The following is a 40,596-nucleotide window of genomic DNA, read 5'->3' on the forward strand; positions in this document are numbered from 1 at the left end:
CCGTCGGCGACGTTGAGCACGACGCCGTAGAGCAGGTCGGCGGCCCCCACCAGCGTCCGCCAGGCGCCGGGGTCGATGGCCGGGTGGACATAGAGCGGGACGAGGAGGTCTCCGCCGGTCATGGCGCGGCCGGGACACCGACCGGTGCCCGGGGCGGGGCGGCCGGAGGTGCGGGGGCCGGGTCCGGTGCGGTGGCGGGCGCCGGTGCTCCCTCGTTCCACAGGTCCGCGAGCGACCGCGCGAGGGTGAGGCGCGGACGCCAGCCCAGGGCCGCGACCGCCGCCGAGATGTCCGCGCGCTGCCAGGACACCGACGCCGACCGGTGCGATCCGGGCCCGCTCTCCTCGATCCGGCCGCGGAAGCCGGACACGACGACCAGTCCCTCCGCGATCGCGCGCACCGGCGTGGCGTCGCCGCCCGCGATGTTCAGGAGCCGCGGCAGCGGCCCCGGGGCCATCGCGGCCAGGACGACGGCCCGCGCCACGTCGCGCACGTCGATGTAGTCGCGGTACGCGGACAGGTCGCCGACGCGGACCACACCGTCCGCCCCCTCCGGGAGCGCGCGGCGCAGCTCGGCGGCGAGCCGCCCGGGGAGGCTCGCCTCCGGCGACCCCGGGCCGATCGGGTTGAAGACCCGCAACACCGTGGCGTCCAGCGCCGACTGGGAGACGATGAGCGTGCCGGCCAGCTTCGTTGCCCCGTATGCCCCCTGGGGCAGGGTCGGCGCGGACTCGTCGACCGGGCGGCCGAGGGTCGTGGCCCCGTACTCGCCGGCCGAGCCGAGGTGGACGAGACGGGCGCCGGGCGCGGCCCGCCGCAGCGCCTCGCAGAGGACGGCGGGTCCTCGGGTGTTCAGCTCGGCGAGCCGCAGCGGGCTGCTGCCCACCGCGCCCACGCAGTTGACGACGGCGTGCGGGGCCAGCGCCCGCAGCACCTCCGTGAGCGCTTCGACGGGGATGGTGGCCAGGTCGATCGGCAGGCTGTCGACGGGCGGGCCGCCCGACGACAGGTCGCGGGAAGCGGGTACGGGGGTGGTCCGGCCGCCGCCAAGCACCCGCACGCCCGGGAGGGCGCGCAGTTGCCCGGCGACGTGGGCGCCGAGGAATCCGGTGGAACCCAGGCAGAGGACGCGTCGCATGGTGTCGGCTCACGCTCCCTTGAGCAGCAGGCCGCGGTGGGTGGTGAACTCGGCGTTGGCGCGGTCGTAGTCGTCGGGGCGCCCGATGTCGAGCCAGTAGCCGTCGAAGTCGTACGCGCTCGGCGGAGTTTCGGCCTTCAGCAGGTCGATCACCAGCTCGTCGAAGCCGAGCGGCAGCCCCGGTGTGTAGTCGAGGAGCGTGGAGCGGGACAGGCCGTACACGCCCATCGAGACCCGGTAGTCGATGCTCGGCTTCTCGGTGAAGGCCACGACGTTGCCCGAGTCCGTGGTCAGCACCCCGAAGTCGATCTTCACCTGGCGGTCGTAGGTGGCGATGGTCAGCGGCCCCTCGGTGGTCTCGTGGTACCGCAGCACGTCCCCGAAGTCGAGGTCGGTGAGGATGTCGCCGTTCATCACGAGGAAGTGCTCGGGCAGCCGGTCGAGCATGGTGAGCAGCGGCCCCATCGTGCCGAGCGGACTGTCCTCTGTGGAGTAGCCGACGCGCATGCCCCACTGCGATCCGTTGCCGACGTAGGCGCGGATGATGTGGCCCAGGTGACCGATGGCGATGGTGCACGTGGTGAAGCCGGCGTTCGCCAGCTGCCGCATCACGATCTCCAGGATCGCGTGCTGGTCGCCGATCGGCACGAGCGGTTTGGGCAGGGCGGTCGTGTACGGCAGCAGCCGGACGCCCTTGCCTCCGGCCAGAATGACTGCGTGCATGTGGTGGGCCTCCTTCTGGCCTGACGGCCAGAGGTCGTGTGCTGGTGGGCGACGGGTCAGATGTTGTAGAGCGCGGTCTTGTAGCGGGCGAGGTTCGCCGGGTCGCGGAAGAACGCGATGGTGTGTTCCAGGCCCTGTTCCAGGCTGTGGTCGGGGGCCCAGCCGGTCGCGTCACGCAACCGGGTGGCGTCGCAGACCAGCCGCATCACCTCCGAACCGGCGGGCCGGATGCGCTGTTCGTCCTCGACGACGTCCAGGTCGGTCTCCATGAGCTTGCCGATGAGCTGCACCAGGTCGCCGACGGAGATCTCCCCGCCCGTCCCCGCGTTGAAGGTCCGCCCGACGACGCTCCCGGCGGGCGCGGTCCCCACCGCGAGGAACGCGCGCGCGGTGTCCCGCGCGAAGGTGAAGTCGCGCGTCGGCCGCAGATCGCCGAGCGTGATGGTCCGCTCCCCGGCGGCCACCTGCCCGATCACCGTCGGGATCACCGCCCGCATGGACTGCCGCGGCCCGAAGGTGTTGAACGGCCGCAGCGTCACCACCGGCGTGCCGAAACTCGCGAAGTAGCTGTCCGCCAGCCGGTCGCCGCCGGCCTTCGAAGCCGCGTACGGGGACTGGGTGTTGATCGGGTGGTCCTCGGAGATCGGTACGGTCTGCGCGGTGCCGTACGTCTCGCTGGTGGAGGTGTGCACCAGCCGCGGGATCTCCAGGTGGCGGACGGCCTCCAGCACGTTCAGCGTGCCGGTGACGTTGGTGTCCACGTAGGAGTGCGGCGCCCGGTACGAGTACGGGATCGCGATCAGCGCGGCCAGGTGGTACACGGCCTCGGCACCGTCCACCAGCTCCCGGACGGAGCCCGGATCGCGGACGTCGCCCAGGACCACGTCCACCTGGCTCATCGTCTCGGCGTCCACGGTCTCCAGCCAGCCGAAGGACGAGAACGAGTTGTACTGGGCCATCGCGCGTACCCGGTGGCCAGAGGCGACCAGCGCCTCCACCAGGTGTGAGCCGATGAAGCCCTCGGCGCCCGTGACGGCTACCAATGTCATGTCGAATGCTCCGGTTTCTTGAAAGGGAACGGTTCTTGCAGCTCAGCGGTGGGAAGTGGCGCGGCCCAGCAGGGAGCAGGCGATGGCGATCAGTACGGCCGCCGCGCTCGCGCAGGAGACCACCTGAACCACCGGATGGTCACCGAACTCCCAGCAGAGGAAGGCGACTTCGATGACGGCGGCGGTCACGCAGACCAGCGCGGCGGGCCAGGCGGCGCCGAACGCCTGGAGCAGCAGCGAGAGCCACAGCACCGCGCCGAGCGTGAGCAGCGCGCCCAGCCGCAGCGCGGTGAGGGCCGCCGCGAGCGTCGCGAGGACGATCACGTATCCGGCCAGGCACCGCAGCAGCGCCGAGGCCGACCGGGTCCTGAAGCCCCCGGCGTCGACGCTGCGCCGCAGCGCGGTGACCCCACGGCCGCGGAAGCGGTACAGCAGCCATTCGGCGGCGCCCATGCTCAGCGTCAGCGCGACCGCCGAGACGCCCGCGCCCAGGGCCAGCACGAGGACCAGCACCGCGCTGGCCAGCCCGTACAGCCCGTAGGGAACGGAGGCGGTGAGCGGCGGGGGGGCGGGCGCGCCCGTCTCGGGCGGCGTGCGCAGCCCGCGCAGGACCTGCCGGCCGGCGAGCAGCAACGCCGCCACCGGCGTGGCGATGACCAGACCGGCCCGCAGCGCGGGAGGCAGGTCCCACACCAGCAGCAGCGCGGCGCCCACCGTCGTCGGGGCGAGCGCGAGCAGCAGATCCCGCTCCCGGCCCAGCACCAGCAGTGCGGTCGCCGCCGCCAGATAGCCGGACTGCCCCACCGCGAACGCGGCGTCGCTGCCCCGCGACGCGAACCCGATCGCGATCGCCGACGCGAGCAGCGCCCCCGCCGGCGCGCCCCGCAGCAGGCAGCGGGCGGTGGCCCGCCGCCCGTCGGAGCCCAGGCGCAGATAGGCGCGGTGCGCCAGTGCCTGGTTCCAGGCCCAGCCGGCGAGCGCGGCGGCGGACAGCGCCACCGTTCCCGCGGGCATCCCGAAGGCGTCCGGCGGACCCGCGAGGAGCGTCCCGCCCAGGACGTACGCCAGTCCGGGCAGCCCGAAGACGATTCCCCGCAGCAGGCACTGCCAGGGGTTGATGCGCCACGGGTCGGGGCCCGGTTCCGGCGCGGGGTGCCGGCGCCTGCCCGCGCCCCGCGCGTGCAACTCCTCGGCCAGCTCGAAGAGATCGGACCGTCCGTACCGTTGCACGATGAGCTCGTGCGTCAGTCCGTCGGACTCCAGCACGGCGGCGATCTCGTCCGCGTGCACGGCGGCCGCGCACACCTCGTCGAGGCGCTCGGCGAGCTCCTCCAGCGGGTCCTCGGCCCAGGAGGGCCGGCGGCGCTGCCGCTGCCGCGGCACCGTGGGCAGTGCGCCCCCGTCCTGCGGTACGAGGCGCAGCGGTCCGCTCACTGGGCGGCCTCCGTGACGGTGTCGTCGTCGACCGCGGAGTCCAGGGCCGGTTGAACGTGGAGGCCGGGACCCTGGATACCGGGACCGTGGTGGCTGCGGGCCTGCCACTCCACCCCGACGGGGGTGAGGACGAGCCACGGCTGCCGGGCCGACAGTTCGGTGTAGATGCCGCGGAACGTCTCGATGGTCTGGCGCAGCGTGAACTGGTCGATCACCCGGAGCCGCGCGTCCCATCCCATGGACGCCCGGGTCGCCGGGTCGCGCAGCAGCGCGAGCGCGGCCTTCGCCATCGCGGCGGGATCGCGCGGCGGCACCACGAGCCCCGCCTCGCCGACCGCCTCCCGTACGCCTCCGACATCCGTCGAGACGGTGGCGCGCGCGCAGGACATGGCTTCGATGAGGGTGAACGGGAAGCCCTCGCTGATGCTGGAGAGCATCACGACGTTCCCGGCCGCGTACGCGTCGCGGATGTCCTCGACGCGCCCCTCGAACGTCACCGCGTCTCCGACGCCCAGCTCGCCCGCCAGCGCGACGCACCGGTCGCGGTACCCCTCGCCACCCCTCGGTGTTCCGCCGAAGAGCCGCAGCAGCGCCTGCGGCAGCTCGGCCCGCACGAGGGCGAAGGCGCGGATCAGCGTCTCCAGGTCCTTGATCGGGTCGATCCGCCCGGCCCAGCTGAGGGTGGGCACGGCCGGTTCCGGGCCGGCCATCGGGAAGGCGTGGGGGTCGACGCCGTTGTACACGGTGCGGATCCGGTCGGGCGCGGTGCCGCCGCGTTCCTCCCAGCGCCGGTTGTAGCGGCTGCCCGGGGTGACGAGCGCGGCGCGGCGGTACGACTCCTCCGCGAGCAGCCGGTAGAAGCCGAGCATGAGCGCCTTGACGGGCCAGCCGTACGGGCCCGTCCGGTAGCCGAGGTACCGCTCGCGCAGGTACACGCCGTGCTCGGTGAGGAGGAACGGCGTGCCGTGCTCGTGGTGCGCCACCAGCCCCGGGAGGGTCGCGAGACCCCCGCTGACGGCGTGCGTGATACTTCCCGGCTCGGGCACGGCGCAGAGTGGACGCAGCGCGTGTTCCAGCAGGTCGGTCGCGGTGAGGGCGTCGTGCAGGGTGGGGCGGGCCGCCGCGGCGGCGACATGCGGCCGGTTCCAGACGTGGGTCAGGACGCGCAGGGCGTCCTCGGAGCGCAGCGCCGCGGAGAGCGACCCTTCGCGGGCCAGTGCGGCCAGCGCGTACAGCTGGGGGGCGAACTCCGCTTCGGCGGCCGGGTCGAGCAGCGACAGCAGGAAGCGTTCGTAGCCGGCCCGGAACACCTGCGACTGGCGGCCGCGGGGCGCGCGGCCCGCCGGCTGGTGGCCCCACAGGGGTATCTCGGTGAAGTCCCTTACGTTGCCCGGAAGATCCCAGGCGAGTGTGTCCCGCCCGGTGCCGGTCACGGCTATCAGGCGGAAGTCGAAGTCCGGCATTCCCCGGACGAGTTGGTCGCACCAAACGCTCACGCCGCCGTGGCTGTGCGGGTATGTGCCTTCGGTCAGCAAGGTCACCTGGGTCTGCATGGCGAATCGGTCCCCCCACGGGTCCGTCGGTGAATGCGCCGCGTACGGTCCTTCGCGGCGCTGGTGGGCGCTGGAGCGCCGGCTGTGGGCCGGCGGCTCCAGCGCCTCTGTATCGGTGGGTGCTCGGTCGTGCCCCTGGTGCGGGTGCCGCTCGGCCGCGGTGCGAAGCCGCCGCCGGGCCGACTACCGGCGTGCTGACCGGGTGTTGCGGTGCTGCTTCTTCTTGGCGGTGTCACCGGGGCCGTACGGAACCGGCTCGGTCGCGCCCGTCGGTACGGGCAGTACCTGGGCCGAGTCCGTCGCCTTGGCGGTCTGAGCGCTCTGGGCGGCGGCGGCCGGCGTCGCGGTGACGGCGGCGGGTGTGGCGGCGGCGGTGAGCTTGAGCGTCACCGAGCTCTGCAGCGCTCCCGGGGCGACCCAGCCGGAGAGCTGTCCCGCGTAGCCCGCACCGAAGGCGGTGGTGCCGACGAGCTGCGCCTGCCGGGTGCCGACGGGCATGCTCGCGGTGGTCTGCAGGCCGCCCGGCGCGGTGACGGTGACGGTGTCACCGATCCGGTAGGCGGTGACCTTGCTGGCCTTGACCGCCGTGTCCCAGGCGGCGCGCTTGGCCAGCTCGGCGGAGATCTCGGCCATCTTGAGGTTCACGATGGGCGTGCTGGTGGCGTACAGGTCCTTGTAGTCGCCGAGGATCTTCTCCATGACCGGATAGGCGATCCGGTCCTCGGCGAAGTTCGACTGGTGGACGTAGTGCGGGCGCGGGTTGTTGGACAGCACGTGCGCCAGGTCCGTCCGCGCCTCCAGCGGCACGATGTACGAGGCGTAGCCGGTCGCCGTGTCCAGCGGTGCGGGCAGGCAGGTGGACGTCGCGGAGCCCTCGCAGATGCCGCTGCCGCCGTCGGCCGCGCTGGTGTAGATCCAGTTGTACTCGTCGACCTCCTCGTTCGCCCGGCCCGCGTTGTAGAAGACGTTCATCGGGAAGCGCGGCACCGTCAGCGCCGGCCCGACCTTGCGCTGCTGCGGGTCGCGCGAGTTGTCGCTGCCCAGCACCGTGACACCGGTAGCGGTCAGCGACGTGGCGAGGTTCGGGTTGTCGACGGGCTGCTGCGGCAGGATCTTCAGGCCGGAGTGCTCCCCGGTGAGCAGCTCCTGCTTGTTGACGGTGAGGCCGTGCTGCGTGGCCCAGGTCGTGTTGTCCTTGATCTGCGCGGTGATGTCCGCCTTGCTGGTCCACACGGTGGCGCCGGTGGTGGTGGTCGAGCACTTCCACGGCACCACGGAGACGTCCTGGACGCAGCCGAGGTACGGGTGGGTGTAGGTGTGGTTGACCCAGCGGTACGCGCTCCGGTCGGCGAGGAGCTGCGCCGCGAGCGGGTCGGCCCCGCCGTGCTCGGCCTTGTAGTCCTCGCTGCCGCCGCCGTTGTACATCAGGTCCGGTGTGAAGCCGTTCGCCGCCGACCACTGCTTGAGGTAGACGGCGTCCGCGGGCGTCATCCGGATGGGGTCCGGGTCGGACTGGTCGGTGCCGACGGCGCAGTCCACGTCACCGGGTGTGCAGTTGAGCGTGGTGTTCCAGCGGTCGTCGCCGAGGAACACGTCGTCCATGTGCAGGGCGAAGTAGTTCCGGTCGGCGCCGAGGTGGATGCCCTGGGTCATCCACTCGACCATGCCGCGGGCGAGCAGCCGGAATTGCTGCTGGTACTGGTTGTAGACGAACGTCACGACCAGTTCGCGGCGGCCGTCGTGGCTGTACTGCCCGACGAGCGAACCGCGGGCGGTGCTGCCCTGGATCGGGGCGTCCACGTAACTGGTGAACGTCGACCCGGCGGCCTGGGTCGCGAGCGGTGTGGCGAGGAACGCGTAACTCTCTCCGACGGTCGGCGAGTTGTCCTCGAAGGGCACATTGCCCTTGAGGTAGCCGAAGGGCCCGGCGGTGGCCGTCACCGCGGCCGTGACCCCGTCCAGCGAGCCGATAAAGCCGGGGTCCTGCGCGTAGTTCAGCCCGACCTCGGGCCGGGCGTAGGTGTACGCGTCGACCTGGGGGATGCCGAAGGCCGTCTCGTACGCGGCGAGTGCCGCCATCTCGGCGGATCCGGCGCCGAACGGGTTGTCGTTCGGCAGGACGACGGCCTGGAACTTGGCGCGCGGCCTGCCGGCGACCGTGTCGCTCAGATAGGCCGCGGTGATCTGCGGCCGGGCGGCACTGTTCAGGTCGACCGTGGTGTACGGCGTGCCCGCGCTGTCGAGTTCGGCGGCGATGGCCTGCGTGGCCGGCCCGCCGTCGTCGACGACGAGCACCCGCAGATCGATCCTGGGGGTGACGGCCGCGGCGGTGGCCGCGGAACTCACTCCGGCCGCGGGCCAGGTGAGGCTGAGCATCGCCGCGGCGGTGCACGCCGTGGCAAGGCGGGTTGTTCGACCCATGGATTCCTCCCCGGGGAGGGCGCGCCGGGGCAGCCCTCTGAGGCGCCCCCGGCCCTCCCTAATTCCAATGAACTGGGTTGCGGTGGGATAGGCGCGACCATCAGATCTCCCCGTCTTGAGGCCGCCCGTGTCACATCGTGTAGCAAAGGGCAGGGTTTGTGGAGAGGAATCCGGAAGGCGGTGAAAAAGACACAGCATTGCTCATTTCCGAAAGCGCTTTGCGGCCCGTCGGAGTAGCGGGTGGGGCGGGAGCGGTCCGGGTGGGGGGTGGGTTTTCGCAGGTTGACGCACGCGTGAGCGATGAGCAATCAGCGGAAACGTTTAGGCGTATTCCCTGGTAGGGGCCACGGATATGAGTGGGCGGCCGTCTCCGGGAGGCAGCCGGAATTCCTGAATAAGTTACTGTCCAGGAGCTGTCTCCGCTGTGTTCCGATTTCGTAACAGCGGGCGGTGCGGAGCCGGCGGATTTCATCGGGTGCCACGTCGATTGGCGATTCCCGCGTCAGACGCCGTTGACGAGCCGGATGTACCGCACCCAGTCCCAGTGGGGCCCGGGGTCGGTGTGGTCCGTGCCGGGGACCTGGACGTGGCCGATGATGTGGTCGCGGTCCTTGGGAATGCCGTACTTGTCGCAGATCGCGGCGGTGAGGGCGGCGGAGGAGTGGTACATCGCCGTCGTGAAGTACGCCGGCTGGTCCACCCACCCCTCGTGCTCGATGCCGATGCCGCGCGTGTTGTAGCCCCAGTTGCCCGCCTGCCAGGCGATGTCGTGCTCGCGGACGCACTGCGCGATCGCCCCGTTCGACGACTTGACGACGTAGTGCGCGCTCGCCGCGTGCGTGGGGTCCTGGAAGAGCCGGATGGTGTCGGCGTAGTTCTCCTGCGTGACGTGGATGACCACGAGGTCGATCGGATAGCTCGTGGTGCGGTTCGACGCCGTGTAGTTGCTCGTGCTCGCGGGCGACCAGACGGCCGACGGGTAGTCCACCGGCCCGGCCGCGGCCTTGGCCTCGGCGTCGGCGTGCACCGAGTTGGCGAGGCCGGCCGCCGCCACGGCGCCGAGGGCGAGGCCGCCGCGCAGCAGTGCGCGTCGGGAGGTGGCGGGGGCGCCGGAGGGTGCCGGGTTGCCGGGCTTGCGGTCCATGGGGGCTCCCTGGGACGTCATGGTGGCGTGGGTGCATGACCATCGGGTGCGGCCCGACCATGGTGCGGCCCGCGCGCCAACTCTGCCAAGGGCCAAGCCAATTGGCAGTGGTCCAGACCGCTGAAGGGGGCGCGGGCGGCCGCGCGGCCACGTCCGGGGACGTTGGTTTCCGCTGTTACACGGAGGTGACGCTTCCCGCATACTCCGGCGACCGGCCGCGTGTGAAGATCTCCCCATCGCAAGCCGCAGGAACCGAACAGGAACGCTGAACGGGAAGCCGCGGGGGGCGCAGAATCCAGCTCCACACATCACGTTCCTGTTCCCTGGGGGGATCACCATGTCTGCTCGCACACTGTCGCGCCGTCCACGTCTCGTCGCCGCCGTCACCGTGGCCGCCGCCGTCTGCGGCACGGCGCTCCTGCCGGCCGCCGCGCACGCCGACGCACCGGCAGACAAGCCGCTCGGCATCGCGTTCAGCGCCCCGTCGCCCAGCGGCCCGCTCGTCCGGGGCGGGGCGACCGAGTCCGACACCGTCAGCGCGACGAACAACAATGACAAGGCCCTCGACTTCAGCCCGAACATCCTGGGCATCCCCGTCGGCGGCAGCCCGCTCGACGGCTCCGAGGTGAAGCTCGCGGTCGTGCCGGTCACGGCGCCCGCCACCGACGTCGCGGTGGGGAGCCAGGGGCCGTCGGTCGTCCTGACCCTGCGCCCGCACGGCGAGAAGTTCAGCCGCTTCTCGATCCCGGCCAAGGCCACCTACACCTGGAAGGTCACCGTCGGGCTGAACGCGAACTTCCCCTCCAACGACGGCAACCTCACCCTGACCTTCGACACCGGCAGTTCCGAGAACAGCCCCTCGCACCCCGTCCCCGCCATCACCTTCCAGGCCAGTCCCGCGATCCGGATCGGCACGATCACGGACCGGTTCGGCGGAGACACCCAGGTGTCGGCCGCGAAGCCGGCGGTCTTCTCGCTCGACGTCGACAACCAGAACGGCGGCGGCCACTACGACAAGGCCCTGCGCACCGAGCTCACGGCGTTCGGCGGCCGCCGCCAGGAGCTGAACCTGTTCGTGTGGCTCTCCGGCCGCTGGGTCGAGGTCGCCGCCCCCGACCGCGTCAACACGTGGCTGCTCCCGGACATCCCCGCCGGTTTCGCCGGGGACCAGACGTACCACTACAAGCTCAAGTTCACGGTGCCCGAGGGTAAGGAGCCCACGACGGCCACGGTCCTCAACCTGGGCGCCAAGACGGCTCTGAGCAGCGGCAACACCAGCATCATCACCTCGGTCACGAGGAACCTCACCGTCCTCCCCGGGGGCCCGGCCACCACTCCGGCCGGTACGCCGTCCAGCACCCCGTCCGCCAAGCCGACCCCGTCGGCGTCGTCGACCACGAGCAGCCCCGTGCCGACGGCGTCCGCCACCACGGACGCGCCGGTCAACACCAAGGGGTCCCTCGCCCACACCGGTGCGAACGGGAGCAACGGCACCCTCGCCGCCGGTGCGGGCGTCCTGGTCGCCCTCGGCGCGGCGCTGGCCTTCGTCGGCCTGCGCCGCCGCCGGAACCTCCAGGGCTGAGCCCCCGAGGGCCGGCCTCGGGGCCGGCCCTCCTCGCGTGACGTGAAGCCCCGGCCGGACTCCTCCGGCCGGGGCTTCCTCACGTTCTGTAGTGGAGCCATCCCATTCGCATAACAACTGACGCACGCTCACATCACTGTCGGATCACTCCGATCATCCTCCTTCGCCCGATTGCGTCCGGTCCGCCCCATTAATCACCTCCGGCAACTACCCCTTTCGGCTTGGAAAAGACCCCCGGCTCTATTAACGTTCGATAACGCAGCGCGGTCGTCACTGCCGCCGAAGAGGCGGCACCGTGCGCTTGCCGAATCCCGTCCGCGGGAACCGGGGACCCACTAATTGGGGTGAATCGGGCTGCGCTTTGGCCCGTAGGAGACCTTCCTGCTCCGAACCCGTCAGCTAACCCGGTAGGCGAGAAGGAAGGAAAGGAGAGCGCCACCCGTGGCGTCGAACCAGCCTGCCTACGCCCCCTCACCCGAGGCTCCAGAAGCCGGGGAATGGGGCGAATGGAACCCCACCGCGGAGTCCGTTGCCGTGGACCGGGGCAAGCACCGGCTTCCCAAGCAGCGTTCCATAGCCCGTGGTTCGACCGTATTGAGTGTCGCGGCCGTGGCCGCGATGAGCGCGGGCGGAATGGCGGCGGCCGCCGACAAATCGCCGGTGCCGATCTCGCTTCCGGACCTCCCCGATCTGCCGGACGCCCCGGAGCTCTCCGAAATGCCGGGGATCAACGCCCTCGTCGGCTCGGACGACGCGTCGCCGTCCACGGCGTCCGCGCCCGGAAGTTCGAACGCCCGGACCGCCGCCACCACCCTCCCCTCATGGTCGGCGGAGGCGGGCGAGGCACTGCGCACCCGCATCCTCGACCACGTGGCCCAGGAGCGTGACGCGGCGGCGCGGGTGGTGCGCGACGCCGCCGCCGGCGAGGCGGCGGCGACGGCCGCCAAGGAGGCCGCTGCGCAGAAGGTGCGCGACGCCGCCGCGGCGGCGAAGGCGGAGCTCGCCGCGAAGAAGAAGGCCGCGGAGGCCGCCGCCGAGAAGGCCGAGGCCGAACGCCTCGCGGTACTCGCGGCCTCGTACACCAAGCCGGTCGCCTCGTACTCGCTCACCGCGAGCTTCGGGCAGTCCAGCTCCCTGTGGGCCAACACCCACACCGGCCAGGACTTCGCGGCCCCCACCGGCACACCGGTGTCCGCGATCCACAGCGGCACCATCACCTCGGCCGCCTGGGCGGGCTCGTACGGCTACCGCGTCATCCTGACGCTCGATGACGGCACCGAGATCTGGTACTGCCACCTCTCCACCATGGTGCGGACCTCCGGGAAGGTCGGCACGGGCGAGACCATCGGCCGGGTCGGCGCCACCGGCAACGTCACCGGGCCGCACCTCCACATCGAGGTCCGCCCCGGAGCGGGCGACCCGATCGACCCGATGCCGTGGCTCCAGTCCCACGGCGTCGAGGTCTGACGAACGACCGCCACAGACCACCCGCGAAACCCGACGGCCCCGGTGACCCCCCCCGCACCGGGGCCGCCGGCATGTCCCCGACCGTCCCGGCTCCGCCGGATCCCGCTACGACAGGTCGACGATGTCCTCGGCGTAGAGCGTCTCCAGCGGCCGCGGACCGATGTACTGCTGGCAGTTGCACGGCCGTGCCTCGTACGAGGCGGGCTTCTTCTCGGCGTCCCACGCGGTCGGCGCCTGCACCACCTCGTGGCACTTGCCCTGCCTGTCGTGCTTGGCCAGATGGTGCGTGCAGCCGCAGACCGCCTCCGGCGGCCGGTTCGACGCCTGCAGCGCCCGCTGCTTCTCGCCCTCCGCGGAGATCAGTTCGACCTTCCGCTCGTGCCGGGTGCGCATGGCGTGCCGGAACCGATTGCCCCACCAGCCGCCGCCCGACAGGACGACCCACGCGATGGCCCACACGTACCAGCCCACGACCGACCGCCCCCATCCTCCGCTTGCCCGCCCGCACTTCATGTGGCGTGAGGTTGCATCGTAGTTGTCATCCCCGGCGCCGTCGTAGGTGGCCGTGGAGCAAAGGGGTCCATGACGGACGGGGAAACTCCGCGAAATGGTCACCATTGCGCTGCAGGCGGAGCACCGGGCGCAGGGGAAACGTTGCCTCGGGGTACGCCGCCGGCATGCCGAATCCCAGCTCCTGCGACGCAGTCGCCCTCCGCGCCCTCGCCGGCCGTCAGCGTAACCTCGCCACCCTGCGCCAACTGGCTACGGTGGGCGTATCCGGGGCCACCGCGTCCAAGCGCACCCGCGACGGTGGCCCGTGGCAGCGGATCCTTCCGCACGTCTACCTTCTCCAGACCGGAGCAGCCGACCCGCACCAACGACTGCTGGCCGCGGTTCTGTACGCCTCGGCACGGGGCGACGAGAACCGCCGCCCGCCGACCGCCCTGCTCACCGGCCGCGCGGCCCTCGCCCTCCACGGGATCCGTGCCGCGGTGCCGGAGATGGGGGCGCGGGACGGATCGGTGTCCGTCCTGGTCGAGAACACCCGCCGGATCGCGGGTGCCTCGTACGTACGGATCGTCCGCACCCGGCGCTGGCCGGGCGGCACCTATGTCGAGGGCATCCCCTCCGTACGCGCTCCGCGTGCCGCCGCCGACGCTGCCGCGTACTGGACCGGCACGGCCACCGGGCTGCGCGCGCTGCTGGCTTCGGTCGTCCAGCGGGGGTTCTGCCGGCCGGACGATCTGCTCGAAGAGCTGACCGCCGGGCATCGCTCACGCAGTCCGGAGCTCACGGGAGTGGCCGAGGAGCTGCTGGCCGGGGTGCGTTCCGTTGCCGAGGGGCAGGCCCGCGCGGCGGTCCGTGCCGCCGGGATCCCGGACCCGCTGTGGAACCGCGACCTGCTCACCGACTCCGGCCGGTTCATCGCCCGCCCGGACGCCTACTGGCCGGAGGCGGGGGTCGCGTTGGAGATCGACTCCAAGGAGTGTCACTTCCAGGAGGCCGACTGGCAGCGGACCGTCGAGCGGCGGCTGCGGATGGAACGGCACGGTGTGCGCGTGTGCAGCGTGAGCCCGAAGAGTGTCCGTACCAACCCGGCCCTCTTCACCGGAGCGCTCGTCGCCGTCCTCGCCGACGGCTTCCGGGCGGGCCCGCCCGCCGGGGTACGGGTCCGCTGACCGCGCGGTTCGCCCATCACACGTCACCCGCGGGTTGAGCCTGCGTCAAGCCATCGCCGCGGACAGCGCGGCCCGCACCCGCGCCCGTCCGTCCCGCGCGACGGAGGGCGCCGGGCCCTCCGTCGCGCGTTTCCGCTCCTGTGGTGCACACGACGGGCACCGGCCCGAGCCGGCCGCCGGCGGACGTCCGCACTCATCGCACTCGCGACGCCCACGCCCGGGCTCGGCCGTTCGCACCTCCGGCAGCAGCTTCCGGACCAACCGCGCTGCCAGGAACGCGGCGGGTGCGAACACCTGCTTCGGCAGCCCAGCTGTCAGCATCTGCGCCAGCGCCCTGTCCGGTACCCCACGCGCCCGCCACTGCGCGAACAACGGCAGCAACGGCCCTGCCTCCCCCACCCCGACCGTCAGCCGCGGCTCGATCCGCGCAATGCGCCGGAGCAGCGCACCGTCCGCGTCCGCGACCTCGGCGGGGGCCGTTGGGGCCTCCGGGGAGGGAGGTACTTCATCCCCCGTACTTTCCCCCGAAGGGGTATCTCCCGGATCCCCGGCATCCGGCTTCCTGGCCGTCGGAGGGACCTGCGGCTTCGCCTGATCCTGGGGCTTCTCGTAGACGGCCGTCCGCGTCGTGACGCGCCCGGTCTCCGGATCCTGCACCCGCTCGACGACGTAGTACCCGCACTTCTTCAGCTCGTCGAGCGCGTTGGCGATCTGCTGCCGCCCCGTCCTGCACAACGCGGCCAGCTTCCGCACGTCGATCCGCTCGCCGTCGAAGCGGGAGAGCAGGTACCCGAGGACGCCGCGCGCGGCGAACGACAGCCGATTGTCCTGAAGCGCCGCGTTGTCGATGACCGTGTAAGCGCGACGGTGCGCGCTACGATGAATCTGCATGGGGAGGTCTGTCTCCTGGTGCCGGACCCCGGGGTGTTGGTAGCACCGCCGGGGTCACATATGTACGTATGTGATGTCACGCACTGTAGCGCCAACTCCCAGCATCCAAATCCCCGTTCACCCCTACGGGTGATCGATGCGGCCTACGGCCTTGGCCACATGGCGCCGCCGCAACCGGAACGCCAGCGGTGGGGTGGTGACAGCCCCCAGAGCGCCCGGCCGTTCGAACGTGCCCGGCACCAGTAGCGTCGCCCAGCGGTTCACCGGCCAGGCGACCACGAAAGCCCGGGAGCCCGAGGGAATCGAGAACGCCTGAACGAAGAACGTCTTGATCCCCAGCGCCAACCCCAGTGCCACCCCGGCCAGCAACGGTCACTCCATCCAGACCGGCAGTTTCCGCCGCACCCTGTGCCCCCGCACCCGCGCCCCCGTCACGGCCGCCTCGGCCACCATCGAGCCCCGTACTCCCGCAGCGCACACCGTTGCCCACCCAACGAACGGGCGTTCCCACGACGGGCTGTTCAACCCCTACGCCACGACGCCCTCGCGCACCGACCGTATGAACTGCATCCAGGCGCCGGCGGAGAAGCGAAGCACCGGCCCGTCGGGATCCTTGGAGTCCCTTACGGCGGCGCCGCCGTCATCCAGGAAGGTGGCCTCGACGCACTCTGTACCGCTGCCGCCGCTGTAAGAGGACTTGAACCAAGCCGTGCCGGCCAAGCCGTGGACCTGAGAGGCCATCAAAGCTCCTTGCGAATCCGCTTGAGCTCCGCAGCCGTGGCCGAGATGTCCAGCGCCTGGGCGCGGAGGTAGTCAATCGCCAACCTATACCGCTCCAACTCTGCTGGCTTCTCCTGGAAGAGGGCACCGGTAAGGACATCGGTGTAGACGACATCGAGCGTTGGATCGGCTCCGCGGATCAGGGCGAAGCTGCCAAGCGCGGCAGCGTGAGCCCCGGAGGAGAAGGGCAGGAGCTGCAAGGTGATGTGCGGAGATCCGGCGCAAAGAACAAGCCGGTCCAGTTGCTCCCTCATGACCTCGGGGCTCCCGACGACCCGCCTGACTACGGCCTCATCGAGCACAGCCCAGATATGCGGCGGAGCCGGCCGGGTCAGAATCTCCTGACGCTTCATGCGGATGTCCACCATGCGCTTGACGGACTCGGGGGACTCCCGCATCTCGGAGGCGTGGTGCACGGCGGTGGCGTAGCGGCGGGTCTGGAGAAGCCCGGGTACGTAAACCCCGGCATAGTGATCCTCCCCGAGAGCCTCTTCTTCCAGTGTCAGGAGGAGGTTCATGCCCTCGGGAACGGCGTCCGAGATCGAGTGCCACCAGCCCTGCAGCTTGGCGTCCTTGGCCAGGCTGACCATCGCCTTCCGCTCAGCCTCGGAGGCTCCGTATTCGCGGCAGAGTGCGTCAACGACCAGCCATTTGACCGGTCCTTCCTTGGTCTCGTAGCGACTCACCGTTGCTTTGGACACTCCGACGAGCCTTCCGGCCTCCTCCAGAGTCAGACCCTTGCGGTTCCGCATGCTGAGGAGTGTCGCCCCGAGTTGGCGCCGCCGCGTGGTCGGCCCGGTGTTCATTCCTGCTGCCCGCCTTCCTGGTGCTGATGTGCAGCTCATCATGGCCTGGCGTAGCCAATTCGTGGGGTTTCTCCATGAGAAGTTTCACGATGTGCCAATCGGCGCCATACTCAGCGTGACGAGCCGCGGGTCACAACCGGACGCGCCCGTCGACTCAACTCGCCGAACAGCAGCGGAGGGGCGGCTCTCATGTACCAATCCCGTGACTCCCGGGGCGTGGCTCCCCGGCAACGATGCGTGGTTCCGTTTGATGCCGAGCCGAGAGAGGTTGCGGGCCTGCGTCTGGTCATGCAGAACCAGCTGCGCCTGTGGGGGACCTCGGGCCTCGCTGAGCAGGCGGAACTCGTCGTCACCGAACTTGCCACAAACGTCATCAAACACGTTGGCGAAGGCAGCCCGGCCGCCCTCTGCCTGGAGACTCGCGACGGGGTACTCCAGATCGAGATGCACGACACGAGTGCGGAGCTCCCCGCATGCCGGCTAGCGGGCGCGGATGACGAAGGGGGCCGTGGCCTGGCCCTGATCGCGGCCCTCACAGACAGCTGGTTCGCGGGGGTCACCGCAAGCGGCAAGGTCGTGCACTGCCAACTGGCCCTTTCCGGGGCAGGCTCTGGGCATCAGTGCAGACGCAGCATTTCGGACTTTTCCTCCTGCGCTGACGGCGAGGAGGCCGGGTCAGCGCTCGCGGGTGCCGCATCGGCCACGAAGGAAACGGTATCCGTCCTCATCGCCAACCTCCTCTGGTGGCTTGCGCCCTTCGGTGCTGACGCTGACGACATCCTCAACCGCGCCAAGTCACACTTCGAGGCTGCGAGGGCCTGAACGGAGAAATAGGCGTGACCCAGGTACCGGCCCATCAGCCGACCGCTACCCGGAGCAGAGCACCAGCATCGGCTGCCAGACCCATCTCATGGAGCGCCGAGGCGAAGCGCAGCACCTCATCTGGTGATCGGTCCCGGCCGTAGATCGAGACCAGGGCATCTGCGAGTGCGTGCTGCTCGCGTTCATGCAGGAGTGCGAGCGCTGCCGCGCTTTCTGCGGGTGTGAGCACCCCGGGGGCGTCTCTCAGAAGTTCCGCTACTTCCGCAGCTGCTCCTCGGGTGTGGAGCCTGATGACCAGTGCGGCCAGCTGCTGCGCGGCAACGGCCTCAAGCGCACTCCGCTGCCGGTCCCCCTGCTGCCGGGGGACCGGCAGCGGTGCGGCTCGTGAGAGGGACGCGCTGGCGATGCCCGCACGCAAGCCGGCCTGCAGGTCGCGCAGCTGCTTGCCTTGAGCGTCGATCGTGCGACGTAACGTGGCACAGGTGGGGCAGCGAGAACGCTCTGCCTCGTGGTGGAGTTTGCGCAGGTTTTCTAGGGAGATCGCGACGTGGTCGGCCCCCGCGTCCTCGCTCGCCTTGCTGTGGAGCAGGTCAATGAAGGTCTGTGGCGGTCGGCGGCCACCATTGAGGTACCGCGAGATGGTGCTCTCGTCCGCGGGGAGGCCGACAGCCACCTCCCTGAGCGTCGTGGGCTGCGCGAGCTGCCGGTAGAGGGTGACGAGCGCTTCCGCTAGTGCCCGCCGCCCCGGAGGAAGGCTGCTGTCGATCTTTCTGCCCACATGTCCCCGTGGCGGCATGCCCTGATCTCCTCCAAGTTCCGTTCACTCAGGTCAATTGTGCGCGCAGAGCGTCTTGCCAACGCCGGCGCAAGATGATTTTTCTGCCATCTTCCGGTGCGGACCGGGCCACTATTGCGAAGAGACAGCCGCTGAGCTGCATGGGGCCGGTGGAACACGGTGAATCTGACGAAGTGCGAGGGACGCGCAATGGAGGCAACGAATCTGCCGTCGTGGCAGGACCCGAAGGCCGGGGGCAAGGCACGGGCTGCCCTCTGGCTGGCCACAGTGGTAGGGGAGGGGCAGGTCTTCACCAAGGCTCAGCTGCGCAAGGCCTTTCCCGACGTTGCGCAGATCGACCGGCGGGTACGTGAACTCCGGGACTACGGCTGGCGGATCGATACCAACCGGGATGACCCCGCGCTGAAGCAGATGGAACAGCGGTATGTCAGCGAGGGCGCAAAGGTATGGATTCCCGGCCAGGCGAAGGTCGCCAAGAGCAAGGGCAGCCTTACCTCCGCTCAGCGGCACAAGGTCTGGCAGGCCGACAACTATCTCTGCCGGACCTGCGGCATCGGTGTGGGCGAGTCCTACGGTGATGATATTGAACTGTCCAAGCTGAATGTTGCCCGCCGGAAGGTACTGCAGCCTGATGGGACGGCTGAGGTTCAGTTCGTCACCGAGTGCAAGCGGTGCGGGGCTGGCAGCGGCGACAGGACCGTCGACCTCGGTGCGCTGATCGGCAGGGTGGAGACGCTCGCTCCGATAGAGCGGAAGATTCTGGCGGGCTGGATCGAAGCCGATCTCCGGACGACGAGTGCGCTGGAGAAACTATGGGGGATCTTCCGCACGCTCCCCGAGGAGTCGCGGGCGTCCATGGCTCGAGCCGTGACCGGTATGTACACGTAAGAGAGGAAGGGCATGGAGATGTTGAGAGAGTTTCCGCCGCCACCGCGTGCGGCTGAGTTCAGTGAACTGATCAGCAAGAGACTGGAAGAGGTGAAGACGTCGGGCGGCACGCGGGAGACGGTGACGGTTGACTGGAGCGAGCAGCGGGTGACCGTCGAGGTGATCGATCTTCCCCTTGAGGGCCTCTACTTCAATCCCGGCACCCATCGAGTCCGTGCGCAGCGCAGCCACGATCCTGTCCGTGAGGCGGCCCTTGACAGGGATTCGTGGAGTGCTGAGAGCCAGAGTTACCTGAAGTATCTGCTGCAGGCCGAGCCGGCGAACCCAGATCGCAGAGACCCGGACTTCGACAAACTCAAGGAGAGCCTGGACCAGTTCGGCCAGAATGACCCGGGGCTGGTCACCCACTACGGCGTGCTCGTCAACGGCAACACACGAGCCGCCGCCCTGCGGGAGATCGGCGCTCAGTCGATGCGGGTGGGGGTGCTGCCGGAGTCATTCACCTGGGCAGACATCAACGCGGTCGAGCTGTCGCTGCAGCTGAGGAAGGACCACAGACGGGACTACTCCTACATCAACCGGCTGCTGGCCATGGAGGAGCAGGCATCGCTGGGCAGGACGCCTGAGGCTATCGCCAAGGATTTCAGGATCCGGACGGCTACGTATCACCAGGAACGATGGATCCTTGGCACGATCCGGGATCTGATCGACCGCAGTAAGAGCGGGGGGTCCGTCGCGCTGCGGCTGGTTGATTTCGAAGACGATCAGGAGAAGTTCAAGGAACTGCACCGCCTTTATGTGAAAATTGCGGCGACTGACCGTGACCAGGCGGAGGTTCTCAAGGAGATGCGTCTGTCCGCAATTCTCTTGGGGTTTGCAAAGACAGATGTCCGGCACATTGATGAGAGTTTCCTGGCCAAAAACTACCTGGAGGGGACGCTGGCGGCGAGTCTGAAGGACAGCGATGCCGGCACAGAGCTGAAGGCTGTATCTGTGCCGGGACTCGGCGCATCGATGCCGGGTCCTTCATCTGCTGTTGCTGCTGCCCGTGCGCTCAGCGATCAGATCCTGCGGGCCAAGGCTGCCGTGGGCAGCAAAGAGCCGGACCTGCTAGACGGCGGGCAGCATCCCTCGCAGGACCTCCTCAGTGACGCACGAAAGTCGTTCGACAGGGCGATCGACGATGCCGGCCGTGACGCACGTGTGCGCAAGCGTCAGCAACTGGCCCCGGCGCGGCTCGCGGACGCTTGCGCAGACATCGATCAGTGCCTGGTTGATCTCGTCCAGGCCCGCTCGACGAGAAGCCTGGATGAGGAGGCTTTCGATGAGGCGCTGCTGAAGCTGCGGCAGAGCCTGCGGAAGCTCGCCCAGCAGGCCGGACGCGGTATGCCGCATCCGGGCGACGGCGTGTCCTGGCTGCTGACTACTGCGGAAGGCTCTTGATGACGGCAATCGCTGCCGAAACCTCTCTGCATCTCGATTTCGATGAGACGCGTACCAAGGTCGTTCTCAGGACCGTCGAGAAACACCGGGAGGATCTCGTCCGCCTGGCCGCCCGCTTCCGCACGGGCGGCCAGCTGGCCCCGCTGGCGGTATCGGTAGAGCTTGATGATCTGCTTGCCAGTCTGGACGCGATAGGAACCTGGCCTCACCACGCTGGCGTGGAATGGGCAACGGAACTCAGGGATCTGGTCCTCGGTATCCTGCAGGACGCCGAGGTGGTGAAGAAGCGGCTTGGCGCGCCCGATCAGCCAGGAGAGGTCACTCCTGACGAGGTGCTCGGTCTGCTAGGGGAGCGCTGGGAGGCAGACCTCGGCGGATTCCAGCGACGCGATATCGCGAAGCTGCTGTCTTTGCAGCACGGAGCCAACTTCAGCGTCCCTGGCGCTGGAAAAACACGCGCGGCACTTGCGGTGTATGCCGCAGAGAAAGCACGGGGGAAAGTCAGCAGGCTACTGGTTGTCTGTCCCAAATCGGCTTACGAATCATGGCAGTTTGAAACCGCCGTGTGCTTCAGCTATCCGCTGCGCACGGGCTTCCTCGACCGGCGGCTGGATCCGTGGGCGGAAGTTCTGATTGTTAACTATGAGCGTCTGGACCGTTCGCTCGCCGTGCTCGCGGGCTGGCTGAAGGCGGACTCCTCGATGATCATCCTGGACGAAGCGCACCGGATGAAGCTCGGGGCGCGAGGGACGTACGGGGCGGCCTGCATGGCCCTCGGTCCGCTTGCCCGGCGGCGGCTGATTCTTACGGGGACACCAGCTCCCAATGGGACCAAAGACCTGGAAAACCTGCTGGGCTTCGTCTGGCCAGGCCAGGGTCAGAGATCCGTCGTGCAGGCAGTGGCCGGCGGGGACCTGGCTCATGCCAGTACTGTTCTGCGCCCACTGTTCACCCGGACGACGAAGCAAGAGCTCGGCCTGCCACCCATGTATCTACGTATGCGCTATGTCGATATGCCCGATCTGCACCGTGAAATCTACGATTCACTCGTCGGCGGTCTGAGCACCGGAGCCGCGCGCGATGATCTGAGTTCGCTGGGCAAAAGCGCGCTGCGGTTGCTGATGGCAGCGACGAGCCCGGCTCTGCTGCTGGAGGGAGCCGACCGTTACGAACCTCTGGCCTACCAGCTACCACCGCTTGAGGTTCCGGAATCCGGCTCGCTGTATGCCCTGATGCAGAAACTTCCCGACTATGAACTGTCGCCGAAGTACAAGGAAGCCGCGGTGATCGTCGCTGCCAATGCGGAACAGGGCCGCAAGACTCTTGTCTGGACTACATTTGTCCGCAGTCTGACCACGCTTGCCCGCTTGCTGGACAAGTATCAGCCCGCAGTTGTGTACGGCGGAACCCCTGACCGGGACGAACAGCTCAGACGCTTCCGCGAGGATCCGAACTGCATGGTGTTGGTTTCCAACCCGGCAACGCTGGGTGAAGGCATCAGCCTCCACCAAGTCTGCCATGACGCTGTGTACGTGGACCGGGACTTCATGGCGGGCCGCTTCCTGCAGAGCCTCGATCGCATCCACCGCCTTGGACTCGATCCTGGCACGGACACCAGGGTCACCGTGCTCGCTGTCCGCGGGACGATCGATGAAGTGGTGCAGGTCCGGCTGGACAAGAAGGTCGATTTCATGGGCAAGATCCTTGACGACCCCGCCGTACAGCAGCTCGCCGATCTTCAGGAGGAACCCGCCGTGGCCGCTGGCCTGGACTCCACTGACATCGCAGCACTGCTTCGTCACCTCCGGAACTAGGTTTCTCGCCGTCAGGCACTGGCTCCGGCACCCCGGCCTGGCCAGCATCTGGCACGGCTGCGAGACTCCTGAGGCAAGAGACAGCAACGCCCTGCTCTCTCTGGGACACTTGAGCAAAATGTCTCGCGTCAAACCAGGAGGAGTGCCGATGGGTGCCAGCAGCCGAGATGGCCGGCAGCTGACTTCGGTCGAGATCTGCGCAGGGGCGGGAGGCCAGGCTGTTGGGCTGCACAAGGCCGGTTACCGGCACCTGGCGCTCGTTGAGTATGACACTCATGCAGTCGCGACACTCCGGGAAAATGTCAAGAACTGGCCTGGCTGGGGAAAGGCCAAAGCAGACAAACTTGTTCCTGCTGATGTCAGGAAGTTTCGTAATTCCGATACATTTGCTGAGCTGGGACTCCCGCCCGGGGAACTTGACTTGCTTGCTGGTGGCGTCCCGTGCCCGCCCTTCTCGCTGGCGGGGCGGCAGCTTGGCGAAAATGATGAGCGCGATCTTTTTCCTGAAATGCTTAAGCTTGTTGATACGCTGCGCCCGAAGGCCGTGCTTATCGAGAACGTCAGGGGAATCCTCGCGCCACGAGAAACATTCGCCTCCTACCGCAAGAAAATTCTTGATGAGCTGTGGGATCTCGGCTATGATGTCGCCGAGGAAGGCCCAGGCCTTTCCAGAACGTGGAGAATTCTTGAGGCCCGGGATTATGGTGTTCCGCAGTTGCGGCCAAGGGCTATCCTGGTGGCTATTCACAGGGATATTCTAGGCGACAGGAAGTTCGTGTGGCCGGCGCGGAAGAAAGGTGCAGTCGTCAGTGTCGCTGATGCATTGCGTGAAACCATGTGGCGGCGATGCGAACCTCACGGCGCCCGGGGCAGAAAAGTCTTCCTCGACTGGCTGAAACAGGCGGAAGCTGCCAAGCGGAGCGACAGCGGCGGTGTGGCTCCGACGCTGGTGGGTGGATCCAGAAAGCACGGCGGAGCTGACCTCGGGCCGACGCGGGCTAAGAAGGCATGGGGTCTGCTCGGCGTGGATGGTATGGGAATCGCTAACGACCCTGACCTGTGCGACAAGGACCGTGATCTATTCCGGCCGAACGGACCGATGCTAACGGTTGAGCAGGCGGCTATTATTCAGGGTTTTCCTCCATCCTGGAATTTTCAAGGCGGTAAAACCGCGCAGTACAGGCAGGTGGGGAACGCTTTTCCGCCTCCGGTCGCCGAGGCTATCGGCCGGGCAGTTGCCTCGATCTTGATCCCGGAGCGGAGCTCTGCTCTGCTCAAGGGTCTTGTGATGGAGGATGAAGGGCTGGGCACTGGAGATTCTGGATTCATCCAGTCAGAGATTCCAGACTCAGCCTTTGCCGAGGTCAATTCTCCGCGCAATGACCGTCGCAATAATCTTGTCGGCGCATACCGCTGAGGATTCGTGCTCCCAGAAGCGGAGCACGGTCCATTCGGCGTCGGTGAGCTGCCGGTCGGTGTCGCGGTCGCGGGCTATGTTGCCTGCCACTTTGCTGGACCAGTACCCAGAGTTCGTCCTCGGTGGTACGTAATGCTCCGGGCATCCGTGCCAGTAACAACCATCGACGAAAACGGCTACGCGTGCGGGACGGAATACCAAGTCCGCAGTCCTGCGCAGATTGCTCAACGGCCTTGTGCTCACACGGTATCGAAGTCCACGTGCGTGCACCAAGTGCCGAATAGCCTTCTCGGGCTTTGTGTCGCGGCTTCTGATTGCCTGCATATTCCGACGCCGAACTTCCGAAGAGGCCCATGAGCCCTCAGGGGGAGTCCAGTTCTGGGACATGGCACCTTGTCTTCTGCCTGGTTTGGTCACAATGCAGCCGGAGAGCACGCTACTCGGAGGGTAGGGAGACGGCTCGGATCCGTCAATCGGCGTGGCCCGCGACAACGGGATGAGCCGAGCGAACGGATCCTTCGGCGCGGATCCAGAAGCCTCTCCTGCCAGAGCCGATGGGCATGCGAACGGTCTCTGTGGCAAAGCCCCGATGGCCTGCGCGGTGCAGACCGAGTGATTGTCCGCCGCTGTCCGTACGCTCCTTTGCAGGTCGCTGGTCATTCTCTGGGGGCATGCTCGGGGGGCCTGCCAGTTCGGCGCGACATCCCCGGCACGGAAGCATTTACGCGGTACCGATGCCCGCGAGCCCGCTGTGTGAGGTCTTCGGCGATGACCCGGGGCCCGGGCGTTCACGCCGCCTCCGTTTCTACGGGTAGCCCGGCCTGCCGCAGTGTTCCGCGTACGGGGCTGGGGCGCCGCACCAGCAGGGGGATGTGCGGGGCGGGGGCCAGGGGGTGGCGTGGCCGCGGGCGGCCAGGGAGGTGGCGTAGGCCGCGGGGAGGGACGGGGTGGCCGGCGGGAGGGACTGGGTCCGGGCGTAGGCCTCGTAGGTGGGGAGGGTCGCGGTGACGACCCCGAGGTGCGGGACGCCGGTCGCGGAGAGGGCGTGGAGGGCCTGCTCGACGCTGCGCAGGTGCTCGGGGTAGCCGCCGTAGTCCGCGGCGAAGACCGGGTACCGGGTGAGCAGCGCGACGAGTTCGGCCTCCGGCCAGTACAGGACGGCCAGTGGGAAGGGGCGGGAGAGGGCGGCCCGGTGGTCGGCGAGCTCGGTGCGGAGCCGCTCGATCTCGCGGCGGACCTCGGCCGGGTCGTCGGACCCCAGCGACCACAGGCGCTTGGGGTCGTGCAGCTCGTCGAGGGGGACCGGGGCGCTGTGGACGTAGTCGGCGAGGTGGTCCCGGTCGTCGTGGGCCTCGCCGAGGAGCCGGCGGACGCGGTGCCGGGTGATGAGGATCCTGCGGGCCTCGTAGGTGACCTCGTCGGGGGTGAGGAAGTGGTCGGTGGCGTCCTCGAGCCACGCGGCGGCGGCCGGCAGGTCGTCGTGGACCTCGAAGGTCTCTCCGATGATCTGCCACGGCGGCAGGCTCGCCGGGGCCTGCACGCGTACGGTCACCGCGAGTTCGCGGGCCCGCCGCTCGTCGCCTGTGTCCCACAGGGCGGCGACCTTGAGCGCCTGGACGAGGGCGGGGTCCGAGACGGGGTCCGGAGGGGGGTCCGAGGCGGGGGTCAGGAGTTCGTCGTAGATCGGCAGGGCCTCGGCCGGTCGTTCGGCGAGGATCCACTGCGCGGCGGCGGCGAGAAGCAACTCCTCGCGGTCGTCGGGGTACTCCAGGACTTTTCGCAGGAGCCGCTCGGCCTCGGCGGCATGTTCGCGCTGCTCGGACATGGTTGGACGCTACTGCGATGTTCCGGCGCGGGCCAGAGTGCGGGCGGGGCGCGGAGCAGGCGCAGGGGAGCGTCGGGCGGGTCAGATGTTCTGGGTGCCGTAGGGGGGTGTCTGCCGGCCGTACGGCTGGGCGTAGGGCTGCTGCGAAGGCGCGGGCTGCTGAGGCCCGGGTTGCTGGGGCTGGGGTTGCTGGGACTCGGGGTGCGGCTGTCCGTACTGCGGCTGCCCGTAGTGCTGGCCGTACTGGCGTTGCGGATACGGGCCGTACTGCTGTTGCTGCCACTGGCCCCAGGCCGGCGGCACCGCGGGGCGGGTCGCCCAGGCGGCGTGGGTGAGGGCGGGCTGGGCGACGTCCTTGCGCTGCCACAGGTGGTGGAGGAGCTCCTGCTCGCGGGCGACGAAGTGCGGCCCGGCGGTGCCGCGGGCGGCGGCGGCGCGGAGGAAGGCGAGGTGGGTCGCGAAGGCGATGTACTCGCGGACGGTACGGGCCGCCGCGTCGCCGTGCGCGCGGCGGGCGGCGGCGCGGGCCACGCTGCGGGCCTTCATCGAGGCGAGGACGACGGGTTCCGGCGGGGTCAGCCAGCCGGCCATCGCGTAGACGGGCAGCTGGGTGCGGATGGTGCCCAGCTCCTTCGACCTCGACCAGATGGCGAGCCACACCACGAGTGCGAAGACCGGGATCATGATCGCGCCGTACATCGCCAGGAAGCCGAGCGGGGCGAGCGACGCCGAGCTGTTCCAGACGCCGTGCAGGAGCATCGCGAGCAGCCAGCCGCCGATCGGGGCGAGCCAGCGCCAGGGGCGGCCCGGCCGGGTCATGGCGGCGATCGCGAAGCCGGTGCCGGTCATCGCCGTGAAGAGCGGATGCGCGAAGGGCGTCATCACGACCCGGACGAAGAAGGTCGCCGCCGTGGAGGACTGCAGGCCGGAGGAGCCGTAGGCCTGGTCCTCACCGAAGGCCGAGCCCAGGTACAGGATGTTCTCGGTGAAGGCGAAGCCGGTGGCGGTGAGGCCGGCGACCACGATGCCGTCGACGATGCTCTCGAAGTGCCGGCGCCGGAAGAGGAAGAGCAGCAGGATCGCGGCGCCCTTGGCCGTCTCCTCGACCAGCGGTGCGACGAAGGTCGCGCCCCAGGTGTCGGTCTGGGACGGACTCGCGGTGAAGGTCGTCGCGAGGAGTTCGGTGGCGTACTCGTTCGCCAGTATCGCCACCAGTGTCGCGGCGCACGCGCCCCACGAGAAGGCGAAGACCAGGTTCTTCCACGGACTCGGCTCGACCCGGTCCAGCCAGACGAACGCCCAGATCAGCACCGGCACCGGCAGGATCGACAGGGCGAGGCCGACGAAGAACCCCTCCGTGCCTATCTGCTGCCGCACCAGCGCCAGGATGATCACGCCGCACAGCGCGAGCAGGGTGAAGAGGGCTCCGGCGCGTACCGCCTTGCTCTCCCAGAAGGCGCGCCGCGGTTTGTAGTGCCACTGTTCCGGAGCGGTCGGGACGGTGGTGAACTCGGGCGCCTGCTGAGCGTGGTCGCGGTACTCGGGGACCGGGTGGTTCGAGGAGTCGGGCGAATGCGAGTACGAGGACACCAGTCGACAGTACGGGGGAGACCGGATGTGCGCGATGCCCTTCCGATTACGTCTTCGTCCGCGGTCCGGTCCAGGCCGTTCCGGATTCCGCTTAGCTTCCGCCAGGGGTTAGCGGCGAGTGAAGAGCAGGTCGTGGACGATGTGGTCCTTCGCCAGTCCCTGGCGCTCGAACTTGGTCATGGGACGGAAATCGGGGCGCGGGGCGTAACCGGCGCCGTACTGGTTGATGAAATCCGGACTGGCGGAAAGCACCTCCAGCATCTGTTCCGCATACGGTTCCCAGTCGGTCGCGCAGTGCAGGGTCGCGCCGGGGCGCAGGAGCGGCGCGACGAGGGCCAGGAACGCGGGCTGGATCATCCGGCGCTTGTGGTGCTTGGCCTTCGGCCACGGGTCCGGGAAGTAGATCCGCAGCCCCGCGAGGGAGGCCGGCGGGAGCATGTCGCGGAGCAGCACGATCGCGTCGCCGTTGGCGACCCGGACGTTTGTCAGGCCGTACTGGTCGGCCAGATTGAGCAGGTTGCCCTGGCCGGGGGTGTGCACGTCGACGGCGAGGATGCCGGTGGCCCGGTCGTCGGCGGCCATCCGCGCGGTGGCGTCGCCCATCCCGAAGCCGATCTCCAGGACGACGGGCAGGGCGGGGTCGCCGAAGAGCCCGGCCAGGTCGAGGGGGGAGCCGTCCAGCTCCACGCCCCATTCCGCCCAGTGCCGCTCCAGCGCTCCCGCCTGCGCGTCGGTGACGCGGCCGCGGCGGGCGTGGAACGTCCGGATGCGGTGCTCCTCGCGGGAGCCCGCCGGGTCCGGCGCCGGACCGTCGGGGAACTTCGCCGGGCGGGCGGCGGCCCTGGGCCGGGCGGCCGGGAGACCGGCGGAGCCCACGGAGACGGCCGCGTCGGAGGCGGCGACCGCGGGGGTGCTGGGGGGAGTGGATGAGCTAGACACGATGGGCTGATTCTACGGGCGTGGCGAAGCGCCCCGGCCCGGTCCGCAGCCCGGCCCCCGGGCTCGGCCTCACCCAGGCCCGGCTCCCGACCCGCTTCCCGGCCCGGCCGGCCGCGCCCGGAGCCTCGCTACGCCGCCTGCAGGGTGGCCAGTGCCGACAGGGCCCGGCGGGCGACCTCGCGGCCGATCGGGAGTGACGCCGTCGCGGCGGGCGAGGGCGCGTTGAGCACGTGGACGAAGGGACCGGAGCCGCCGAACAGGAAGTCGTCCACCAGGGTGCCGTCCCGGAGCACCGCCTGGGCGCGGACGCCGGCGGCGGCCGGTATCAGGTCCGACGGGCGGAGCGCGGGCAGCAGGCGCTGCGCGGCGGCGGTGAAGGCGCGCTTGGACAGCGAGCGGTGGATCTCGCCGATCTCGTACCGCCAGTGGCGGCGGGCGATCCGCCACGTGCCGGGGTAGCCGGCGACCTCCGCCACGTCCCGGGCGCGGAACGTGCGGCGGTGGTAGCCCTCGCGGGCCGTCGCCGGGACCGCGTTGGGACCCAGGTGCACCCCGCCGTGCACGTCCCGCGTGAGGTGGACGCCGAGGAAGGGGAAGGCCGGGTCGGGGACCGGGTAGACCAGACCGCGGACGAGGCCGGTACGGGACGGCTTCAGCTCGTAGTACTCGCCGCGGAACGGGATGATGCGCATCCCGGGCTCGTCGCCCGCGAGGCGGGCCACCCGGTCGCAGTGCAGACCCGCGCAGTTCACGAGGGTCTTCGTACGGATCTCGCCGGTGGTGGACCCGATGACGATCCCGGCGCCGTCGGGACCGGACCCCGTGGTGCGGGTGATCGAGCGGACCTCGGCGCCGTACCGGATCCTGGCGCCGGCGTCGGTGGCGAGCCGGGCCATGGTCGCGGCCACCGCGCCGTAGTCGCAGATGCCGGTGGAGCCGACATGGATGGCGGCCAGGCCGGCCGCCTGCGGTTCGTACTCCTGGATCTGGGCGGGGCCCAGCTCGCGCACCGCGATGCCGTGCTCGCGGCCGCGCTGGACCAGGGCGTGCAGCCGGGGCAGCTCGTCCCGCTCCGTCGCGACGATGAGCTTGCCGGTGATCTCGTGCGCGATGTCGTGTTCCGCGCAGAACTTCGCCATCTCGGCGGAGCCCTGGAGGGCGTAGCGCGCCTTGAGCGAGCCCGGCGGGTAGTAGATCCCGCTGTGGATCACACCGCTGTTGCGGCCGGTCTGGTGCCGGGCGGGGCCGGGCTCCTTCTCCAGCACCGTCACGCGGGTGCCCGGTGCCGCACGGGTCAGCGCGTAGGCCGTGGACAGGCCGACGATGCCCGCCCCGATGACGACGACGTCGTTCACGTCATCGGCGTACGGTCCCATGCCACCTCCCCGGCTCCGCGTTGCTGACCGACGGCCAGCCGCCCCCATCATGGGCCCCCATCATGAGTCCCCTTCATGAAGCCCCTGCGACGAGGGCCCCGCCGTGCGGCGCCGAGGCCCTCATCCGAAGACATCCCCATCATGAACTGGCCCACTGACAATGGTCGCAAACCCTTGTGGGGCAAGGCGTGTGGCGTGTGGACGCACTCCGTGGACCGCGCGGCGGCCACGGGCGGCGACGTCCGTGGTTCGCCGATGACGTCCGTGGCTCCCTGATCCCGGCCCGGGTTACGACCCGGGGCCGCCCCCGGCCGGCGTCACGCCGGCGCCGCCAGCAGCGGCCGGGCACGTTCCCGCAGCTCGACGACGCGCGGCTCGTTGCCGTACGGCTCCAGCCGGTGCAGCAGGTCGCGGACGTACTCCGTGGTGCGCGCGGACGAGATGCGGCCGGCGACCTCGACGGCCTTGGTCCCCGCGGCGCAGGCGGCGTCCAGGTTCCCCGACTCGAGTTCGGCGACCGCGGACACGACGAGGCGCAGTCCGTGCGAGCGGACGTACTCCTCCGTGGGCCGGGCCAGCGCCTGCTCGGTGAATCGCTGCACCTGGCGGGGTACCCGCAGGTCGCGGTAGCACTCGGCGGCGTCGGCCGCGAGCCGGTCGTAGGAGTAGAAGCCGAGCCAGGCGGGATCGGCGTCGCCGTCCCGGGAGCGCTCCAGCCAGGACTCGGCCGCCGCGAGGGACGTGGCGCACGCGGCGGCCTCGCCGGCCTTGGCGTGCGCGCGGGCCTCGACGAGCTGGAAGAAGCTCATCGTGCGGGCGGTGGCCAGACCGCGGTTGCGTTCCAGGGCCGCCTGCGCGAGGTCGACGCCCTCGTCGGCGAAGCTCCGGTACGTGGCCTGCAGGGACATCGACGCCAGGACGTAGCCGCCCAGGGGCACGTCGGCCGCCGCGCGGGCCAGGCGGAGGGCCTGGATGTAGTAGCGCTGCGCGGCCTCCTGCTGGCCGGTGTCGAAGGCCATCCAGCCGGCGAGCCGGGTGAGTTCCGCGGTGGCGCCGAAGAGCGAGCGGCCGACCTCGTCGCTGTACGAGCCGAGCAGCAGCGGCGCCGCCTCGACCCGGAGGCATTCGGGAACCATCCCGGAGCGCCAGTCGCCGCCGCCGTACTTCGAGTCCCAGCGGCGGGCGTCGTCCGCGGCCTCGCGCAGCTTCGCCACGTCGGAGTGCCCGACGTGGGCGGTGCCGGGCGCGGGGGCGTCGCGCGCCACGAGCGCGTCGGCGGGGGTGATCAGCCACCGCGAGGCGGGGGTCACGTACGCGCTGACCGCGAAGGAGCCCGCCAGGCTCTGCCAGATGCCGGTGCCGCCGGGGCCGCGGCGGCCGGCCAGATCGAGCCGCCACAGGTCGGTGGCGGACTTCACCGCCTCGCCGACGTCGCGCGGGAAGGCGAGCCCGACCTCGGGCGCCGGATCGGCGTCCGCGAGCCCGATCTCGTGCAGCGGGACGGGACGGCCGAGCTTGCTGCCTATCGCCGCGGCGATGAGGTGCGGAGCGGCGCCCTGCGGCACCATGCCCTTGCTGACCCACCGGGCCACCGAGGTCTTGTCGTAGCGGAGGGTCAGGCCCCGTTGCGCGCCCAGGTCGTTGACCCGGCGGGCGAGGCCCGCGTTACTGATGGCGGCCAGGGCGAGAAGGGTGCCGAGCTTTTCGTTCGGCCCGCGATGTTCCTTGTTCACTGCGGTTCACCTCGCGATGCCGCTGGGGGCGGGCCGGACGGCCCGGTCGGATCTCGGGGGGTCGGTGGTGACGGGGCCCTGGGCGGGAACCGGTGTGGGGGCGGGGGGCGGCGGTAGCTGCCTCCCGGGAGAGCACAGCATGGCCACTCCTCGTCTGAGCCGGGAACGCCGGACGCGCCGAAACGTCCGGACACGCCGAGTCGCCCGGACACGCCGAGTTGTCCGGACACACGGGGGCCGCGCACGTGGACCACGCCCTTGCCACCCCCTCGACACAAAGAACGGCCGTCCCAGCCCCTCTTGTAGAGGCTGTGATGTCTGCGGAGTCCGATTCGGCCAATGTCGCGGACAAATCGGGCCCTGAGATGCCAGGACGCTCGCTACTCGGGTACACCCAGCGTAGTTCGCCGCATCCCGACCGTTAAGAGGGCTGTCCCGGATGGCGAGATTGCAGCCCCCAAAAAGTGCCCGTGCTCCCGGTATATGTGGCTGTGCGCCTGCCCGTGCGCTCTGTGCGGTCCTGATCGGGGGCGCTTCCATGGACGGGTGGGTCGGCCCGTGGCCTCGACAAGCGGCAATGGCAAGAGACGGCGGGCCAGGGGGCTCCGCCGCCACAATCCCCGCGGGCGGCGGACCGGTCCGGGAGGCGTGCGGACGCCTCCCGGACTGATAATTTTCTGCGGCTTATGTCGTGAATGAGCCCCGCCCCGAACGCGCATCCGGCGAACGGCATATCAACTCCGGCATGTGCCAGCCACTTTGGCGTGAAACCGACGTTTGGCTTCACGCGGACGACCCGGCGCTCCTCCCTGCGCCCATGCGCCTCCTTGTGCGCCGTGCCATGGCAGCATGTTCCTCAGGCGGAGCGGCAGTTCGCATGCCGCGCGGCCAGTGGTCCACGGCCTGTGGAGGCGGCGATGCGGTGGTTGGTGGGGTGGAGCAGTGCCGCGGCGGGATCACTTCCGGGCACTGCGGCCCGTTCGGTCCTCCCGGTTGGCGCACAGCTCCTGTGGGGTGACCCGGACCCGCTCTGGGCGGTCGGCGACTGGCGTCCCGACGAGGTGCGGGTGATCCACGCCGACCCGTCCGGCGCCACGTTCCCGGGCGGAAGCACGTACTCCGGTTCGGGATCCGGTGCGCGTTCTGGCGCGGCCTACGGAAGCAACGGCTACGGCAGCGGGAGCAACGACTACAACGGCAGCAGCAGCCGCGGCACCGGCAACGGCTACCGGGGCGCCAACGGCTACGGCGACAGCAACGGCAGCACCTACGGCGGCGGGCACGGCAGCGGCTACGGCAGCAGCCACCCCGCCATCGCCCGGATCGCCATCCTCGGACGCTGCCACGCCTCCGACGCCCAACTGCGCGTCGGACTGTTCGCCGCCCGCGGCGGCGCCCTGCGCCACCTCACCGCCTGGCCCGGCAGCTACACCGCCGTCCTCCAACTCGGCCGCCGCATCACGATCCTGGGCGACCTCGCCGGTGCCCGGCCCGTCTTCCACACCCGCTGGGCGGGCGGCACGGCCTTCGCGACGGCCGCCCTCCCGCTCGCGGACCTCACCGAAGCGGGGCTGGACGTCACCCACCTCGCCGCCACCCTCGCCTGCCCGGACTCGCCCGAGGCGCTCGGCGACGTATCGGTTCGCCTCCAGGAGGCGGCGGCCCGGCCGGCACCGGCGGAGCGCCCCGGCGACCTCCGCGCCCGAGCCGCCCTGGCCCGGCACGCCGCCGACCACCGCGTCTTCGAGCAGGCCGTCGAGGTGCGCAGCCAGCGGCTGCACGCCCCCTTCCTCGACAACCAGGTCGTCCGCGCCTGCCGGGCGCTGCCCGAGGCACTGCGCGTGCAGCCCGGGGCGCGGGTCTCGGTGCTGCGCGCGGTCCTGGCCGGATCCGGCATCCGGGAGCTGCCGCCGGGCTGGGGTGCCAACTCCCATGTCTCGACCGCCGCCGCGTTCCGCACCGGGCTGCGGTCCTCGGTCGACGACCTCATCGAGCTGTTCGACACCCCGCTGCTCGCCGACGCGGGGCTCGTGGAGGCCCGCGTCGTCCGCCAGGCCCTGCGGGCCGCCGCCGACGGGGAGGCGCTCCCGCTGGACGGACTCGGCGAGCTCGTCGCGACGGAGGTCTGGCTCCGCCGGCTGCTCGCCCGGCGCGGGTCCTGCTGGACGGGGACGGACGCCCCGGAGCAGCGCGCGGTGGCGGGCGGGGTGCGCCGGCTCACCATGTGAGGCCGACCCCACCATGTGAGAGCGACCCACCATGTGAGGGGGAGCCGGGTCCGTCGGTCCGTCCCGTCCCGGAGGGCGATCCGTTGTCAGTGCGATGCCCGACAATGGTGGGCAGGGCCGATGGCGGCGGATCGTCATGGGCGAGGGAACGCACGGCAACCCCAGAGGACTCGAGGACTCGTAATGGCGGTGTGGGACGACCTGGTCGGCCAGGACGCGGTGACGGCGCAGCTGTCCGCGGCCGCGCGGGACGCCGATGCCCTGGTGACGGCCCACTCGGCGGGCGCGAGGGGCGCTGAGCTGCCGACTGCGTCCAAGATGACGCACGCCTGGCTGTTCACCGGCCCTCCCGGCTCGGGCCGCTCCACCGCCGCCCGCGCCTTCGCGGCGGCGCTGCAGTGCACGAGCCCGGACCGGGCGCTGGGCGGGGTCCCGGGCTGCGGGTTCTGCGACGGCTGCCACACGACGCTGATCGGGACGCACGCGGACGTCGAGATCGTCCGGACGGATCTGCTGTCGATCGGTGTGAAGGACACCCGTGACCTGGTGCGGCGGGCCGCCATGTCGCCGGCGACCGGCCGGTGGCAGGTGATCGTCCTGGAGGACGCCGACCGCCTCACCGAAGGTGCGGGGAACGTGCTGCTGAAAGCGGTCGAGGAGCCCGCGCCCCGTACCGTCTGGCTGCTGTGCGCCCCCTCGGTCGAGGACGCGCTGCCGACCATCCGCTCCCGCTGCCGGCTGCTGAGCCTGCGGACCCCGTCCGTCGAAGCGGTCGCCGACGTCCTGGTGCGGCGGGACGGGATCGACCCGGAGCTGGCGGCGACGGCCGCCAGGGCGACGCAGGGCCACATCGGCCGGGCCCGCCGGCTCGCCACCGACGAGCAGGCGCGGGCCCGGCGGGCGACCGTGCTGCGGGTGCCGCTGCGCGTGGACGACGTGGGCGGGTGCCTGAAGGCGGCGCAGGAGCTGGTGGACGCGGCCGCGGACGACGCCAAGCAGGTCGCGGTGGACGTGGACGGCAAGGAGACCGAGGAGCTGCGGACCGCGCTCGGGGCGGCGGCGGGCGCCGGCAGCCGGATGCCGCGTGGCACGGCGGGCGCCATGAAGGACCTGGCGGACCGCCAGAAGCGCCGATCGACCCGTACCCAGCGGGACACGCTCGACCTGGCCCTCATCGACCTGGCCGGCTTCTACCGGGACGTGCTCGCGGTGCAGGTCGGCTCGAAGGTCGGCATCGCGAACGTCGAGGCGCGCGACGCGATCGAGCGCATCGCGGCCTCGTCCCGCCCGGAGAACTCGCTGCGCCGGATCGAGGCGATCCTGGCCTGCCGGCAGGCGCTGGAGCGGAACGTGGCGCCGCTGCTGGCGGTGGAGGCGATGACGCTGTCGCTGCGGGCTGGCTGACGGGGTCGACGGGAGCCGACGGGGGCTGACGGGAGCCGACGGGGGAGCGCGTCGCGGGATGGGCGCCCTCATCCCCCGCCCCCGCATCCCTCTCCCCTTCCCCTTCCCTCCCCCTCCCGGCCCTGTGTGCCTGTCCTACCTTTGGTGCCTTCGGGTGATCGACGACCTGGACCCGTAACGCCGTCCGCCCGCCCGACGCGCCTCGTTGCAGGCTGCAGACAGTGCCGCCGGAGCCCACCCGGGGGCCGCAGTCGTCCCCGAGGTGGTCCGTACCGTGGCTGATGCCGTCCTGTTCACCCTTCTCTTCCTCATCACCGCCGCCGCCGCCGTGGCGCTCGTGCGCTGCGCCCTGCGCCACTGGTGGTCGGAGCGGTGCGGCCGCGTCTACGAGTTGTCGCAGGACCGGCTCGGCACGACGCTGCGCGTCGCCGCCGCGGGTGCGGCCGTCCTGGCGGCGGTCGCCCTGGGCGTACCGCTGCTGTCGCGGGACGGCGACGGCGGCGGCAACGGCGCCACGGTGCCGGCCGTCGCCGCGGAGCTCCGGCCGTCCGCTCCTCCCCGGGCGCCCGCCCGCGCTCCCGCGCCGCCCGCGTCCTGGTCCGCGGCGCCCCGTACGATCTCGCGCCCGTCGGGCGGCGTCCTCCAGGAGCTCGCCGACGGCACACGCGTCTGGACGCCGGCGCAGTACTCCTACCCGCGCTCCGCGAAGGTGTCCTTCCCCGTGGTGGTCGCGCAGGTGGGCGCCGGTGACCAGCAGATCTACGCGGGCTTCGCCGCCCAGGTCCAGCGCGGCCAGGCCGATCCGTTCCTCGTCGTGCTGCCGCGCGACTGCGCCGCCGCCGGACCCGACCTCCGCGCCGTCGCCCACCACTACCGCACCCTGACGTCCCGTTCGGGCCGCGCGATCCTGGGCGTCGGCGACCGGGCGGCGTGCGCCGTCCGCGAGGCGTTCGCCCACCCCGACCGCTACCGCGCGGTCGCCGGGGTCTCCGGCATGTACGAGGACGTCGGCGTCCCGTTCCCGACGGGCCGCCGGCGCCTCGCGCTCCTCCTCGCCTCCGGCTCCGGCGAGAGCGCCGCCCGCGAATCGGCCCAGAGGTTCCGCACGGCGCTGCGCCCCCGCACCGGTGAGGTGCGCGTCATCAGCGGCCTGAGCAGCCGGCGGGAACTCTTCGCGCGCGTCGCCGGCTACCTCACGGAGAAGGTCGACGGGCCGGAGCGCCCGTAGCCGGGCGCCGCTGGGGACGCGGGCGTCAGATTCTTCCCCGGTCGCGCCCGCCACTCGTTCGGCGCACAAAGATCGGACAAACAGCCCACAAGTGAGCTCCTCGACCCACCCCCACCCCGCCGGGGCGGATACGCTCCCGATCACCCGACGGGAGGACCCGAGCCGCCGATGTACATCAAGAGCCCGCTCCGAAGCCCGCTCCGAAGCCCGCTCCGTATCCCCGCCGTCGCCCTGGCGGTGGCGGGCCTGCTCCTCTCCGGGTGCGACAGCGGGGGCTCGGACCACGGCGCGGCCGCGTCCACCACTGCCACCAGGTCGCTCGGCCCGCTCCCGGCGACCACGGCCGCCGACCTGGCGCCGTACTACGGCCAGAAGCTGAGCTGGCACACGTGCGGCGTCCCCGGCTTCGAGTGCGCGACGATGAAGGCCCCGCTGGACTACGCGCACCCCGTGGCGGCCGACGACCTCAAGCTGGCCGTCGCCCGCAAGAAGGCCGCGGGTCCCGGCGCACGGCTCGGCTCGCTCCTGGTCAACCCCGGCGGCCCCGGCGGCTCGGCGATCGACTACCTGCAGTACGCGGCGCTCGGCTACCCCGCACCGGTCACCTCCCGCTACGACATGGCCGCCATCGACCCGCGCGGCGTCGCCCGCAGCGAGCCCGTCGCGTGCCTCACCGACGCGCAGATGGACGCCTTCACCGCCGTCGACACGACCCCCGACGACGCCGCCGAGGCCGACCAGCTCGTCGCCGCCGACACCGGTTTCGCGGCCGGCTGCGCGAAGCGCTCCGCCAAGGTCCTCGCCCACGTCTCCACCATCGACTCGGCCCGCGACATGGACGTCCTGCGGGCCCTGCTCGGTGACGACAAGCTCACCTACGTCGGCAAGTCCTACGGCACCTTCCTCGGCGCCACGTACGCCGGGCTCTTCCCGCAGCGCGTCGGCCGGCTGGTCCTCGACGGCGCGATGGACCCCTCGGTCGGGGCCCTCGACAGCAGCCGCACCCAGGCGGGCGGCTTCGAGACGGCCTTCACCGCCTTCGCCGGCGACTGCGTCCAGCACACCGACTGCCCCCTGGGCACCAAGAGCGCCGAGGACGCCGGCCGTCGCCTCGACGAGTTCTTCCGCGGCCTCGACGCCAAACCCCTCCCCACCGACCAGGCCCGCCCCCTCACCGAGGCGCTCGGCACCACCGGCGTGATCTCCGCCATGTACGACGAGGGCTCGTGGCCGACGCTGCGCGGCGCCCTGGCCCAGGCCATGCAGGGTGACGGCGCGGGCCTCCTCAAGCTCTCCGACGAGTACTACGAGCGCGACAGCGGCGGCAAGTACTCGAACCTCATGGCCGCCAACGCCGCCGTCAACTGCCTCGACCTCCCCCCGGCGCTCTCCTCCCCGGCGGACGTCGAACGCGCCCTCCCCTCCTTCCGCTCCGCCTCCCCGCACTTCGGCACGGGCCTGGCCTGGGCAAGCCTGATCTGCGGCTACTGGAAGATCCCGGCCACCGGCAAGCCGCAGCGCATCGAAGCCGAGGGCGCGGCCCCGATCCTCGTCGTCGGCACCACCCGCGACCCCGCCACCCCGTACTCCTGGGCCGAGTCCCTCGCCTCCCAACTCACCTCCGGCCACCTCCTCACCTACAACGGCGACGGCCACACCGCCTACGGCCGAGGTTCCGACTGCATCGACACGGCCGTGAACCTCTACCTCCTCGAAGGCACCACCCCGCCGAAGAACAAAAAATGCGACTGACGAAACCGCCCCGCTGACCTGCGCTTCCCCCTGCTCCACCCCGGCACGGAGCACCCCCGAGAACCCTGTAGACTTGGCGCCGCTGCTCCCGCCACACTGGCCGAGCGCAGCATGCCGCCTTAGCTCAGCTGGCCAGAGCAACGCACTCGTAATGCGTAGGTCTCGGGTTCGAATCCCGAAGGCGGCCCCAGCAAGGCCCAGGTCACCTAGCCCGTGACCTGGGCCTTTTGCTTGCCCGCACTCATTCAGGGCATGCGGCGGCTGGGCCGCGAGACCCCGTGCGTGAGCGGCGGGGCGTCAGTCCTTGGTCTTCGCCTTCCGCTTGGCCTTCTTGGCAACCTTGCGGGCCCTCTCCTCGTCGGCCTTGCGCTGAAGGGGGATCAGCGGGCGCCGGGACCAAGCCATTGTCGCGTTGTCCCTGGTCATTGGCCTGTGGCTGGTCGGCAGAAGTGTCTACAGGTTCCGCAGGGCATGGTCACCGACGGCGGCGGCCTGGCCCTGCCCCCGACCGGCACCTTCGCCTACATCAAGCCCACCGACACCATCACCACCACCGGCGAGACACGCACCCTGGCCGGCCTCGAATTCGTCTTCCAGATGGCCCCCGACACCGAGGCCCCCGAGGAGTTCCACTTCTACATCCCCGAACTCAAAGCCCTGACCTGCGCGGAGAACGCCAACCACTCCCTGCACAACATCCAGACCCTGCGCGGGGCCCGCACCCGCGACGCCGCGAACTTCGCCGCCTGCCTGGACGAGGCGATGGAGCTGTTCCCCGACGCCGAGATCCACTACGGCCCCCACACGTGGCCGGTGTGGGGCAAGGAGAACGTCGCCGAGTTCCTCGGCTCCCAGCGCGACACCTACAAGTACCTGCACGACCAGGCCCTGCGGCTGGCCAACCACGGCCTGACCCCCATCGAGATCGCCGAGAACCTCGACCTGCCCGACGTCCTGGGCCAGGCCTGGTGGAACCGCGGCTACCACGGCACCGTCAACCACAACCTCAAAGCCGTCTACACCAAGGAACTGGGCTGGTACGACGGCAACCCGATGCACCTGCACCCGCTGCCGCCCGCCGACATGGCCAAGCGCTATCTGCAGGCCATCGGCGGCGCCGACCGCGCCCTGGAACTGGCCCGCACCGCCTTCCAGGAGGGCGACTACCGCTGGTTGGCCGAACTCGCCGGACAGGCCGTGTTCGCCGACCCCGGCAACCAGGACGCCCGGGAACTGCAGGCCGACGCCTACGAACAGCTCGGCTACCAGTCCGAGGGCCCACAGTGGCGCAACCTCTACCTCACCGCCGCCCAGGAACTGCGCGACGGCACGCCCACCACCGGCGTACAGAGCACCGGCAGCATGGAGACCATCATGGCCATGCCGCTGGACCTGTTCCCGGACTACATCGCGGTACGCCACGACGGCCCCAAGGCCGCCGGCACGAACCTGGTCATCAACCTGGACCGGTGACCCCGTTCACCGGATCCGGTGGCACCGACACCGCGTTCGTCACCGACCCGGGCCAGCAGATCAGCCAGACCACAAAAGACTGGGTCGAGACGTACGTACCTGATCAAATCGGGTCGAACTACACCGCCCACCTCACCGTGGGAGTCGACACCGTCGAACACCTCAAGACCCTGCAGGCCGAACCCTTCGAAACCTTCCACGTCCAGCCCGCCGGGATGGCCGTCTACCAACTCGGCAACAACGGAACCGCCCGGACCCTGCTCAAGTCCTGGCCCCTGAGTACCTGACCACCACCCCGCCGGCCGGCGAATTCGGCCCCACGTGAGGAAGTCCCGGTCAGCTTGCCGGCCGGGACTTCCTCGTTCCGCGGGGGCTGAGGGGTGCGGGCGGGTCAGGTTTGGGTGGCGTAGACGATGAGGTTGTCCTCGGGGTGGCCCTGGGCGTCGATCGAGCCGTCGCAGGTGATCAGGCGGAGGGTGGGGGTCGCGGTGGGGGCGTAGACCTTCTGGGTGGGGAAGGACTTCTTGCTGACGGTCTCGGTGGTGGTCACCGTGAAGTGCGTGGTCTTGCCGCCGGCGCCGCTGATGGCGATGTCGGCGCCCTTTTTGATCTTTGCCAGGTCGTGGAAGACCGCTTTGCCGTAGCGGGTGCTGTTGTGGCCGATGACGACGGAGGCCCCGCGCGCGCCCGGCACCGCGCTGTTCACGTACCAGCCGGCCGTCATCCCCTGGTCGGGCGGCGGGACTTGTACGGTCTGGTCGGTATTGAGGCCGAGGCGGAGGAGGGCGCTGTCCACGCCGAGGGAGGGGATGGCCACGCGGGTGGGACCGCCGGGTGCGGCGGGCGCCGTTGTCGCGGGGGACGAGGTGGCCTGCGTGGCGGCGGGCTTGGCGGGGGCGTCGGCCGAGGGGGAACCCGACGAGCAGGCCGCCAGGGTGGCGAGGGCCAGCGTGATGAGCGGTGCTCGCAGCGCGCGCGCCGGGTGCGGGATACGGGCCATGAGGGTCCTTTGATGCGCGAGCGGTGCGCCGCCCGTTCGGGCGGCGCACCGGGTGGATCGAGGGATCGAGGGATCTAGGTCGTGTCTGACAAATAGCGGCGTCCGCCCGGAGGGCGGGGCCCGGGGCGTCTGGTGCGTGCGATCGCAAGGCGGAGGGTCGTCCTCGTACCGGGGTACGTGGATGAGCCCGACAACGCAGTG

At 70.4% G+C, this 40,596-nt stretch carries 33 protein-coding genes, 1 tRNA gene, 1 pseudogene and 1 riboswitch; of the genes and pseudogenes, 15 read left to right on the plus strand and 20 right to left on the minus strand.

The window, feature by feature from the left end:
- Positions 1-118: 118 nt before the first annotated feature.
- The 7 genes from O3X23_RS37705 to O3X23_RS37735 all read right to left on the minus strand — a co-directional run bounded on the left by O3X23_RS37705 (position 119) and on the right by O3X23_RS37735 (position 9,462).
- Positions 119-1,138, minus strand: coding sequence for an NAD-dependent epimerase/dehydratase family protein (locus O3X23_RS37705; RefSeq protein ID WP_269277799.1), 1,020 nt, complete (start codon positions 1,136-1,138; stop codon positions 119-121).
- 9 nt (positions 1,139-1,147) lie between these two features.
- Positions 1,148-1,861 carry a nucleotidyltransferase family protein gene (locus O3X23_RS37710; RefSeq protein WP_269277802.1) on the minus strand — a complete coding sequence of 238 codons (714 nt, stop codon included), beginning with the start codon at positions 1,859-1,861 and terminating at the stop codon, positions 1,148-1,150.
- A gap of 56 nt (positions 1,862-1,917) precedes the next feature.
- Complete coding sequence (locus O3X23_RS37715; protein WP_269277805.1) at positions 1,918-2,910, minus strand: SDR family NAD(P)-dependent oxidoreductase; 993 nt, start codon at positions 2,908-2,910, stop codon at positions 1,918-1,920.
- A gap of 42 nt (positions 2,911-2,952) precedes the next feature.
- Positions 2,953-4,344: a hypothetical protein gene (locus O3X23_RS37720; RefSeq protein ID WP_269277808.1), complete on the minus strand. Its 1,392-nt coding sequence runs from the start codon at positions 4,342-4,344 to the stop codon at positions 2,953-2,955.
- Positions 4,341-5,897, minus strand: coding sequence for a DUF3492 domain-containing protein (locus O3X23_RS37725; protein WP_269277810.1), 1,557 nt, complete (start codon positions 5,895-5,897; stop codon positions 4,341-4,343). The genes O3X23_RS37720 and O3X23_RS37725 overlap by 4 nt, the downstream gene beginning before the upstream one ends.
- A gap of 183 nt (positions 5,898-6,080) precedes the next feature.
- Positions 6,081-8,318 (minus strand): hypothetical protein, encoded by a 2,238-nt coding sequence (locus O3X23_RS37730; RefSeq protein WP_269277813.1) that lies wholly within the window; start codon positions 8,316-8,318, stop codon positions 6,081-6,083.
- A gap of 502 nt (positions 8,319-8,820) precedes the next feature.
- On the minus strand, positions 8,821-9,462 hold the full coding sequence (locus O3X23_RS37735) for an N-acetylmuramoyl-L-alanine amidase (protein ID WP_269277815.1): 642 nt from the start codon (positions 9,460-9,462) through the stop codon (positions 8,821-8,823).
- Positions 9,463-9,799: 337 nt separating this feature from the next.
- On the opposite strand from O3X23_RS37735, the gene O3X23_RS37740 reads away from it, so the two are divergent.
- Together O3X23_RS37740 and O3X23_RS37745 are read left to right on the plus strand one after the other, a co-directional pair.
- A complete protein-coding gene (locus O3X23_RS37740) occupies positions 9,800-11,044 on the plus strand; it encodes an LPXTG cell wall anchor domain-containing protein (RefSeq protein ID WP_269277818.1) in 1,245 nt (414 codons plus the stop codon).
- A gap of 292 nt (positions 11,045-11,336) precedes the next feature.
- Positions 11,337-11,473, plus strand: a riboswitch (cyclic di-AMP (ydaO/yuaA leader).
- A 12-nt stretch (positions 11,474-11,485) separates the two neighbouring features.
- Positions 11,486-12,511 carry a M23 family metallopeptidase gene (locus O3X23_RS37745; protein WP_269277821.1) on the plus strand — a complete coding sequence of 342 codons (1,026 nt, stop codon included), beginning with the start codon at positions 11,486-11,488 and terminating at the stop codon, positions 12,509-12,511.
- 105 nt (positions 12,512-12,616) lie between these two features.
- Here O3X23_RS37745 and O3X23_RS37750 read toward each other — a convergent pair whose 3' ends face one another.
- On the minus strand, positions 12,617-12,982 hold the full coding sequence (locus O3X23_RS37750; protein WP_443048100.1) for a hypothetical protein: 366 nt from the start codon (positions 12,980-12,982) through the stop codon (positions 12,617-12,619).
- Positions 12,983-13,188: 206 nt separating this feature from the next.
- Between O3X23_RS37750 and O3X23_RS37755 the strand changes: the two genes are divergently transcribed.
- A complete protein-coding gene (locus O3X23_RS37755; protein WP_269277827.1) occupies positions 13,189-14,190 on the plus strand; it encodes a hypothetical protein in 1,002 nt (333 codons plus the stop codon).
- Between the two features lie 45 nt (positions 14,191-14,235).
- On the opposite strand, the gene O3X23_RS37760 is transcribed toward O3X23_RS37755, so the two are convergent.
- The 4 genes and pseudogenes from O3X23_RS37760 to O3X23_RS37775 form a co-directional block, all read right to left on the minus strand.
- Entirely contained in the window at positions 14,236-15,081 is an 846-nt protein-coding gene (locus tag O3X23_RS37760) for a hypothetical protein (protein ID WP_269277830.1), read from the minus strand.
- A gap of 288 nt (positions 15,082-15,369) precedes the next feature.
- A pseudogene (locus O3X23_RS44370) lies at positions 15,370-15,450 on the minus strand (signal peptidase I); the annotation flags it as partial.
- 159 nt (positions 15,451-15,609) lie between these two features.
- Positions 15,610-15,822, minus strand: coding sequence for a DUF397 domain-containing protein (locus O3X23_RS37770; protein ID WP_269277836.1), 213 nt, complete (start codon positions 15,820-15,822; stop codon positions 15,610-15,612).
- On the minus strand, positions 15,822-16,667 hold the full coding sequence (locus O3X23_RS37775; RefSeq protein WP_269277839.1) for a helix-turn-helix domain-containing protein: 846 nt from the start codon (positions 16,665-16,667) through the stop codon (positions 15,822-15,824). Before O3X23_RS37775 ends, O3X23_RS37770 begins: the two co-directional genes overlap by 1 nt.
- A gap of 189 nt (positions 16,668-16,856) precedes the next feature.
- Between O3X23_RS37775 and O3X23_RS37780 the strand changes: the two genes are divergently transcribed.
- The gene (locus tag O3X23_RS37780) at positions 16,857-17,489 is read left to right on the plus strand and encodes an ATP-binding protein (protein ID WP_269277841.1); all 633 of its coding nucleotides are present in this window, start codon (positions 16,857-16,859) and stop codon (positions 17,487-17,489) included.
- Between the two features lie 34 nt (positions 17,490-17,523).
- Here the strand turns inward: O3X23_RS37780 and O3X23_RS37785 are convergent, their stop codons facing one another.
- Positions 17,524-18,267 (minus strand): hypothetical protein, encoded by a 744-nt coding sequence (locus O3X23_RS37785; protein ID WP_269277845.1) that lies wholly within the window; start codon positions 18,265-18,267, stop codon positions 17,524-17,526.
- Positions 18,268-18,474: 207 nt separating this feature from the next.
- Between O3X23_RS37785 and O3X23_RS37790 the strand changes: the two genes are divergently transcribed.
- The 4 genes from O3X23_RS37790 (at position 18,475) to O3X23_RS37805 (ending at position 23,847) form a co-directional block, all read left to right on the plus strand.
- Entirely contained in the window at positions 18,475-19,173 is a 699-nt protein-coding gene (locus O3X23_RS37790) for a hypothetical protein (protein ID WP_269277850.1), read from the plus strand.
- A gap of 12 nt (positions 19,174-19,185) precedes the next feature.
- Positions 19,186-20,616, plus strand: coding sequence for a hypothetical protein (locus O3X23_RS37795; protein WP_331284001.1), 1,431 nt, complete (start codon positions 19,186-19,188; stop codon positions 20,614-20,616).
- The gene (locus tag O3X23_RS37800; RefSeq protein WP_269277854.1) at positions 20,616-22,430 is read left to right on the plus strand and encodes a DEAD/DEAH box helicase; all 1,815 of its coding nucleotides are present in this window, start codon (positions 20,616-20,618) and stop codon (positions 22,428-22,430) included. Before O3X23_RS37795 ends, O3X23_RS37800 begins: the two co-directional genes overlap by 1 nt.
- 148 nt (positions 22,431-22,578) lie before the next feature.
- Complete coding sequence (locus tag O3X23_RS37805; RefSeq protein WP_269277857.1) at positions 22,579-23,847, plus strand: DNA cytosine methyltransferase; 1,269 nt, start codon at positions 22,579-22,581, stop codon at positions 23,845-23,847.
- On the opposite strand, the gene O3X23_RS37810 is transcribed toward O3X23_RS37805, so the two are convergent.
- The 6 genes from O3X23_RS37810 to O3X23_RS37835 form a co-directional block, all read right to left on the minus strand.
- Positions 23,779-24,234 carry a very short patch repair endonuclease gene (locus tag O3X23_RS37810; RefSeq protein ID WP_269277860.1) on the minus strand — a complete coding sequence of 152 codons (456 nt, stop codon included), beginning with the start codon at positions 24,232-24,234 and terminating at the stop codon, positions 23,779-23,781. The genes O3X23_RS37805 and O3X23_RS37810 overlap by 69 nt on opposite strands.
- Before the next feature lie 418 nt (positions 24,235-24,652).
- Positions 24,653-25,672, minus strand: coding sequence for a hypothetical protein (locus O3X23_RS37815; protein ID WP_269277863.1), 1,020 nt, complete (start codon positions 25,670-25,672; stop codon positions 24,653-24,655).
- Between the two features lie 81 nt (positions 25,673-25,753).
- Entirely contained in the window at positions 25,754-27,262 is a 1,509-nt protein-coding gene (locus O3X23_RS37820) for a PrsW family intramembrane metalloprotease (protein WP_269277866.1), read from the minus strand.
- Positions 27,263-27,370: 108 nt separating this feature from the next.
- Positions 27,371-28,138 (minus strand): tRNA (guanosine(46)-N7)-methyltransferase TrmB, encoded by a 768-nt coding sequence (trmB, locus tag O3X23_RS37825; RefSeq protein WP_269277897.1) that lies wholly within the window; start codon positions 28,136-28,138, stop codon positions 27,371-27,373.
- 191 nt (positions 28,139-28,329) lie between these two features.
- Positions 28,330-29,577 carry an L-2-hydroxyglutarate oxidase gene (lhgO, locus tag O3X23_RS37830; protein WP_269277869.1) on the minus strand — a complete coding sequence of 416 codons (1,248 nt, stop codon included), beginning with the start codon at positions 29,575-29,577 and terminating at the stop codon, positions 28,330-28,332.
- A gap of 317 nt (positions 29,578-29,894) precedes the next feature.
- Positions 29,895-31,310, minus strand: coding sequence for an MFS transporter (locus O3X23_RS37835; RefSeq protein ID WP_269277872.1), 1,416 nt, complete (start codon positions 31,308-31,310; stop codon positions 29,895-29,897).
- Positions 31,311-32,227: 917 nt separating this feature from the next.
- Between O3X23_RS37835 and O3X23_RS37840 the strand changes: the two genes are divergently transcribed.
- The 7 genes from O3X23_RS37840 to O3X23_RS37870 all read left to right on the plus strand — a co-directional run bounded on the left by O3X23_RS37840 (position 32,228) and on the right by O3X23_RS37870 (position 39,682).
- Positions 32,228-33,538 (plus strand): asparagine synthase-related protein, encoded by a 1,311-nt coding sequence (locus tag O3X23_RS37840; protein ID WP_269277875.1) that lies wholly within the window; start codon positions 32,228-32,230, stop codon positions 33,536-33,538.
- Between the two features lie 183 nt (positions 33,539-33,721).
- Positions 33,722-34,942 carry a DNA polymerase III subunit delta' gene (locus O3X23_RS37845; protein ID WP_269277878.1) on the plus strand — a complete coding sequence of 407 codons (1,221 nt, stop codon included), beginning with the start codon at positions 33,722-33,724 and terminating at the stop codon, positions 34,940-34,942.
- A 274-nt stretch (positions 34,943-35,216) separates the two neighbouring features.
- Entirely contained in the window at positions 35,217-36,170 is a 954-nt protein-coding gene (locus O3X23_RS37850; protein ID WP_269277881.1) for a hypothetical protein, read from the plus strand.
- A gap of 168 nt (positions 36,171-36,338) precedes the next feature.
- On the plus strand, positions 36,339-37,922 hold the full coding sequence (locus O3X23_RS37855) for an alpha/beta hydrolase (RefSeq protein ID WP_269277883.1): 1,584 nt from the start codon (positions 36,339-36,341) through the stop codon (positions 37,920-37,922).
- Between the two features lie 113 nt (positions 37,923-38,035).
- A tRNA-Thr gene (locus tag O3X23_RS37860) sits at positions 38,036-38,112 on the plus strand.
- 281 nt (positions 38,113-38,393) lie between these two features.
- Positions 38,394-39,395 (plus strand): alkyl sulfatase dimerization domain-containing protein, encoded by a 1,002-nt coding sequence (locus O3X23_RS37865; RefSeq protein WP_269277886.1) that lies wholly within the window; start codon positions 38,394-38,396, stop codon positions 39,393-39,395.
- Positions 39,392-39,682: a hypothetical protein gene (locus O3X23_RS37870; protein ID WP_269277889.1), complete on the plus strand. Its 291-nt coding sequence runs from the start codon at positions 39,392-39,394 to the stop codon at positions 39,680-39,682. Before O3X23_RS37865 ends, O3X23_RS37870 begins: the two co-directional genes overlap by 4 nt.
- Positions 39,683-39,786: 104 nt before the next feature.
- On the opposite strand, the gene O3X23_RS37875 is transcribed toward O3X23_RS37870, so the two are convergent.
- Complete coding sequence (locus tag O3X23_RS37875) at positions 39,787-40,395, minus strand: class F sortase (protein WP_269277892.1); 609 nt, start codon at positions 40,393-40,395, stop codon at positions 39,787-39,789.
- Positions 40,396-40,596 lie beyond the last annotated feature (201 nt).

Origin of the sequence: Streptomyces sp. H39-S7 (genome assembly GCF_027158205.1) — a bacterium.
In the GTDB taxonomy this organism is placed as follows: domain Bacteria; phylum Actinomycetota; class Actinomycetes; order Streptomycetales; family Streptomycetaceae; genus Actinacidiphila.

What these genes read in the sequence shown, in the direction of transcription:
- O3X23_RS37760 (WP_269277830.1), bottom strand. Translation starts at nt 15,081, where the DNA reads ATGCAGATTCATCGTAGCGCGCACCGTCGCGCTTACACGGTCATCGAC.
- O3X23_RS37845 (WP_269277878.1), top strand. Translation starts at nt 33,722, where the DNA reads ATGGCGGTGTGGGACGACCTGGTCGGCCAGGACGCGGTGACGGCGCAG.
- O3X23_RS37705 (WP_269277799.1), bottom strand. Translation starts at nt 1,138, where the DNA reads ATGCGACGCGTCCTCTGCCTGGGTTCCACCGGATTCCTCGGCGCCCAC.
- O3X23_RS37730 (WP_269277813.1), bottom strand. Translation starts at nt 8,318, where the DNA reads ATGGGTCGAACAACCCGCCTTGCCACGGCGTGCACCGCCGCGGCGATG.
- O3X23_RS37780 (WP_269277841.1), top strand. Translation starts at nt 16,857, where the DNA reads ATGTACCAATCCCGTGACTCCCGGGGCGTGGCTCCCCGGCAACGATGC.
- O3X23_RS37840 (WP_269277875.1), top strand. Translation starts at nt 32,228, where the DNA reads ATGCGGTGGTTGGTGGGGTGGAGCAGTGCCGCGGCGGGATCACTTCCG.
- O3X23_RS37805 (WP_269277857.1), top strand. Translation starts at nt 22,579, where the DNA reads ATGGGTGCCAGCAGCCGAGATGGCCGGCAGCTGACTTCGGTCGAGATC.
- O3X23_RS37815 (WP_269277863.1), bottom strand. Translation starts at nt 25,672, where the DNA reads ATGTCCGAGCAGCGCGAACATGCCGCCGAGGCCGAGCGGCTCCTGCGA.
- O3X23_RS37800 (WP_269277854.1), top strand. Translation starts at nt 20,616, where the DNA reads ATGACGGCAATCGCTGCCGAAACCTCTCTGCATCTCGATTTCGATGAG.
- O3X23_RS37865 (WP_269277886.1), top strand. Translation starts at nt 38,394, where the DNA reads ATGGTCACCGACGGCGGCGGCCTGGCCCTGCCCCCGACCGGCACCTTC.
- O3X23_RS37770 (WP_269277836.1), bottom strand. Translation starts at nt 15,822, where the DNA reads ATGGCCTCTCAGGTCCACGGCTTGGCCGGCACGGCTTGGTTCAAGTCC.
- O3X23_RS37790 (WP_269277850.1), top strand. Translation starts at nt 18,475, where the DNA reads ATGGAGGCAACGAATCTGCCGTCGTGGCAGGACCCGAAGGCCGGGGGC.
- O3X23_RS37735 (WP_269277815.1), bottom strand. Translation starts at nt 9,462, where the DNA reads ATGGACCGCAAGCCCGGCAACCCGGCACCCTCCGGCGCCCCCGCCACC.
- O3X23_RS37810 (WP_269277860.1), bottom strand. Translation starts at nt 24,234, where the DNA reads ATGTCCCAGAACTGGACTCCCCCTGAGGGCTCATGGGCCTCTTCGGAA.
- O3X23_RS37795 (WP_331284001.1), top strand. Translation starts at nt 19,186, where the DNA reads ATGGAGATGTTGAGAGAGTTTCCGCCGCCACCGCGTGCGGCTGAGTTC.
- O3X23_RS37875 (WP_269277892.1), bottom strand. Translation starts at nt 40,395, where the DNA reads ATGGCCCGTATCCCGCACCCGGCGCGCGCGCTGCGAGCACCGCTCATC.
- lhgO (WP_269277869.1), bottom strand. Translation starts at nt 29,577, where the DNA reads ATGGGACCGTACGCCGATGACGTGAACGACGTCGTCGTCATCGGGGCG.
- O3X23_RS37715 (WP_269277805.1), bottom strand. Translation starts at nt 2,910, where the DNA reads ATGACATTGGTAGCCGTCACGGGCGCCGAGGGCTTCATCGGCTCACAC.
- O3X23_RS37710 (WP_269277802.1), bottom strand. Translation starts at nt 1,861, where the DNA reads ATGCACGCAGTCATTCTGGCCGGAGGCAAGGGCGTCCGGCTGCTGCCG.
- O3X23_RS37855 (WP_269277883.1), top strand. Translation starts at nt 36,339, where the DNA reads ATGTACATCAAGAGCCCGCTCCGAAGCCCGCTCCGAAGCCCGCTCCGT.
- O3X23_RS37740 (WP_269277818.1), top strand. Translation starts at nt 9,800, where the DNA reads ATGTCTGCTCGCACACTGTCGCGCCGTCCACGTCTCGTCGCCGCCGTC.
- O3X23_RS37775 (WP_269277839.1), bottom strand. Translation starts at nt 16,667, where the DNA reads ATGAACACCGGGCCGACCACGCGGCGGCGCCAACTCGGGGCGACACTC.
- O3X23_RS37725 (WP_269277810.1), bottom strand. Translation starts at nt 5,897, where the DNA reads ATGCAGACCCAGGTGACCTTGCTGACCGAAGGCACATACCCGCACAGC.
- O3X23_RS37755 (WP_269277827.1), top strand. Translation starts at nt 13,189, where the DNA reads ATGCCGAATCCCAGCTCCTGCGACGCAGTCGCCCTCCGCGCCCTCGCC.